This window comes from Vibrio celticus (assembly GCF_024347335.1).
Classification (GTDB): Bacteria; Pseudomonadota; Gammaproteobacteria; order Enterobacterales; family Vibrionaceae; genus Vibrio; species Vibrio celticus.
In genome coordinates this window covers 1,093,058-1,150,728 of record NZ_AP025463.1, presented here as the reverse complement: position 1 = coordinate 1,150,728, position 57,671 = coordinate 1,093,058, and the positions used below count along the sequence as shown (strand labels likewise).

Genomic DNA, 57,671 nt, shown 5'->3' with positions numbered 1-57,671 from the left:
CATAAACCCGGCCTACCTTGTTAAACTGTTGCAATCTCAACCGCAAAAGTTTTCAATGGAAGGACCAACTAAGTTCAAGTTTACGATACCATTGGTCGACAGACGGAAACGAATTCAATTTGTTAGTGATTTATTGGGCGAATTCAGACAAAACTTGCTGCCTTCAGCATAAGACCCAATCCACTTGCACATATAAATTATCCAGCCGGTAGTTCGGCTGGAAGACGGAGTAAAAATGAAAAGACTGATCCCACTGCTACTATTGTTCGTCTCACTGCCAAGTTTGGCGCAGAGACAATTTGATATAGAAGTGATCATTTTTAAGCGTGCTGTTGATGCAGAGAAGGTGAACGAATCTTGGCCAAATACACAGCCTAAGATTTCACTTGAACGCGTTGGTTCATTTCAAGATACCCAATACCGAGCAAAGAAAGGCGTTCAAATGCTACCTTACTCGGAATACAAGTTAACGCCTCAGAAAGACAAGCTACGTAAACACGCTGGCTTTGAAGTTCTGATGCATACCGCTTGGCGTCAAGGCGACCAAGGTAAGAGCTCTGCACCTGTTTTCCATATTCAAGCAGGTAAAGATTTCTCTAAACAGTTTAATGCTGATGGCTCTGAAAAAGGCGCAATCACTACAGGCAGCGCTGATGGGTTCCAAGAAGAGACCATTGATAAGCCACTCTACGAATTAGACGGCAAGCTGCAAATCTACGTTCAGCACTACCTATACGCTGAAACGACATTAGATTTAAAAGCGCCAAGCGTTCGTGAAGTAACTCTACAAGAGCAACAAATCGAGCTAGATTCACCAGTAAGTGGCGCAGAAAGCAACGTCCAAGTGGGCAACCTAACTGAGATTTCTCCGATGGTTGAAGTCCAAGAGTTCCTTAAGAGCTACCGCATGGACCAGAAACGTCGTATGCGCAGCACAGAAACTCACTACCTTGACCACCCACTTCTTGGAATGGTAATTCAAGTTAGACGTGTAGCGCAGTAAGTTACTTGCCGATTCGGCTATAATTATATAAATAATTCAATCCGCCCTCCTAGTGAGGGCGTTTTATTAAGTGCTATCTATCTTTATTCTGTACTGACTCTCTTTGTTCAGTACTTACACGTTACTTGGTACGTCTTATGAGCCCTGAATTTCAGATCAACACACAAAATCTTAGCCTTAAAATCATTGAGGCCTCAGATGCTCAAGAATTTTCTCAACTGGTTAAGTCCTCCCCTAGCTTGTTGCCATGGGTCGACTGGTGTCATAGCGAGTTTTCTATCGTCGAAGCCGAGAAGTTTATTCTGGCGACTCGCTTAAACTGGGTGAAAGCCGATGCGTTTGGCTTTGGCATCTTTGAACGAAAAAGCGATAAGTTAGTCGGTATGGTTGCGATTAATGAGCTTTACCACACCTTTAATATGGCGAGTTTAGGTTATTGGGTGGGTGATGACTTTCAAAGGAGAGGGATCGCCAAAGAAGCGATGCTCGCCCTATTTGAATTTTGTTTCGCGCAACTCAAGTTAACGCGTTTGGAGATTGTCTGCGATACCGAGAACCTACCCAGCCAAAAGTTGATAGAGAAGTGTGGCGCTGAGCGAGAAACCATTGCCAAGAATCGATTTCTGTTTAACGGTAAGCCCAAAGATGGCGTGGTTTATTCTGTGCTGCCTCCAACGGCTTAACAGCAGAAATGAGTTCAACACCTGCGATAGCACGTAAGCGACACGATCAAAAAAGAGCTCCAAAGAGCTCTTTTTTATTATCAGCGTAATGCCCTTAGAAGGCTTACCTGATTAGTGAAGCTTTAGGTTTGGACGAAGTACACGGTTAATACGACCAACCAGCATCATCAGTGATGTTTTGATTAAGCCGTGAAGCGCCATCTGGTGCATGCGGTACAAAGAGATGTACACCACACGAGCAATACGACCTTCAACCATCATCGAGCCTTTCGTCAGGTTACCCATCAAGCTACCTACCGTAGAGAAACGGCTTAGTGAAACTAGCGAGCCTTTATCTTTGTAGATGTAATCTTTCAGGTCACGACCGTTCAACTTAGCAATGATGTTGCTAAATGCACAGCTTGCCATTTGGTGAGCCGCTTGTGCACGTGGCGGAACGAATGAACCATCTGCTTGTGTACATTGCGCCAAGTCACCGATAGCAAAGATGTTGTCATCCAAAGTTGTTTGCAGCGTGTTCTTCACAACCAACTGGTTGATACGGTTGGTCTCAAGACCACCGATATCTTTCATGAAATCTGGTGCTTTGATACCTGCAGCCCATACCATGATTTGAGCTGGGATCTTGTCGCCATCTTTGGTTGTTAGGCCGTCAGAATCCGCCTGAGTCACCATCGTATTCGTACGAACGTTCACACCAAGCTTGGTTAGCTCAGAGTGTGCTGCGCTTGAAATACGAGGAGGTAGAGCTGGAAGAATACGCTCACCCGCTTCAACTAGGTTTACGTTCAGCTTGCTTGAATCTAGGTCGCCGAAGCCGTAAGTACGAAGCTCTTTAACTGCGTTGTGTAGCTCTGCAGAAAGCTCTACACCTGTTGCACCCGCACCAACAATCGCGATGTCTACCGTGCCTTGACCGTTCTTAGCGTGAAGCTTTAAGAACTGGTTGTTCATTTCTGTACGGAAACGGTGTGCTTGCTCTGGACTATCAAGGAAAATACAGTTGTCACGAACGCCTGGAGTGTTGAAGTCGTTTGACGTTGAGCCTAGCGCCATCACAAGAATATCGTATTCAAGTTCACGGCTTGGCATCAGCAGTTCACCGTGTTCGTCTGTAAGCTCGCTTAGTGCAATCACTTTACGCTCACGATCGATGTCGTTCAGGCTGCCCATTTGGAAATCGAAGTAATGGTTTTTTGCGTGTGCACGGTAGCTTAATGCATCAACACCTTCATCCAGAGAGCCAGTTGCTACTTCATGAAGTAATGGTTTCCATAGGTGGCTTGCTTTACGGTCTACCAGAGTGATCTGGGCACGTTTCTTACGACCAAAAGTGCGGCCTAGCTTAGTTGCTAGCTCTAAACCACCAGCACCGCCGCCTACTACGATAATTTTTGTCACAATGACAATCCTCTACAAAATGAATAAATGGGGTTCGGCTCGATTACTCCAACCGATAAATTCTATGTATCTACTCGGCCTTGAATGCGAAGGCTGTTACAAATTGGATTACCGCGAAAAAGAATAACGACAGCTCACCGAGTAGTTAGAGGGATTACAAACAACAAATGTTGGTTTGTTGCTTTGCTCACATGGATAAAAAAGGTGACTACCTGAGAGGCAGAACACAAATTATGGGCAAGTTTTTTCACTCGCTCTCAATTTTTTTTGATATTTGTCAAAATATTTTGCTTTGGAACATTATATATAGCAAAAAGATGACCGCAACAAAAAAATCCTTACCCTCAATGAGGATTCGCGACTAATTAGTTAACGTTTGCGCAAACTGATCTATAAATGCGCAAACTCACAGATAAAACAGCGATAACCGCTTTATGAAACACGAACGCAAAAGTTCAGATGTAAAAAAGCAGCACTCATTGAGCACTGCTTTTATAAAGCATCCAGATTGATTAAGCGTTTTTGAACGCTTTCATTGCTTGAAGATGTTGAGAGATCTTTTTGAATTTATGACTCTCTTTCTCATCCCAGATTACGTCGTAGTAATCTTCTAGCGCGGCAGCGGTTTTGGTATTGTCGTGGATTTCATCTTCACGAGACAACACTACCAAACAGCGTCCTTTGTTTTTCATGCGGTACTGAGCAACACATTTAGTTGCGATGTCTTCGTACTCTTCTGGACGGTCAATTCGACCTACCATGTTGTTCTCAGGGTGCAGATTAGGGTTGAACACCACTTGCTTAATCCCACATAAGAAACCAATACGCTCAGACCAAAAACCACCTAAACCTACACCACAAATAATGGGATGCGGATCATCGGATTGCTCTATCACTTTATGCACTTCTTTTAGCAGATGCTGCATATCGTGTTTTGGATGCAAAGTACTGTAGTTGATGAAACGAACGTCATCATCAATGAATTGCAACTGCAGTATTTTTTCGTGATTGCCCGGACTTGTTGAGTCGAAGCCATGTAGATAGATAATCATTGTACCTCCCCCGTTGAATATTGGTACGTTTTGATCAATCTAACACGAAAAACAAGGTTTTAAAGGTAACAGCTGAGAAATTATATTTTTCACTTCCTAAACGTGATCCTAGCTACATAAAGTGTGACTCAGAGCCTCTGCTTCACGCAGATAACTTTCATCGCCCCAAAGCTGATGAGCAAGTAAATACCATAGCATCGCCATCATCTGGCTTCTTGGTAACCATGCTTCTACACCATCGAGCCAAGGCTGAACATCATCGATACCTCGCAGCTGGCAGTACTTCTCAACCGCTTCAGTGACTGGCACGCCAGCAACCGCAATGGTTAATGTTAAATCGAGCCTAGGGTCTGCGAGCGCAGCGTATTCCCAATCAATAATCTTAATGCCGTCACTGTTTCTCACTAGGTTATAACCACCTAAGTCAAAATGGCACAAAGACAGGTCAACATTGGTAATACTCGGAGCCACGCGCCACTCTTGATAAATCTTAGTGCAGGCTTCGGTCTTATGAATCGCATCAAGCTGCAGCCAGTAATGGTCGACTCGCGCCGTGAAACTGAATGGTTGCAGTGGTAATCGCGCAGTATTAACCAGATGCACTGAGATCAGCGTCTTCAACAAATCATCAAGCTCTAAGCCTTCGTAAAGCGTCTCACCCGCAATCCATTCAACCAATAAGCCTTGCTCATTGACCACTATTGGACTTGGTCCAATACCTAGACGTTCAATCGTAGACAGCACTTGGTACTCTTCATGACGAGAGATGAAGAACGCTTTGGTGATAGGAGTGGTTGGCCGCCAAACATACGCTGTGCCATCGGCTAACACCAACTTCCAACATCGATTGGTCAACCCGCCGGTCAGCGTTTGAGCTCTAACAGGTGGCTCAGAAAAGTAACCATCAAGCGAACTCAAACTGGTATCAAGAAGCTTAGCTTCAGACCAAGAAAAAATTGCCATATTTACTCCCTATAAACGTCTTCATTCCCTACAAAAAAGACACTGACCAAAAGCCAGTGTCTCTTCATAAACAGCACATCATGCACTGCATTGGCGTGTGACCAAGCTATACGCTGTCAAAATTAAGCGCTGCCAATACTAGACGCTGTCAAAACTGGCTGCGTTTAGTTGGCAAGTAAGCAAAATTAAAGGCCTAGTAGGCTCTTAGATTGTTGCTTACGGATTTCAGTCTCGTCAGCCCATTCAATCAAGCCAGACTCAAGGTCCATTAGACGCATCGTCATTTTGTAGTAAACGTCTTCGTCGCTACCGTCTTTCTTAACGATGCTTGATAGGTTGCCGTACAGCATGTACTGAGCACCAACCATTTTACCGAATTGAATTGCTGAACTTTGGTTTACAAGCTCATCGTTGTTTTGGAAGTTCAATTGGTCACGAACAGACTCTACACGGTCCATATCAACGAAACGGAACTTACCAGAGTTCAACATCTTCGTACTGATGGTGTCAGTGATTGACTCAGTATCGATGTGCTCACTTGTTTTGTTCTTGATTCGCTCTACAAACACGATTGGACGCTGTTCACGAGTAATGTAAGACACAGAACCAGACGCCATCATGCTATCGACCATTTCACCCGCAATCGTTTGAAGGTCAGTTGAACCGAAATCGATTGTCGTGGTTTCTACTGCTTGTGCATCACCGTAGCTTACCTTGTTTGAACAACCGCCTAAAATAACCGCTAAACCTAGTAGCGCAATGACACTCTTTTTCATTTTGTTTCCTCAACTTATCACTGAGCGGGGTTACCCACACTCTTAAATTCTTGTATTTACGAATCATTAGACCCGTTTAATCTAACTTACTGTTCTCGGAACTGGACTCTGAACTGAGTCGCTTTCGGGTTTACCGACACTTCCGACAACGAAATACTTTCAAAACCACGAACAATCGCTTGCTTCCAAGGACCTTGTTTAAGGTTGACCTCAAGCCCGGCATCGTCGTACCAGTAAAAACGATAAAGGATATGTTGATCGCCTTTATAGTTACTGTTTAAACGAACGATTCCTCGCGTATGACCATCAACCAGATCGGTGCGAATATCTTCAACCTGTAAACGGCTGCCCAATACCTTGTCACCAAAGAAAACGTTCTGAGTCAGACTATCGACCCTTACACCAGCTGTATTATCAGCACAACCAGCCAGAGCCATAACCGCTGCTAAGCTCATTAACCACTTTTTCATTACAGCCTCCCTAGCTGTTTATGCCACATTGTTGCGTTGTTTCCTTGTCGAGAAATCCACACCAAGGTGGTCTGCCCTTCTCGAATATCAAAGTCGTACGTTTTAGCGCCCGCTTCTAACGTATATTGACCGCTGTTTGCTACAAACGTGCTGCTGTTAATCTCTGCAGGTAATGATTGCCAACTGCGAGTGTCTGGTTGCTCTGTCAGTGTGTTCCACACGTTGAACAGAATATTACCGACATCATCGCCTTTGGTTGCTTCTTTACGAATGCGATCTTTCGCGACGACACGCAGCGCTTGGCGAATAACAATGCTCGTCATACGTTCCGATAAATCGTTCTGCGCCATCGCGTTTACGTCAGTGATCAAGTGTTCTTGTAACGGCTGACCGTTGATTCGCAAGGCAGAAAAACGCTCTACGTTTTGACTTGGGTAATATGGCAGCGCAAGAGAGTATATTGCCCCCTGATCGCGACTGTCATAAACAGGTAAATCTAGTCGCCAACTGTCCATAGCTTGTACAGCGCTCTGCTCTTGAAGAACAATCACTCGCCCTTCACCTGCACTAAGTTTAGAAGATTGCTTATAGCGTTTTTCTAATGTCGCTAAATCTTGTCGCATCCCTAAACGAGCGGCTGTTGCCATGGTTCTATCGATGATTTCTTGGTTATCTGGCATCACAGCCAAAGCACGACGATAGTCAACGTAGGCGCTGTTCAAATCATTTGAAGCTTCATAAAGCAGACCAGACAAGAACATCAGATACGCATTCTGTATCGACTGCAGCTTTTTACCCGCATCAGGGTAATTGGCAAGTATGCTACCCACATTGGCAGACAAGCCTTGCTTCTTCGCATCGCTGGCAGCTTTGTCTAACTCAGCTTCGCGTTGCTTCTTCGCTTGTTCTTGAACTTGGTTGGCGCGACGCATTTCGATCACCGCACCTTCTAAATCGTTTTTCTTGAGGTAATTTAAACCGAGATACAGATGAAGAAAGCCCAACTCATAATCGGCTGGCACATACTCAGTAATATTGTCATTCACAGCCAACGCACCCACACTGGTTGCACTGTCTGAGATTGAGATCACGGCTTTGCGTTGCTGCTCAGTCACCGCCTGATCAGCCACTTCAAACGAAGCCTTACTCTCAGGGTATTTTTGATCCAGCAGATTAATTCTGCCTCTTTCAAAGTTATCAAGGATGTCGCCTGCCGCGTAATCTGGTAGCTCTTGTTGAGCCTCTGAATAATCTCCAGATTTAACGGCTTGGTAGATCGCTTTGTTTTGTGCGCTGTAATGACTGAACAGGCTTCCTGCAGACATACTCGCACAACCTACGGTCAACGCCGATAACAGGGCAATGGAAGCGAATCTAAACTGTTGCTTCACTTATCGTCTCCGTGCATGTTTAAAATGCCAACTTTATTAGTCTCATTATCAAAACGAAACGTGTTGTAAAAAGGATCTCAAGCCAGTGAAACCCTACTGAGATAGCCTCTGCCTAAGCGATGCCGACATTCAGACAACAGATAGAACTTAAAGTTGGCATACAAACTACAAATTTTCCAACTAACTACTTGTGTTAACCCACTAATGAGAGCGTTTAAACTAGCGCATTAGCTTTCATTAACTCGTTAGCTTTTCATTAGCTCATTAACTTTTTATTAGCTCATTAATAGGGGGCCAAGTGGACGGCCACCAACCAAGTGCATGTGAATATGATAAACCTCTTGGCCACCGTGAGAGTTACAGTTCACGATAAGACGATAGCCATCTTCTGCGATGCCTTCTTCTTTTGCTAACTTGCGAGCAACAGTAAACATGCGCCCCATCATCGCTTCATCTTCGACTTCAACATCGTTGGTTGTCGGAATCAGCTTGTTTGGGATGATTAGGATATGGCTTGGCGCGCGAGGGTTAATATCGCGAAATGCGGTTACTAAATCGTCTTGGTATAGTAGATCTGCTGGGATTTCTTTGTTGATGATCTTAGTAAAAATGGTTTCTTCAGCCATGTTTCTCTCCGATAAAACATTTATTTTTTAATGCTTTGAGTATGCGCTATGCCGCATCAAACCACAATAAATCTGCTTTAAAGCATAATAAAAAACACCGTTCAAATCAAAGAAAACGAGCCTTAGCTCTCAAGAATCGCATATTGGTTATAACTGAGCGCTATTTTTGACGTGTGCGTCATAAAATGCGTAAGCCGAGCTCAATAGAATGCTGATAATTTTGTTAGTTTTACTTTGACCTGACATTAGGTCTGCATTTTTATTTAGGGAGAAAGCCATGAAGGGATCTGTGATCAAGCGTATGTACGCTGGTTTCGCACTGATCATCATCATGTTCGCAGTCACGATAACCATCATGATGAACAGCATGAATCAGATACACAGCAATTTTGAGAGTGTCTCAGAAACCTCATTACCACTTGTCGCGCTTTCAAATCAAACGAGTGTTCAATTGCTTTCTGCTGATAAGTCATTCAAAGATTTCTTAACCACACAAAACGCTGAACGCATGTCTGCAATGCGTACAGAATTTGCTGCATCACAAAACTCGTTTTCAGAAGTTCTCGGTAGTTTAGAAGCGGCAAGCCAAAACAATGCTTCACTTGTTGAACGTATCGCGCGATTAAGAGCAATGGAAGAACGCTACTTCGCCGAAGCTGACGAAGCGATGAGTAACTACGTTGCGATGTTCGAAGCACAAGAACAAGTGCAAAAAGCCTCTCGTGACTTCCAACGCTTACATTCAGAATTAACCGTTGGCATGAAAGAGTACGTTGCCGATCAAAAAAGCATCTCTGTAAAAGTGATGGCAAAGAGCTACTTCATCAAACTGCAAGACGCAGAAGTTATTACCTCTGATGCACTTGCTAGCTCTGATGTAGCCTTCGTTCAAAAAGCCGTTAACCAAAATAAAAAGGCCGTTACTCACCTTAACTACGCTTATCGTGGCCTATCAACACAACTACCAGCACTTAAAAATGTCTTTGATGAATCAGTTCAAAAGTTCACCAAAGATGTTGGTCAGAAAGGCGGTGTCTTGGACAAACACAACAACTACTTGAAAGCGAAAGAAGCTCTGTATATCAACATTGCAAACCTCGCCGTAGAAGTAGACCAAGCAATGGCAGTGCTAGATTCATTCAACGTGACCGCTGAAGAGCAACTGAACTCGTCGTTAGCTGACGCAAGCAGCATCTACGACAAAGGCCTATTCAATGCGATCGCAATTGGCATCATTGTGACCGTATTCGCTGCAGCGATTGGTTACCACGTAGCACATAGCGTAAGAGAGCCATTAACTCGCATTCTCGGGACATTAGAAGGCCTGACTCAAGGCGATATGACTCAACGTATCGATATTCGCTACGACAACGAATTCAGCCGTGTGAGTCGCCACATCAACACCTTGGCGGACAACTTGCACAATATCCTTGTGAAGCTGAATGATGCTTCAGATGACTTAACCAAGACAGCAAGCGTAAACCAAAAGACTTCTTCTGAAACGCAAGCTCAGCTGAACAGTCAACGTGAACAAACGGCAACTGTCGCGACCGCAATGACAGAGATGTCTCATTCTGTACAAGAAGTGGCAAACAGCGCGCAAAGCTCACTCACCATGGTTCAACAAGTAGAATCGGCTTCTGAGTCTGGTCGTCAGATCATGAACACCAACATTAGCACTATCAATCAGCTTGAGGTTCGCCTTACTGAGTCTGTGGGTGCTGTGGGCGAGCTACAACAAATGAGTAGTCAGATTGGTTCAATCCTTGACGTTATTCGTGGCATTGCTGAACAGACCAACCTACTTGCACTTAATGCGGCAATCGAAGCAGCGCGTGCTGGCGAACAAGGTCGTGGTTTTGCAGTTGTTGCCGATGAAGTACGAGTGCTAGCGCAAAAGACCACTCAATCAACGTCAGAAATCGAAACCATGATCAGCAACCTGCAATCAAGCTCGAAAACAGCAAGTAACGTGATTGAAAGTTGTATGAGCGACATGGATATGTCGGTTCAACAAGCTTCAAGTGCAAACAGTGCGATGGAAGAGATCCAAGCATTGATTCTAGAGATCAGCCACATGAGCACACATATCTCTCAAGCAGCCGCAGAGCAGAGTGAAACGTCTGGCGATATCGCGCGTAATATCGAAGACATCAACCACATCGCAGATAAGAGTTACCAAGCGATGTCATCAATTGCAGAAGCCAGCCAAAACCTAACGATTCTGGCAAATCAGCAAGGTGATTTAGTACATCAATTCAAACTATAGATAAATGAAGAATCGATAGATATTTAGTGAGATTGTTGAGACTTCTTACCCAATAGTGGTAACTAATTGAGCTAGGGCAACTTTTATCAAGGGTTGCCCTTGTTTTTTATGAGCTTTGTCATTATATGATTATTAAGGCTTGCTGCTTCCCGTTTTTTTCTTTCACCTTTATGAGCGAGCCGCTATTAAGGAATTTATATGGCTGTTCATGTTGGCATTATCGATCAAGACCCCATTCGCTTGCTCACCCCATTACTTGATAACCGAACGGTCAGCACTCACATCGTGTTTATCGGCGACAAAAATCAAGTCAGTATGTACAAACGTTTAGACAGCGTTTTGCACAAGCGCGACATTACGAGTGAGTTTTTCGAAATTCCAACCATCGTAAATACATCCGTCATTAAAGAATCGATCCAAACCCTTGCTGAAGACCTCAAAGCACGCGGTCAAGAAGTGAAGCTCAACGCAAGTTGTGGCCTTCGTCACCGCCTACTTTCTGTGTACGAAGTATTCCGTACTTACCACTGGCCAATCTTCGTGGTTGAACCAAACAGTGACAAGCTGTGCTGGTTGTACCCAAATGGTAAAGAAGATGCACAAGTTCAAGACCGCATCACTATCGACGACTACCTGACTGTGTTCGGTGCTCGCGGTGAATTCAGCGATGTTCAGCTGTCTCCGCAACTGGATCAGAAACTTTATGAACTGGGTGAACGTTGGGCAAGTAACGCACTCGAATTAGGCCCTGGCCTGGCGACATTGAACTACCTAGCAACGACCTGCCGTAAAGAACAAAAACTTGATGTAGGGCTATCTGAGAAGCAACAAGGCTATCGCGAGCTCAACATGCTGCTGAGCGATTTGGTTGAAGCTAAGATTGCGACTTACGACAACGGTATTTTAACCTTTGCTAATGAAGACGCGCGCCGCTTCTCAAACGGTGAATGGCTTGAAACATTGGTTCACAGCACAGTTAAACAAATCCAAGACGACATGCCGACCATTCAAGATCGTTCTTTGAATGTTCAGGTATACCGTCAACTGGGTGAACGTGAGGTTCGTAACGAGCTTGATGTTGCCTCAGTGGTGAACAATAAGCTGCACATCATCGAATGTAAGACCAAAGGCATGCGTGATGATGGTGATGACACCTTGTATAAACTGGAATCGCTTAGAGACCTGCTAGGTGGCCTACAAGCACGTGCTATGTTGGTGAGCTTCCGCCCTCTTCGTCATAACGACATCACACGAGCAGAAGATCTTGGCCTTGCATTGATTGGCCCTGACGAATTGAAAGATCTTAAAACACACCTAACGGCATGGTTTACGGCTGCGGGTGGCAGTGAAGATCTAGAGTACTAAAAACCAATAAACTCACGAGAGCTCAATGCTCTTAAGCAGATTGTTAAAAAGGCGAATGACGATTAAGTCACTCGCCTTTTTTGTTGTCTGTTTTCTCTATTGATTACTTTGAGATGGCACAAAAAAATGGCCGTATCATTCGATGCGGCCATTTTCAAAATTTAATGTCACTTGAAGACTAAAAGCACTTTAGGACTTAAAGCATTTTACGAGCAGCTTCTACAACCACTTTGATTGAACGTGCTTCCGTTACTTTTAGTGTGTCGTGATCAGGCGTCTCTTTTTGAGTACGGTTGATGATTACACCAGCAACACAACCTGCTTTCAGACCAGAACTTGCACACATTGTTAGTAGTGTTGCAGATTCCATCTCGAAGTTCAGAACGCCCATGTCTTGCCATTCTTGCATAGAACCTTGGAAACGCTTAACAACGCGACCAGAGAACGTGTCGTAACGCTCTTGACCTGGGTAGAACGTATCACTTGAAGCCGTTACGCCCATGTGAACTGCTGCGCCAGACTCTTCAACTGCTGCTTTCATTGCTGTCGCTACTTCGAAGTCAGCAACCGCTGGGAACTCCATTGGAGCAAAGTGCAGGCTAGCACCGTCTAGACGAACAGAACCTGTAGAAACAATCATGTCACCCACGTTTACGTGAGGTTGGATTGCACCAGTCGTACCAACACGTAGGAAAGTGCGAACACCAAGTTGAGCAAGCTCTTCAACTGCGATAGAAGTCGATGGACCACCAATACCTGTTGAACATACAACAACTGGTTTGCCGTCTAGCTCTGCGCGGTAAAGCGTGTATTCACGGTGACTAGCAAGGAATACTGGGTTCTCCATCTCTTCTGCAATTTTTTGCACACGAGCAGGATCACCAGGGATGATCGCAAGAGTAGCACCGTTAAGATCTGCTTCAGTAACACCTAAGTGGAAAACAGCTTGAGACATAGTTCGCTCCTTTTGGCTTATTGGGCTTTTTACCCTTATTTAAGCTCATAGTAAATTCGTGGGGTACGAACACACTCTAACCAAGCTCACTACAAAATGAAGTGACACTCGTCACATGAATGATCGCAACAAGAATTCAAGTTTCACAAAAAACCGATTGGCATCACAAAAATAAGCAATCCGCACGCCTGTGTTGCATACTAATGAGACAAAAAGCGCCTTTAACGTATTACCGCTAAAGGCGCTTTTTATATTAAGAATGCTCTATGTCGGTGAACTCGATTTAATCCGCTTTAGATTTAAATCGAAGCAGACGCAATGCGTTCAATGTCACCAATGCAGTTGCACCACTATCCGCTAAAACTGCAACCCACAGACCGGTAATACCTAGCAAGCTTGTCACCAAGAATACGCCCTTCAAACCAAGCGCAAGGGCTACGTTTTGACGGATGTTGTTCATGGTCGCTTGCGACAGTTCAATCATCGCTGGCAGCTCAGTTAAACGGTTATGAGTCAGTGCTGAATCCGCCGTTTCCAAAGCGACATCCGTACCACCACCCATTGCGATGCCGACATTCGCCGTTTTCATTGCTGGTGCATCATTAATGCCATCACCGACCATCGCCACGTGCGACTGTTGAGATAACTCCTCAACGTAAGATACCTTGTCGCTTGGCAATAGGCTTGCCTTGTACTGCATACCAATCTTGCTACTGATCGCGGCTGCACTGCGCGGGTTATCGCCGGTCAGCATGATAGATTGAATACCTAATTCATTAAGTCGTTCAATCGCAAGCTTAGCGTCACTGCGTAACGTATCTTGCCAAGCAATCAGACCAATCACAGCCGTAGCTTGCTCTGTTAACTCTTCTTGATCTTTAACCTCAAGAACAACCACAACCGTCTTGCCCTCGCCTTCTAATGCTTCTACCTGAGAAACCACATCGGCACCAAGTTCGAACGTGACTTTAGACGGTGACAGAACCTGATACTTAACACCATCAACATCACCTTCAACACCACTACCAATCAACGCTTTCTTGTTGTGTGACTCTGGAATTTCGACATTCAGTTCTTTCACTTTAGCAACTAGCGACTGCGCCAATGGGTGAGTAGAACCCACTTCAATTGCTCCAACCACACGAAGCATCGCATCTTGTTGCCAACCCGATAGAGGCTGAATGTCCGTAACCTGAGGTTTACCTTCAGTCAGTGTGCCCGTCTTATCGAAGGCAATGGTTTGAATTTTTCCAAGCTGCTCTAGCGCTGCGCCGCCTTTAATTAGCGCACCACGTTTCGCGGCGGCTGCTAAACCAGACGTAATCGCGGCTGGAGTTGAGATAACCAACGCACACGGACAAGCAATCAACAATAGCGCTAAACCACGATAGACCCATGTTTCCCATGGCTGTGCGAACAACAATGGTGGTGTGATGATGACTAACAGAGCCACCAACATCATTAACGGTGTATACCAGCGACTGAACTTATCGAGGAATCGCTCGAGCGGTGCTTTACGAGATTCTGCTTCTTCAATCAGGTGAAGAATACGATCGATCGCGTTCTCACCCTGTTTTGAAGTGATGGTAATACGCACCACTTTATCTACCACCACAGCGCCAGCCATGATGCTATTGCCTTCGATATGTTCAACAGGAACAGATTCCCCCGTTAATGCACTTTCATCGAAGCTTGCAGCGTCGGTAATCAGTTGGCCATCAGCAGGTAAACGAGAGCCCGCCGCCACTTCAATCACATCACCGGGAACCAGTTCACTGACTGCAACTTCGACACGCTCGCCGTTGATGATCTTGGTTGCGTTTTCTGGTACCAATGCCATTAGCGCTTGAACGCCACTTCTTGCTCTTGATGAAGCAAACGCTTCTAAGCGCTCACCAATCAAGAACAACATTAAAACCATCGCCGCTTCCGCGGTTTCGCCCAGGTACAAGGCACCCAGCGCGGCAACACTCATTAGAGTTTCTATTGCGAAAGGTGTACCTGAACGTGCCAACTGAACCGCTTTCTTAGCCACCGGATATAATCCGAGTAGACAGGTTGCGGTGAATAAGCCTTCACTTAATTGAGGATATGTACTTTTCAGAAGCGCAGCGAACAGCATTGCCGCTGCAATCGCGATAATCTGAAAATTAGGTTGGATGTACGCTTGCCAAAAAGTCTCAGGTTGTTGTTTTTCTTTCTTAGAACCGACTTCCGAAAGAGGGAAACCCGTTTTGATAGAGACCTGTTCAATGGTGTCGGCAAGACTTTCATTATCGAATTTAACAACCAGTTTTTCGGTAGCAAAGAGAACCTTCGCTTGAATAACACCGTCAATATTACTGATCGCGTTTTCTATTTTTCTTGCACAAGCTGGGCAGTCCATTCCGGCAACCAGCCAACTTTTGGAAAATTGGGCGTTAAGAGACTCAGTTAAGGGCAGCCGGTCTTCTTCTCCACTGTCTGAACCACAACAATCATCTGCTGATGCAGAAGCCGTCGTAGAACTACAGCATGATGAAGTACCCGCTGCCGTGATGCTGGAAATTTTAGGGCTAGAGCAACTTGCTCCTGCCGCTTGAGGTTGAACGTCCACTTTTGTTGAGCGGCACGCTGCATGTTTTGCGCACATAATGTATCTCCTTAATACTCAAAAGCCTTGAGGTTGTTGCTGGCTAATCACAGCAACCAAACCTTAAGTTCATCAAAAGTATAAACCTTGGAGGCTACTCCAAGGTCAAGAAGAAGTTTTCAAGAAAACAAAAATATTATGCCAGCGCCGATGGCTTACTGAGATTTAAGCTCCGCACACTCTTCACGGTTTGCCGATACATCATCGATAAGCACCGCATCGTGTGAACAAAACGGCTGAGTGTTCAAACTGACAATCGACACATCATCTTCCACTGGATCAACTTGAGAACCTTGCATCAGCTCAGCGATATGATGTCGAAGTACCAAGATACCTAAAATCCCGAACAAAACATTACCCAAGGCTTGACCATAGAGAACACCCAAAGCGCCATACCACTGCGAACCTAGATAGACGAACGGCAGAGTACCTAACGTCGCTTTGCCCAAATTCAATGCTGTCGAGTAAAGCGGTTTGCCTAAGTTATTAAAAGAGGTGTTGGCAACAAATAGCGCACCGTTAAAGGTGAAGGTTAAAGCCACATAGGTACAGAAAGCTGCCACAATAATTGCTGCATCACCTTGTAGACTAAAGCCTTGAATGACATAACCTTGAACGAAGTACAACAAGATACAAACGGCAATGGTGTATGCCGTAGTAACCAATAATGAGTTGTTGAGTGTTTCTTTTACTCTGTCCATGCGTTCAGCACCAAAGTTCTGACCAATGATTGGCCCCACAGCGCCAGACAAGGCAAAGATAACCGCAAAACAAACTGGCGTCAGACGACCTATCACGGCAAAGCCCGCGACAAAGTCCTCACCATATTGTGCGATACCCGTTGTCACAATCGCATTACCGATAGGCGTTGCGGTATTAGTGATAATCGCAGGCAACGCAATCGCCAATATTGGTCGAATATTAAGACGCCATTGCACAAAAGAAGGCGGAGCCACCAGCTGATGGCTGCGAATAAGAGGATAAAGCGAAAAGAATAGCACCGAGAAACGAGCGACAACCGAAGCGATAGCCGCCCCTTCGATGTTCCAACCAAAACCAAAAATAAACAGAGGATCGAGAATCGCGTTAACAATGCCGCCCGACAAAGTTGCCCACATCGAACGTTTGGCATCACCTGCTGCTCTTAAGCCCGCACCCGCTGCCATCGCTAACGCCAAAAATGGACCACTTGGTAGCAAAATCTGTAGGTAAGCTTGAGCGCGCTCGGCCGCAATCCCTTTAGCGCCTATCGCGGCTAGCAGCTCTGGAATATAAGCGAACATGATTGCAGTTATGGTTGAACTGATAACAAACGCAGTCATCATGATACTGGTGCTTAGGTTTCGAGCGTGCTCTTGATTCTTTGAGCCGATGGCTTTGGACACTAATGCGCCCATGGCAATGGAAGTACCAATCGAAACGGAGGTAGAGAAAAAAGTCAGCGTACCTGCAAAGCCTACCGCAGCAGCCAATTCGACCTGTCCGAGCATACTGATAAACAGCATGTCGAGTAAGTCGACCACAAATAACGCCATCAAACCGACAGAGCCAGCCCCCGACATCACCAATATGTGGCGCATCGTTGAACCTTCAATAAACTTTGCCGTTTGATTTGACATGAAACCTCCAAAAGTTGGAATACCCAAGAGCTAAAGCCCAATCAACAGATCAACAGGCTAGGGACCCACAAAGAAAGGATCGACCAAAAAAAGCGCTATACAGAAAAAAGGCGCTAGTGCGCCTTTTTTCAATTGAGGGTATTGAGAAAAATAATCGTTCTTAACACGCTACTATACCTGATGTTTGAAGCATTCTTCCAAGTTCTTGCCAATTGCTCTCAAAACATCAGTTCTGGTGATAATACCCACCAGTTTTCGATTATCGATCACAGGGTATGCTTTAGGTTTTCCAACCTGCATCATGTCCGCCAATTCAATAATGGATAAGTCAGGGGACACCGACAGTACTTCTTGGTACATACAGTCACCCACAAGGTGTGTGTCTTGGCAGAAGTAACTGACCTTCACAAGTTTCTCGAGTAAATCCTGCTCTGAAAGGAAGCCAATCACTTGTTCGTTATCATCGATTACGGGCCCACCCATGTGGTGGCTGCGCATCACTTTATCTAACGCTAGACTTAACGGCATATCAGGAGTAAATGTCACAACCTGCTGCGTCATGTAATCTTTCACTTTAATAGAATGCATTGCGTTCTCCCTAAATACTTTGCGTCATATATTTTTCTATCTTGTTAAGTTAATTGTTGTCTAAAATCTTGATTTTACTAAATGGATTTCAACAATTTTATTGATAGGCAAAACCTAACAAGACAAAAAAGTGAGACAAACAAAGGGTTGAGCACGTTTTCGAACGCCAGAAAAAAGAAAAAAGAGCTCTTACAAAGCCTTACTTTCCCTTGCTTAACCTTACTTAGCCAAACTAGCCTGCGTAAATAAACCCTGTAATCTTCACCGCACTAATAATTAGAAATCCCGATTTAGGAAGTTTATGCAACACGACAACAACATGTACGCGTATGTTTATGCAGGTAACGACGGCACAGAAAACACACTCATCGCCACTATCGACAATCAAGAAAAACCGCTTATATCAAGCTGCGTTGATGAGATAAAACGCATGTCATGCTTAGCCATTGATTTAGCAGCAAAACACGACCTAAAAGTGAAGCTAGTGAAGTATCAAAGAGAACAAGAGATCGACTTCGGCCTATTCGTAAAATAGTGAATCCGACACTGATTTGGTTAATCACGAACTGGCAGCCACAGTAGCAATAGCAAAGCATTAGCAAGGGTAATCGCCGTGAATGGCTGCCGAATTCGACCTGACAAGCCTAACGGGCAAAGGCTATAATGATCAGACGGCGCCCTTGCCGATTTTCATTGTCCCAATACGGTTTACTATGTCTTCTCAAACCTCACCTAAAACGTATCTAACTAATTCCTTATCTAAGTTAAAAAGCTACTTTAGTGAATTATTGGATTTCCAATCACGCATTTGGGTGGTTCATATCTTTGAAGACTCTATTACCGATCAGTCGTTTGTGATTAATGAAGATGGCTTTAAAGAACCGCTAGAGTGGATGAAAAAACGTGATTACCAAACGAGAATGCTTGATCGTGTTGATAAGATGAAAATCTCACAGGTGATTGAGATTCAGTTCGAAGACAAAATGCATCGCTTGATGCGAGTGAAGTAACTCCATTGTTTGGACATTCACGAAAAGCCATTACTAGAAATTAAGCATAAAAAAGGCCAGCGCTCGCTGACCTTCTATCATTGGTTACAAACCACCATTTAACGCGCACAATACTCATGCCACAGACGCACCGCTTTCTGGTATGCCTCAGTTTTATCGTGCGTTTCCGCAAAGAGAATGGCTGTCATGCTGTCGACAACGGTATTCGCCATTAACGCCATCTCTTCAGCCGATGTGCCAAGTACACATTGACTAGGAAGTGGCAACTCTAGGTTCATCATCTCTTCCCAGTAGAACGATTCGACTTTGTCAGGGGAGCTCATCCACACCGTTTGGCTAACTTTAGGATTATATTCCGACTCACCGTTCATCCCTTTGAATGAAATCACCGAGCGGGATTTATTACCAATAACATGCTCAACTTCCGCATGAAGTTGTGGGAAGCCAGGATGGAAACTGCCACGCAAACCTAAACGACCACCACCAGGATTCAACGCACGAACTACCGTGTTAATTGGTGTTCTCAAACCGTAACGGTGTTTCCAACCAATCATGGTTTGTGCTTCGGGCGCAAAGTTAGCTAGCGGTAAATAAGCAATGCCGTCTTGTTCAAGAATCGACTTAGCATGTTCAGGGCTCTCAGCACTTTGCACACCGACATCTTGCAAATGGCTTTCAACGTGCGTCCTACCGCTCGGCTTATCCATATAGCCATGCATTAAGACTTTATAGCCATTGTCAGCGAGTATTTTTGCTGCCAACAAGTTCCAAGGCTTGCCACTGGCGTTATCGTTACGCTTACCTGCATAACACGGCCAATCAATATCAGCGCCTAAATCTGGCACTCGAGATTGAAACGCTTTTACAAAGCCAGCGATCTCTTCATTAGTTTCATTCTGCACACGAATCAGCATCAGTAGCATAGCCATTTGGTCGTCACCGACCTCTCCGCTTAAATACTCATCCATGATGCGGTAGGCTTGTTCGAACGATAAAGGCTTACGCCCTCTTTCTCCTCGTCCAACTGTACGAATACACTCTAAAATACTACTCATTGATTGTTTATTCTCTTCCGTTGATATCAATAAAATTCGAATACACTTTCGATTCTATGATACCCACAGTGCATTGCAAAGCGATTCAGTTGCTATCGACCGAATTACCAATACACGGATTGGTGTTCTAAAAGTAAACTTACTGGTGTAAAATTATCGTATGCAATGCTAACCGCGACATATTGAGTAGTATCCCGATGACTGTAAAAAAAACACTGAGCCAAAGAAAACGTGAATCGATCGTTGCCGCTGCTATCGCAGAGTTTACTGAGCGCGGCTACAAGGCGACCAGCATGGATAAAATATCGAGTCGCGCAGAAGTATCAAAGCGCACCGTATACAATCACTTTGCCAGTAAAGAACTCCTTTTAGATGAGATTCTAGACAGTATTTGGAGCAAAACTCTGGCCGCTACGCATTTCCCTTATCAAGCAGAACTGCCACTTGAAGAACAGCTTTCATCGATAGCCAATCAAGAACTTGAGTTACTTGAGTCTGAAGGCTTCATCGACCTGTCACGCGTGTTGTTCTCAGAGTATTTCCATAACGCAGAACTGGCGCATCAAGCGATGGAAAAATATTCCCAAGCAGAAAGTGGACTTACAACCTGGATTAAAGCCGCATTGGCAGACGGTCGTCTAATCGATCTTGACCCACAATTCGCCTCCACGCAGTTCATTGGCCTGCTTAAGTCTTTTGCGTTTTGGCCGCAAATCATTGGTCATGTGCCGTCACCGGATGCTGGGCACAAACAAGTGATCATTACTTCAAGTGTCGAGATGTTCCTTAAACAATATCAGGCGTGATTTTGGTGGTTGACGAGAATTCAACCACAATAAAACCATCACTAGTATCTGCTGTTATTTTCCCTATACTGCAACCCACTTTCGTCATTACGACTCAGTAAAACTTCAACTTTAGGTAGCCCTATGATTACTTTCACCACCAACTTTGGCGATATCGAGATTGAACTGAACCTTGAAAAAGCGCCAGTAACGTCGAAAAACTTCCTTAAATACTGCCAAGACGGTTTCTACGAAGGCACGACATTTCACCGTGTTATTGAAGGTTTCATGATTCAAGGTGGTGGTCACACTATCGACATGACAGAAAAACCCACTCGTGCACCGATCGTCAACGAAGCAAACCGTGGCTTGAAGAATGTGATTGGTTCTGTGGCAATGGCTCGTACTGATGCACCACATTCTGCAACGGCGCAGTTCTTCATCAACCTTGATGACAACGATTTCCTAGATCACACCTCAACAACCAATGCTGGCTGGGGTTACGCGGTATTTGGCAAGGTTTCAGCGGGTATGGATGTGGTAAACAAAATCGCTGTCGCACCAACAACCATTCGTTGGGGACACGAAGATGTGCCTTGCGAAGATATTGTGATTACTAAAGTCACCATCAACGAGTAATTCATTCACGTCCTTTCCCGCCCCTAGTGCATTCGAATTGATAGCACAAAGAAAAGAAGGCTGTGCGATAGGACTATGGTGGTAAGGGTTCGACTTTACCACCTGTATTCAAAGCTCGTTGTTAAAATCGTTACCAACGAGAACGATAAGTACGGTGACACCCTTTGCACGTCTTATTCGCAGAATTTAACCCTTGCTCTGCACTCGACAAGTCTTGTTCAACACTCGCCTGATACAGCTCTGCAAAACCTTGATTCATCTGTAACATCAGTTGATTGAATTTCTCAGGCTTACTCCAAATCTCCTTCTTGGCCTTACCCCCTTTGTCAGCTTCAGCAAAACTCGCGTTCAAGACATCACCATGTTCCACCAACATTTCACTTAACTCGCCCACCTTCAGCCAATCCACGTCACTGTTATTCAATTCTGAATCGACTTGTTTACTGACCTCTTCAATAGAGCTAAAAGCCTGTTGACGATTATTTACAACATCCGCTGCGGCGGCAGAGATCATAGGCAGAGCAATCGTTGGTAGTGCGATGATTAAAGCGATAGTGAATTTTTTCATAGTGTCATTCCTAGTGATTAATTGACTGAGTGATTTCTTCGTTAATTACTGATTGGTTTCTTAGTGAATTACGACTTGATAATTCAACCGTAATCGAAGAGATGCATTTAATTTACACAACAATAGTTGCGTGTGCAACTATTGTTGTGTAAATTATTACCATCAAGCAAATTTACGAACAGGAAAAGCATTATGAAAATCTGGGATCTACCAACTCGACTTTATCACTGGCTTCAAGCCGCACTCTTTATTGGTCTTGCTGCATCAGGATTTAACGGACAAGGCCCCCATGTTTACTTGGGCCTCGCACTGTTCAGTCTGATTTTATGGCGCTTGGTTTGGGGAATCGTCGGCAGTGATACCAGTCGTTTTTCTCAATTCATTAGCTCACCGAAATCGGCTTGGAATTACTTACGTGGAAAGGCTCGCCCAAAACCGGGACATAATCCGTTGGGTGCCTGGATGGTGATAGGAATGATCACGACTCTGTTTATCCAATGTATGACAGGGCTTGTGATTGCTGGTTTCTTTGATGCGATCCCAGGCTCGGAACTCGTGATTACTGATGCAATATTCGATGTGTTATGTGCGGTGCATGGCATTGCCGCTCGCATGTTAGTGGTCTTTGTCGTGCTGCACTTGGTGGCCATTATCATCTACAAACTGCGTTCAAAACCGCTGGTTCTTGCCATGATCACAGGCAAACAAAACCATTCAGCGTCAACGGATTATTTCAGAAATAGCAGTCAATTGGCTTTTTCATCAAATAGGAAAGCGTTGTTGGTGCTAATTGCATCGGTATTAGTTACGATGACAATAGTTGTAATATCACAGTAAAATTAGGTAGCGAAAGATGCCAGAAGAGTTTGATAGACAAAAAAGCTTTGGTTGGATGATCAATGTGATCGCCAATAAGTCGACCAAAGATTTCGACACGGAATTGAAAGAACATGGCTTAAGCATTGCTCTATGGCCAACCATGATGTGTCTTTGGGAAGAAGAAGGTGTGACTCAGCGTGATATTGCTGCGAAATCCAAAGTCGAGAATTCAACAACGACACGCACATTAGACAAGTTAGAAAAGCTTGAACTGGTCGAACGCAGAGCCGATCCAAACAGTCGCCGTTCTTTCCGAATTTACTTAACGGAAAAAGGCAAAGCACTTGAAGAACAACTCGTTCCTATCCCAGTTCGTTTAAACAAAGAGTTGATGAACGAGTTAGATGCTGAAGAACAGCAACAAATGCTCAAGCTACTTCAGAAAGTAGTCGCGGCAATCTGATCTTACCGCGTTCACTGCTTACCTAGCTTACCTAGCTTAGTGCTTAGTGCTTAGTGCTTAGTGCTTAGTGCTTAGAAATTATTACACTCTGAACGTGTATTGAAAAACAACCCACACTCGGCCTTGCGCCGAGTGTTTTATTTTCGTCTCGACCATTTGATATAGCAAAACAGTGAAGCAATGATCACCGCCCCACCGAGCAGCTTCTGCATCTCAACACTTTCACCAAGCACACTCACACTTAACAGCAGCGTCCACACAGGCTCAAGAATCATGATCAATGCCGCCACTTCCATGTTCACGGAGTGCTGACCGACCGTTTGCAGCAAGTAACGAATAGACGTTGCGATCACCGCAGAGACAATAAACCAGAAGACTAAGGTTTTGGTGATTTCGAACTCCGGCTGAGCAGTCATAGAAGTAAAGGCTAAACCACTCACACCCACCACAAACAGTTGCACACAGATTGATGCGATAGGCTTGATATTGGTAATCACACGCTTGTTCATCACAAAGTGCACGGACAACAACATCGATGCTAACAAGAAGTAAATCTGACTTTGCTCAACATGCCAGCCGTTGCCCAGAGTCAGCAGAAGCATGCCAATAATTGCGATCGGGAAAGACATCCAAAACGCACGATTAGGCTTAACTCGAAACAAAATCCAAGGCACAAACGGTGCAATGATCATGGCTAAGCTCATGATGAATGCCCCTTCCGACAAGCTTTCCGTCACTGAAACCGCAAACACCCATACCTGCAATGAGGCAGACAACAACAAACCCACGCCGCAAAGAGACAGAATCTGCTTAAGCGAAAGCTTACGAATATGGTGAATACAAAATGGCAGAAGAATAAGACTCGCGACGAGGAATCGCACACCAATAAACACTGGCCCAGGCATTTCTAATACCACCAGCTTAGATGCAATCCATCCCACCCCAGCTAGCAGGGTGGCAAATAGAAGGTAAAGCTCTCCGCGCATCGCTTTCACGTTCATCATTTTACTTGGTCCAATAACAAAAAAAGCAACCCGACTCTGCAAGGTTGCTTTTTATAAACATTCAACAGGATCGAGATACTATCTCAATACTCTGCTTCAGGCAGCTGTTTTTAGCCTGCGTATTCAGGGTAATCCGTTAAACCTTTTTCAGCACCACCGAACAATGTGTTTGGATCGTGCGCCGCAAGTGGGTAACCATTTTGAATACGAGCTGGTAAATCTGGGTTAGCAACAAATGGACGACCAAAACCAACCATGTCACTTACGCCTTCAGCAACGGCTTTTTCGCCACGCTCGCTATCGTATTTACCCGCATAAATAAGGACACCCTCGTAGGCTTCACGAACTGCCGCTTTAAATGCTTTTGGCGTTTCAGGTGCATCGTCCCAATCAACTTCTGCAATGTGCAGGTAAACAATTTTGTATAGGTTAAGCAGTGCTGCACCAGCTGTGTAAGTCTCTACTGGTGTAGCGTCAACCGTACCATTCAACGATGTGAATGGAGCAAGGCGTACACCAACACGGTCAGCACCAATCGCTTCAACCATAGCTTCAACCACTTCACCTAGAAAACGTAAACGGTTTTCAATTGAGCCACCGTATTCGTCAGTACGGTTGTTTGCTTCAGAATCGATGAATTGGTTGATTAAGTAACCATTCGCGGCGTGAAGTTCGATACCGTCAAAGCCTGCTTCAACCGCATTCAAAGCCGCTTGGCGATACTGTTCAACCACTTCTTTGATGTCTTCTTTCGTCATTTCACGAGGTTCAACCACATCAACAAAGCCCGGTTCATCAGTGCCGTTATCGATGAATACTTTTACGTTTTCTGCTTTAAGTGCAGAAGACGAAATTGGCTGTTCACCACCAATGTTATCTGGGTGTGTTACACGGCCTACATGCCAAAGTTGAGCGAAGATAACGCCATCTTTTTCATGTACGGCATCAGTCACTTTTTTCCAACCCGCAATCTGCTCGTCAGAATAGATACCTGGAGTCCAAGCATAGCCTTGACCCATAGGTGAAATTTGTGTGCCTTCTGCAATAATCAAACCTGCAGAAGCGCGTTGAGCGTAGTAAGCCGCCATCATGTCGTTTGCTGAATTACCAGGTTGCGTTGCGCGAGAACGCGTCATCGGTGGCATAACAATACGGTTTTTAAGCTCGATATTACCAAGTTGAATTGGTTGAAATAGTGCGTTTGTCATTGTTATATCCTCGATTAACCTAGTTGAATCAGTTCGATTTGGTAGCCGTCTGGGTCAGTAATAAAAGCGATATGAGTTGAACCGCCTTTCACTGGACCCGCTTCGCGAGTGACGTTGCCACCTAGCGATTTGATCTTGTCACATGCTGCGTAAATATCTTCTACACCCAATGCCAGATGACCAAACGCGCTGCCCATCTCGTACTCATTCGTATCCCAGTTGTATGTTAGCTCGATAGTCGTGCCGCCTTGCTCGTAGCCAACAAAAACCAATGTGTAGCGGTAGTCTTTGTTTTCGTGGCGTTCAAGTTCCTTCATTCCCAATACCTTGGTGTAGAACTCGATAGACTTGTCTAAATCAGTAACTCGGATCATTGTGTGTAGGAATTTCATATTTCGCCCTTGATGCTTTAATCTCAGCCTCGTCGCATAAAGCTAACTCGTCGTATGAAGCTAAGTAGTGTTCGTTGAGGTTAACCTTGAGGCCACCTATTTCTCTGTTGCTGGGTATATTACTGAACACACACAAATCAATGAAATTATTAAATATTCTCATTTTAATAATTTTTGTTATTAACATATTATCTAGTACCAACTAAGCGACACAAAAAAGGGAAGCCAATGCTTCCCTAGAATTCAACTCTCAATTAAAACCGTAGTCGCCTATCTTTAAGCGCCTTCGACATTGAATCTGATGTACTGATGACTTGTTCTCTGAACCATTTATGAGCGGGATCGCTATTCTGCTTCTTCAACCAAATCAGGTAATGAGACATCGGCTGATATTCAAAGGGGGGCTTGAACAGCTGTAAACTTAACTTTTCTTGGAACTGCACGGCCATAGATAAAGGCACCACAGTGATGTAATCGGATTGGCTACACAGCAAGATATTACTGAACAGCGAGCGTCCATGAAACACGATTTTACGCTGGGACAGATCCAAAGAAGTGTAGTGATTCAAACTTCGAACTTTGCGTCGTGTTCTGTCTAATACAGCATGCTTTTCACTTAGGAACTGGGCTTCGCTGATTTCACCTTGAATTCGTGGATGATCAGCTCGACACACGATCACAAACTCGCCTTCATAAAGTGTTTCACTGACGATACTTGGGTGTTCAGGTACCACAATATCGATCATCGCATCGAACTCTTACGTCAAAAGATCTTCGTAAATGCGCTCATCATTGTCTGGTTGATCAAAGACTTCCAGCGACAAGTTTTGATTGGGAAGCGCCGCAAAACTATTGAGCAGCACCCACTGTAAGTGCTCAGGCGCAGAGATCACAAACTTCCGCTCAGAGGATTGCTCATCAAAATTAGCCATCGACTGAAACACACCATTGAGTTCATTGATCGGCGCTTTAATTTGTTCATACAAGCTTTGCGCATAAGACGTAGGCGCAACACCTCTGCCTTTGCGAACAAAAAGCTCTTGGCCAATCTCTTTTTTTAGGCGGGCTAATGCGGTACTGATGGTCGATTGATTGGTACTGAGTTGATCCGCAGCCTTACTTAAACTGCCCTGCTCCATCACCGCAGAAAACACGGCAAGTAGATTGAAGTTGGGGATGTCGTTGCTCATAGATCATGCCTTTATTCTGGATAGTACTTTCGTTTATCTACAAATCTTATCCTATCGTAAATACGATACTATGAAATGTTAATTCGCTATTTTTTGACCCAATTTGTGAGACTACTATCAGCGCCCTAAAAACTGCTCCCAAAATAGGTTCTATTCCATGAAAAAACACGCACTTGCCATTGTAGTGTCAACGCTTTCAACTCATGCAATGGCGGCTGGCCCATTGCTTCCTGAATTAGGTTCATTGAACGCAAGTACTGCAGGAGCTGGTACCGCAGCTCTAGCAGAGAGTGCGTTAACAGCTTGGACTAATCCGGCCGGCATGTCTCAACTAAAAGAAACCAACGTTACAGTAAATGCTTCTATTTTAGACACGACATTTGATTACTCTGATCAAGGTTCAACAGGCCCCGCATTTTCAAATGGGGAGAACGCAGATGGCGGCACAACAACCCCAACAGGCAGTTTCTACTTTGTCACACCAATCAACGATCAATTCCACGCAGGCCTTTCAGTTGCATCACAGGGTGGTTCCGGCGTTGATTATGGTGACAATTTCCACGGTGGTAATCTATTAGAAAACGTGGAGTTTATTACCGTACAAATTGCACCAGCTATATCGTACAAAGTAACTGACAAGTTTGCTGTTGGTGCTGCCATCAATCTGGAATACTTCTCAGCAAATGGCGAACTCGATGTCTTTCCGGGAGTTCTCCCAACGATTGGAGAGGGCAAGCTTGAGGCCAATGCCGACGATTTTAACGTAGGTTATACACTCAGTGCCTTTTACAAATTCAACGAAGCACATCGTATCGGTTTGATTTATCGCTCTGAAATCGCGCACTACGGTGAAGGCGATGTAAAAACAACGCAACCAGGATTCAAAGGCAATATCGTCAACATGGATGTTGGATTAGATTTCATCATGCCACAACACGTTCAAGCAAGTGGTGTTCATGCCGTTAATCCGCAGTGGGACATGCTTTGGAGTGTGACTTGGTATGACTTATCAACTTGGACAGACCTAACGCTAGACCTGAACAACGCACCAATTGAAATCGTTCAACGTGATTTTGATGATGTATGGAATTTCGCGATCGGTACACACTACCAACTTAATGAACAATGGCGATTAGAAACCGGAGTGAGTTACGAAACCTCACCGCAAGATGATCCGACAAAGGTATACATGGACCTCCCGGTAAGCGACATTTGGCGCTATGGAGTCGGTGCGACCTATCAAGTAAACGACAGCTGGCAAGTGCGTGGTTACTACGATTACATCGACTTAGGTACACCAAACATTGATTACACGCTCGACCTTGCACCTTCGCTAGGTAACCTTAACGGTCAATACAAGAGTTATGCACACTACTTTGGCTTACAAGTGAACTATCGCTTCAAGTAACATTCAGCCTTGAACAACACTAACTCAAATAAGAATTAATTTTAGTCATCTGGCTAAATCTATATTACTTACCTGAAATTTTTAACTAAATATTAAGCTTAGTGCCCTGCGCGCTAAGCTTTTTTATTTGGGCTAAGCATTTCAATTAATTTTCTTTCTGCTCTCAATCGACAAGTCATTTATCGCCGTTTTGATTTGCATTGATTATCAACCTAATAAACCCAACAAACAAGGGCTTATTGTCTCATTTTTCGTGACACTGTTTCACAGTCGCTTTCAGCTACTTAGTAAAGCTCTTTGTCTTTTTCACAGCGCAGGCTGAAAATTGTGCATTTAGCAAAACACTGTTCTTTCAACTAAACCTATTAATTTTCGAGCGTTTTAGGCTTCAGCCCTTATTCAGCCTAATGAAGAGGTTTGGAGGAACGCTTTCTCCGCTCGCTATTTTCCTAAAGAACGACCAGCACATTAGTTCAAAAAGCAGCCCTTTATTTTTATAAAACTCACTACTAATGAATAAAGATCATTAGCTATCGTATTTGCGATGATTACAAAACGAAATATTACGTAGATTCATATTATTCACATCTTCTATATTTCCCGCCAACGAATAAACACTTCATGACTGTGAAGATGAAGTGAATGCCAAACAAGTTATGACTAAGAGTATAGATATGCTTAAAATTAAAAAGAGTTTCCTTTCTGTTGCCATTACTGCAGCAGCATTACTTTCAACAACAGCAAGTGCACAAGAAAAATTATCAGTACAAGAAGCGGCAAAAAAATCAGCAAACCCAGTATCAGATGTATGGATGCTAATTACTCAAAATGATTATACTTTTCTAGAAAAAGAAGATGGTCACCATGAGATGCAAAACCGCTTCAGCTTTCAACCAGTAATGCCTGTACCTATCATGGATGGTGAATGGAACTTGGTGAACCGTTTGGTTGCCAACCACTACAGTTCACCAGGCGATCGTGAAAACGGTGATTTCTTTGAAGGACGTACAAACGGTATGGGAGACACTGTCTTTCTATCAATGGCTGCCCCTAACCGTGATGATGGGTGGATTTGGGGTGTTGGTCCAACGATGATCATGCCAACAGGTACTGATGGTTTAACGCAAGATAAGTGGCAAGTCGGCCCTGCAGCAATGGTCGCTCGCCTTGGTAAAGAAACAGGTAATCCAACCAGTATTGAAAGCTGGAACGTTGGTTTTTTAGCTCAGCAATGGTGGGACGTGGGCGGCAGTGACAGCGTTACTGAGTCAACCAATCAAGCGGACATCCAGTATTTCTTAAACTATCGTGTCAGCAACACCGCGTTAATTGGTATGACACCTAATATTCAAATTGATTGGACAAAAGACGGTTCCGACCAATTTACTGTACCTATCGGATTAGGCTATATCGATATGTTTAAGGTTGGGCCAATGCCAGTTCGTTGGGGTGTAGAACTTCAATATTACGTAATGAAACCAGACGCAAATGTTAATACAACCAATCCAGCTGAGTATGTGCCATATGCACCAGATTGGAACCTGAAATTCTTTATTGCTCCTGTTACATTAAACCCGTTCAAATAATCGATTAAAATCCCCTACAGGTTGGTCTAATTTATTTAATATTTTAGGCCAGTCTTTTTAGCACTTTTCATCGACTTCTATGATCCAAACCAAGTTAATGAACAATGTTTTCTATCTGTATATGAGCCTTTTCAAATAAATCGACCTACCGATTTAGAGTTATAACTACTAATCGTAATTACGATATTATCAAATCGTAATTCTAGGTAGATACTGGTCAAAACTCTTCCTATTATCCTGCTAACAAATCAATTATTAGCCAAAACAGAATGCTGACAAATGTTTTACTTTGGTATGTCAATTGTCATGGAAGAGCCCCTCGATTGCCGAGGTAATACACGTAATAAAGACAGTCGCTGAAAGAAGCACGAATATTAATTCGAACGCCTCATAGCCATCTAATTTACGTCTGCTGACAAATAATAAAGATTGATTTGTAGAGGAGCATATTCGCTTCTTGATACCGAGAATCGGTTGTCTAGACTGAGCAATATCACTTTAAATATCATCTGTTACTTTTGTTTATTATGAGCACCAATCTACCCACATAATAGACATCTACTTTTTAAGATGTCATTTAAGGTGACTTCTAGGCTGCAAATTCTCTCTTCTTATTGATGTAGGTTGAGATATGAACTTTATAAAAATCGTTTTCCAGAAGATCTGGGCCGTTGTGATGGTCTTGATTAAATTCTGCCTGTTTATGGCGGTAATGTTTGCTGGCGCATGGGCTCTTGCACCGTTAGGCACTATCCATTCTAAAGACATCGACATGTCTCAATTCAACAACCATCCCAATGAAATGATGATGAACTTCTTCCAGATGGAGTACTTCTCTGGTTACTTGTTCTCAGTGACAATTGCTGTGGTATTAGCCGGTGTTTACGGCATGTGGCAGTTGCATGAACTGGGTGTGCATAAAGCAAAAGAGCACAAAAGCGCTCACGTACAAATCGTGTTTGCACTGTCACTTTGTGGACTGTTCATCAGCAAAACATTCTGGGTTATCGCCTTGGTTATCGCATTGGCGAACTGGAAACATATTGGTCAATCACTGAGTGATGTTATTCGCCGTGGTGTTCAGCCTAAACAAGATGCGACCAATACAGAGACAGCCGCAGTCCACGTATCATCTGAACAACCGGTAACAGAGCCGTCTGCAGTAGAGCAATCTTTAAAAGAACAGGCTTCAGAAGAAAAGACTCCAACAACACCATCCGCTACAGAAAAAGAGGTCGCATAATGAAAGAGATGATGATTCCATACATCCTAATTGTATGGTCACTGTTTGCGACAGGCGCACTTAAGAAGAACTTCAAAAACTATACCTGGGCTGCCATTGGCGGTGTAACGATTCTTGCGGTATTAGCGGTAATCTCTCGCTTGTGGGCACCCGTTGATTTAACCAACTCAACCACAGTGAAAGCACCACACGCAGTGATGTCACCAATCTTTGGCCAGCAGATCGACCAAGTACTTGTTGAGCACAACCAAATGGTTAAAGAAGGCGACATAATCTACACGCTCGTCGACATCGATTCTGCCGCAGACAAAGCAAAGATCGAATCTTCAATTGTTCAGAAAGAAGAAGAGATCAAGCAAATGAATCGCGACTTAGAGCGTGCTGAAACGTCACCTGAAATCTTCAATATGCGTGACGTAGAAAAGTACGACTCTGATCTTCGAGTGCTGCACGCTGAACTTGTGTCGTTAAAAGCCGATTTACAAAAAGTAAATTGGGCGCAAGAGAAAAAGACCATTAGAGCGGAGTTTGACGGTCAGGTTTCGATAGTGAATATTGCTGAAGGTTCTGTTATGGGTAACATGCACCTCTACAACACCAGCAAAAAATTCCTTGAGATGCGCATTTCAGACCAAACTTATGGTTATGTTCAAGTAGGAGACTTCGCTGAGTTCTTCGTTGACGCATACCCAGGTCACGTGTTCCGAGCAAAAGTACACAGCTTTAATGCCGGTACTGGTGAGTCGAGCATTTCTCCACTTCAGGGGCCACAAAGCGTCGGTCAACACGTAGTAAGAAACGGCAATGGTTTAGGTCGTACTATCGTACTTGAGATCATCGAACCAGAAGGTTACAACATCCCTATTGGTTCAACTGGCGCGGCTTGGATCTCGGCTGAGAAGCCGCATCCGTTCTGGGGCTTCATCGATGTAATCGGCGCAGCAACGGTTCGCCTACAATCTTACAAGTCTTACTTAGGTGCTTGGTAAGTACTGAGGTTCTCGGTAAGTATTAAGATTCTCGGTAAACACTTATATAACAGCCATTAGTTCCAAATTAAATGCCCTGAATTTCAGGGCATTTTTGTATCTGTCACAAGCCCCCACTTACTAATTGATTTAGATCAAGATAAATCGCCAATACAATCATTAGATAAATAAATCATCGAAAAAACGATATATCGATATCCTATTAGCGCGTAGATAGCGACCTCTCCCACCTCTATTATTTGACTCAAGAAATCCAATTCCTGTATCCAAACATAAGGTCACGACCATGACTAATACATTCAAAAAAATGGCGCTTCCTGTTGCTATCGCGAGCGCTCTATTTGCTTCTGGTTTTGCATCTGCAACGCCAACTCTAGAAGCGACATCGAAAGTAGGCCAAGAACTTCAGACAGCAAATGCTGCGCAATACCAAAACATTGACCTTGATGCTCGCTACAAGAGCGAGGTTCTATTCGAACACAAGTCAAACATGTTCTGGGGCGTGCGACGTGAGGTCGTATGAAGCGCTGTTCACCGCTTAATGTGTGAACCATCTGTATCACCAGATGAACCTAGGACTCTGAATAAAGTAGCGAGTCTGACAATGTAACGAAGATTGGTCATGCACCAGTCGGGATCTAAATCGTGAGAGGACGATCCTCCTGATAACCACAATCGGGTGAGTGCTAGGTAGTCAGTATGATGAACATAAGTGAATCCGCGTAAGGTGCGTTATACGATGAAACAGCGGAAGTGGTTAATACGCTGTAGCCAAAAGGCATGAGAGTCGGAAAGAGATTGCCCCATGCTCTTTCGTGATCAATGAACTCTTCGCACCATAGCGGGCATCTACCCTGATATTGCGCGACATACGGAACACGGTAAGCCTGTATCACTCCCTCTGGGAAAGCCTATGTGGCCGATAGTGGTGCAGGTATAGGAGGTTGGAAAAAGCGAAGGCTGCATTGTAACGATGCAGATACAGACTTATATCTGGTCACGAAAGTGAGCCTACTTCTGACTGGTCTCCCGTTGCGAGAGAATTTGAAGAACTTTATTCAAGGAGAAATGCAAATGATGATTTCAAAAGAGATTAGTGCCTCTCCTGACAGCGTTCAATGGCAGTCAATAGACTGGAAATCCGTTGAATCGCATGTATTAAAGCTTCAGATGCGTATCGCAAAGGCAACTAGAGACGGTAAACACGGAAAGGCGAAAGCCTTGCAGTGGTTACTGACTCATTCTCGTTCAGCAAAACTTCTTGCTGTTAAACGAGTTTCTCAAAACAAAGGCAGTAAAACGCCTGGAATAGACGGTGTAATCTGGAATACAGATACACGCCGCATGAAAGCAGTCAATCAATTGAGCAGAACGGCATATCAAGCCAAACCACTCAAGCGTATCTATATCCCCAAAAAGAATGGCAAACTTAGGCCATTAGGCATTCCATGCATGATAGACAGAGCGCAACAAGCACTTCACCTATTTGCATTAGAGCCTGTGTCAGAAAGTCTTGCCGACCCTAACAGCTACGGTTTTCGACCAAGGCGCAGCACTGCTGACGCAATCGGACAGTGTTTTATCTGCTTGAGTCAGAAACGGTCAGCACAATGGGTTCTCGAAGGGGACATCAAAGCCTGTTTTGACAAAATCGGGCATCAATGGCTTATGGACAATGTTGCTGTTGATAAACGTATGTTGGAGCAATGGCTAAAGTCTGGTTTTGTAGACAAAGGGCTATTTTATGACACCGATGAAGGCACACCTCAAGGTGGGATTATATCTCCAACCTTGATGTTGATTACGCTCTCGGGTCTCGAACAGCGCATTAAGTCTACCGCACTCAAAAAGGGTGCAAGAGCTAACTTTATTGGATACGCCGACGATTTCGTCGTCACTTGCGCTTCAAAGGAAGTGCTGGAGAACGATATCAAACCGTTGATTGCTGACTTCTTAGCGGAAAGAGGCTTAACATTATCCGAAGAGAAAACGCACATTACTCATATCAACGATGGCTTTGATTTTCTTGGGTTCAACCATAGGAAGTACAAAGGGAAACTGCTCATTAAGCCGAGTAAATCCAATACGTTGATGTTCTTAAGTAATCTACGTGAACTCGTCAAAAAGCACGTAACCCTGCCAGTAAATGATCTTATCAAATTGATAAATCCGAAACTCAGGGGATGGTCGAACTATTATCGACACTGCGTGGCTAAACAGGCCTTCGGATATGTAGGTCACAAGCTATTTCATACGTTATGGCACTGGGCTAAAAGGCGTCATCCAACAAAGTCTAAAACTTGGATCGCTCTAAAATACTTCATCAACCGAAAAGGCCAATGGCATTTTCACGGTTGGCAGAAGATCATGGATATGGATTGCCAGTTCAATCTCTTCCAAATAGCTAAAGTGCCGATAGAAAGACATGTGAAAATCCGAAGTGCAGCGACACCCTTTGACCCTCTTTACCAAGAATACTTGGTTAAAAGAAAAGCCAAAAGGCTAGCTCGTAACTCTTGGAACGAACCTGCTTCGACTGCTTTATAAGTTGCTGGGTATCATTTGATGCCTTTGTGGAGGCTTGAGCCTAGTGCAGTGAAAGTTGCACGCTGGGTTCTAAGGGAGACGGCACTTGGTAACAAGTGTCGTCCACCCGACAAAGGCGAGCGCATCCAAGTTGTTTCGAAAACGGGCGACTCACTGGCTTACACTGAAGAATCTGATCACGTTCATCCAATCCTAACCAAGCATGGTCGTAAAATGGACCAAGCAATCATTAAAGTGGATGACAACGTTTACCTTGGTTACGGTTTCGGTCTAGATACACCAGTAATGATCGAAGGTACGGACGGCATCATCATTGTTGATCCAGGCGAGTCGGTAGAAATGGCTCAATCGGTTAAAGAACAGTTCCGTCAAATCACCGACAAGCCGGTTAAAGCCATCATCTATTCTCACAACCACATCGACCACATCTCTGGTGTGCGTGCATGGGTGACTGATGAAGAAGTAGCATCAGGCGAAGTAAAAATCATCGCATAAGAAGGCCTAACCGCAGCAGTGGCTAACTGGTCTTCAAACCTAGGTACTCTATTTGGTCACCGTACTTCTTACACAGGTGCTAAGCACGTAGAAGAAGGTGAGCACGGCACAGTAAACGACGGCCTTGGTCCGCGCTTCATGCAAGGTGCTATCTCGTTCATTGAACCAAACCTGCTGGTACCAAGCCAAAGCCACATTGAAATTGAAATTGCTGGCGTTAAGATGCACATCGAGAACGTGCCATCTGAAACTAAAGATGAGTTAGTGGTTTACTTCCCAGAGCAGAAAATCCTGCACGCGGCTGAAGTACTTCAAGGTGAGAACTTCCCTAACCTTCACACCATCCGTGGTACTAAATTCCGTGACCCATCAATGTGGTTCAAGGGCATCGACGTAATGCGTAAGTTCGACACTGAGATCATGATTAACTCTCACGGTCGTCCTGTTGAAGGTAAAGAAGCGGTATCTGACGTATTAACGGCCTACCGTGATGCGATTCAATACACGCATGACCAAACAATCCGTTACATGAACAAAGGTATGACACCAGACGAGCTAGTTGAAGTGGTTAAACTTCCTAAGCACCTTGCTGAGCACCCTTGGTTAGGTGAGCACTACGGTACCGTTGCACACGCCGTTCGCCAAATTTACGTAGGTTACAACGGTTTCTTCGAAGCGGATCCATGGCAGCTAGAGCCAATGGCTTACGAGCAACGCGCTAAAGCATTCGTAGAGATCATGGGCGGTCGTGACAACATCATCGACACAGCAAAAGCGGCGATGAAAGCAGAGAACTACACCTTTGCAGCAGAGATTCTTTCTTACCCAATCACGGTAAACAAGCAAGATATGGAAGCTCGTGAGATGAAAGCACAAGCTTACAAAGCATGGGCTGCAGACCAAGTGAACATCAACTGGCGTAACTGGGCGCTTAACGCGGCGGCTGAACTAGAGAACAAACGTGACTTCTCTAACATGATCAGCTTCGCTTCTGTTGACGTTCTTACTGCGCTACCAAGCAAGCAGATCTTCGACATGATGACTTCAACGCTTATCGCAGAAAACTCGTTAGACGTGAACATGATGCTAACGTACAACTTCTCTGATACGAACGAAGCATTCACTATCGAAATTCGCAACGGTATTGCTCAGTTACACGAAGAAGCAGTGAAAGGCGCAGACGTTCAAATCAACACCACTCGTGCAGTATTGAACCAAATCTTGATTGCGGGTCCAAACGCTCAACAAGTGATTGGTACCAACCTACAGTCTGGTGCATTCAAGTTCTCGAATGGCGACATCAAGGGCTTCGGTCAATTCATGAGCTACTTCGATAAGCCAATGACTCCAGAAGAGATCATGCTCATCGTTCGCTAATAGCGAGTTCGAACGGTCGCTCTTCGGCGATAGCTCTTCGATGATAACTCTTCGACGATAGCGTGTTAGTAAACAATCACTAACACACTATCAACCAATACGCTGACCGCTTCACATGGACGACAAACAAATACAGGGACCCTTTGTGGTCCCTTTTTTTATCGTCAGGTTCGGCTTCTGCCGTCAGATTCTTAACCCTGTTATAGGTCTCGATAACCATTATGTTAAAACGATTTGCTCTGATTCTTTCGCTTACCTCTTCACTCACGTTTGCCTGTGGTCTTCACCAAGATACCGGATTTAGTTTGGTGACAGAGCCCGGTTCACTCGAGGTATTTGGCAACGTCATTACAGCCAGACAAGACGATGAATTCAACAACCTCAATAAGCCGGATCACTTTCGAGTCTTTGCCATCAAGGCCGCGCTTGCGAAACCCCACCCAAGCAAAATTGAGTTCAACTTGTTCGAAGCAATCAAAGGTCATTACAGCCAAGTGAAATTTGAGAAGGGGGTCGATGTCTCAGGCAGAGATACTTTGCCTACCGAGGAAGATCTATTACTAATTACGGAACTCGATGTGTTCGATGCGTTAGCAACTGGCACCATCTCTTGGGATCACGCAACACTAAACGGCTTAGTGATCATCAACGGCCCACAAGATAAACGAGAGCAGCTTGAAGATTGGCTGAGTGATATTTTTGAAGGGTAATAGCTTAAAGCGGGACAGATAAAAAGTCGTCAAACCCTCGGACTTCAGAACATTGAGGGTTCAACGACAAACTTAAATCAAAAAAGCGTAGGCAACGGAATCAACTCCAGCCCCAGTACACCACTGATGCTCATGACCACCAGCAGAGAGACCTTGAAGACGGTCTTTGACCACTGGATGTAGTTGAGGCAATCAACTTTGCGAAATGTCACTTTGGTCCACATAAAGCAAACCGCCGCCGACACCGCGAGGTATTCATAACCTGCTTCCCCGAGTAGGAACAGCGCCAATGATACTGCACCAAACGCCACTACATAGGCTTTCATGTGTTGATGCGCTTTGTCGACGCCCTCTTTCACCGGTAACACAGGAATGCCTGCATCTCGATAATCTTGAAGGCGGAACATCGCGATCGCGTACGAGTGTGGCATTTGCCATAAGCAGAACATCACAAACAACAATACCGCTTCAAGGCTGATGTAATTCGTCACCGCCAAATAACCCACCAATGGCGGAACGGCTCCCGAAATACTGCCGACTAAAGTGCCATAAACCGATGTACGCTTGTACCACATGGTGTAGAAAAAGACGTAAAACACATAGCCAAGCAACACCATGACCGCAGAGATCGGATTAGCGAACTGGAACAGAAGCGCTGTGCCTGAGAGTAGTAAAACCAAGGCATAAACGAACGCGACGTCTGTATTGATGTTGCCTTGGACCAATTCTCGATTCTGTGTGCGTTTCATCTTTTGGTCGATATCTCGATCAAAGATGTTGTTCACAACACAACCTGATGCAATCACAAGTCCCACTCCCGCTAATGTTGTGACTAACAACATCGCACTGGCGGGTTCTGTTTTTGCGGCGAGGAAGAACCCCGCCGCAACAGAAATCAGGTTGCCGAAAATGATGCCCGGTTTGGTAATAGACAGATATCTTTTCAGCATACCCTAGCCTACAACTTCATGTTGACGTTCATGTTGTAGATGATCCATACCGAGCCAGCGATAAGAATCAATACAACAATGGCAGTAAACATCAATGACACCAAGTTCCAACGCCCATCGGAAGATTTCGCTTCCATGTGCAAGAAGTACTTAAAGTGGACAAAGATTTGCACCAGCGCACAACCGAACAAGATCACGTAAGTTTCCGTGCTTGGTAGCGCATGTGCCCACACAATGTAGAACGGAATAATGGTGAGAATCAGTGACGCAATAAAGCCTTTCACATAATCCGTTGCACCGCTGTCTAGATGCTGTTCCATTACATCACCCCCATTAAGTACACGATGGTAAATACACAAATCCAAACAATATCAAGGAAGTGCCAAAACAGGCTTAAGCACTGGAAACGCATCGACATGTTGTCGTTCAAGCCTTTGGTTGAAAGCTGGTGATAAGCCACCGCCATCCAAATCAGACCAAACGTTACGTGCAAGCCGTGTGTGCCAACCAAGGTAAAGAATGCTGAAAGGAACGCACTCTCTTGAGGACCATAGCCTTCTGCAATCAAGTGATGAAATTCATACACTTCCATACAGATGAAGGCTAAGCCCAATACGAAAGTCACTTTGATCCAGCGCTTCAGTCCGGTCACGTCTTTGCGCTTCATCGCAATCATGCCAAAGCCGAAGGTGATACTACTGAACAGCAGCATCATGGTTTCGACAAACACGAACGGCAGTTCAAAGATGTCTTGACCTGTCGGCCCTGCAATAGATCCACTCTCAAGCACGGCATAAGTCGCGAAAAGCGTGGCAAACAGGACACAGTCACTCATCAAGTAAACCCAGAAGCCAAACAATTTATTGCCCGCAGCTTCATGGTGATGATCATGCGAGTGTGCAAGATCATAAGTGTGTGACGGAGTATTAGCTTGCATACGTCGTCTCCAAATCATCTTTATTTTCGTTGTTATCACTATCAGTATCACTGTCAGCGCTGTTACCACGACCAGAGTTGTCGCCCTTCACTGACTGTTTCCTCGCTTCTTCAAGCTGTGCACGTCGAGCCGCTTCAATCGCTTTGATCTCTTCAACTTCCACGTAGTAATCCACATCGTCGTTGTAGCTGTGTTGAATACACGTCACCACAATGCCCACTAAGCTTGCAGCCGCTAGCCACCAGATGTACCAAATCATTGCGAAGCCAAATGCCAACGCCCATGCAGACACATAAATGCCTGTCGGTGTATTATTCGGCATGTGAATACGTTCGTATTCTTCTTCCTGAGTTGGATCAAACTCACCACTTTGCTTTTGATACCAGAACGAATCGATCTCATCGCCATTAGGCAGTTTTGCGAAGTTGTAGAACGGCGGTGGTGAAGACGTTGCCCATTCGAATGTGCGTCCGCCCCACGGGTCACCCGTTAGATCTCGGTTTTGGTCGCGGTCACGAACACTCACGTAAATCTGCACGAACTGACAAACAACACCCATCGCAATCACACCCGTACCTGCAGCCGCAACCGCCAGTAGAGGGAAGAATTCAGGGTTGATGTCTTGGCTCAAACGACGCGTCATGCCCATAAAGCCCAGAGCGTAAAGCGGCAAGAACGCCATCAAGAAACCGATGATCCAGCAGTAGAATGCGCGTTTGCCCCAAAGCTCGTTCAGAGTGAAGCCGGTCGCTTTCGGGAACCAGTAGCCAATCGCAGCAAAACAGCCGAAGACCACGCCACCGATGATTACGTTGTGGAAGTGCGCGATCAGGAATACCGAGTTATGCAGGATGAAATCTGCGCCCGGAACCGCCATCAATACGCCTGTCATACCACCAACAGTGAAGGTGATAAGGAAACCGACCGTCCACATCATTGGAGTGGTGAAGCGGATACGACCTTTGTACATGGTGAACAGCCAGTTGAAGATCTTAACCCCGGTTGGGATTGAGATAATCATGGTCGCGATGCCGAAGAAGGCATTCACATTGGCGCCAGAACCCATAGTGAAGAAGTGATGCAGCCAAACCACAAACGCTAAAATAGTGATAGCCACCGTCGCCCATACCAGCGAGGTATAACCAAACAGTTTTTTGCGAGAGAAGGTTGCAGTCACTTCAGAGAACACACCGAAGATAGGCAAGATCAGGATGTACACCTCAGGGTGTCCCCATGCCCAAATCAGGTTCACATACATCATCACGTTGCCACCAAGGTCGTTGGTGAAGAAGTGCGTGCCGATGTATCTATCCAACGTCAGTAACGCGATGGTGACCGTTAGGATTGGGAAAGAGATGATGATCAGGATGTTGGCACACAGAGATGCCCAAGTGAATACAGGCATCTTCATCATTGGCATAGACGGCGTACGCATGCGCAAAATAGTCGCGAAGAAGTTCACACCCGTTAACGTGGTACCCACACCGGATATTTGCAGCGCCCATATCCAATAATCGACCCCGACTCCTGGGCTCGCCTCAATGCCAGACAGCGGCGGATACGCCAACCAACCCGTTCGGCCAAACTCACCCAAGCCCAGTGACATGTTGGTTAGGATAATACCCACCACAAACAGCCAGAAGCTCAAGTTATTCAGATAAGGGAATGCAACATCACGAGCACCAATTTGCAGCGGTACGATGATGTTCATCAAACCGATAACCAATGGCATCGCGACGAAGAAAATCATGATCACGCCGTGAGCCGTGAAGATCTGATCGTAGTGGTGCGGAGGTAAATAGCCTGTCTCACCAGCTGCAGAAAGCAATTGCTGACTGCGCATCATGACCGCATCGGCAAAGCCACGAACTAACATCACCATCGCAACCGCAATGTACATGAAGCCCAGTTTTTTGTGGTCTACAGATGTAAACCATTCATTCCAGAGGTATTGCCATTTACCAGCTTTAGTGACCGCGTACACCACTAAAGCACCCACCAAAGCAATCATGGTTAAGGTGACCAAAATAATGGGTTCGTGGTAGGGAATTGAGTCTAGAGTTAATCTTCCAAACATGACGATTATCCTTGGGTTTCCGGCAGACAGTTCATTGAACCAGGGTGCTGGGTCACGACATCAGTGAATAAAAATGGTGGGATACTAGAAAACAGCGTCACAGGCTCAGCCACACTTGGCGCGGCCAATGAACGGAACTGCTCCCAATCTTCGATGCGATCAGGACTTGCTTTCACTTTCTCTACCCAATTTAAAAACGCCACTTGATCAGGCATGGCCGATGCGGTGAATTTCATCTGAGAGAACCCTTTGCCACTGTAGTTCGAAGCAAAACCTTTGAAGTCGCCTTCGTGGTTTGCAATCAAATTCAACTTAGTCACCATTCCCGGCATCACGTAGATCTGCGAACCAAGACGCGGGATAAAGAACGCGTTCATGATGTTGTCTGAAGTCAGCTTAAACGTCACCGGAACATCTTTTGGGAACGCAACATAGTTAACCGTCGCAATGTTTTGCTCCGGATAGATGAACAGCCATTTCCAGTCCAGAGAGACCACTTCGATCACCATGGGTTTAACGTCACTTTCCAGAGGCTTTGATGGCTCCAGTTCATGGGTTGTTCGCCAAGTGATGGTGGCTAGAATCGCAATAATGATGATTGGAATTGTCCATACCACTATTTCAATTTTGGTTGAGTGCGCCCAGTCTGGTGCATACTCTTCCGTGGTATTGCTTTCTCGGTATCGGTAAGCAAAGTAGATGGTCATCAGAATTACTGGGATGACGACAATCAACATCAGCAACAGAGCCGTAATAATCAGCTCTTTTTCCTGAACGCCAACGCTACCTTTTGGGTCGAGCAATGCGGAGTTACATCCTTCGAGCATCAGAATGGTTCCCAGCAAACCAATCTTCGACAAACTTGTCCTCGATAAAATGCGTTTATATCTTGAAGCTTCCATTAACTTTCTCGATGGTTATCCAGCCTCAGAACGAATGCCTAAGTACTGGTTGTCATGATCATTAGAATATTTATGTGTTGAGCATGTGAAACGCCGCATCTCAAAAAGCAATGCAATAGAGCCCGTTACTGCTGGGTTAAAACCACACAGAAAATATGACTTAATTGTTACACTTTGAAATGCATTGTTACATTTGGCGCATTATGAAGAGTTGAATTTGAAAGCTCACCAAACAAACTTGGAAACTAACCTTCCATTTATAGATGCGAAAACTAAGAAGTAGAAGATGATTAAGACACACACCTGTAGCGTGCTACATGGGTAGAGCCAGTGCTGACAAGGGATTTATAAAAAGCAGATAAACACTCGCGCGTCACCACAGCTCAGAGCCAGTTCAAGGTACATTAGAAAGAGCGAATAAATAGAAGTGTGACGCCCGTCAAGATTGTGAATTCACACACCATTTACAAGGTATTCACTGGTTAGATTATTCAAAATACCCACTCATTCACCAGCAAGATAACCAAGCATTCACCGATGCACTACTGTGACGGATTGAAAGAATATTATGACTAACAGAAAGGATAATTTGACTCATTGAGAGCGTAATAGCGGTGAAAAGACCAACAAAATGGTAGATATTGGGATGAATTTATTGAGAATAACAACACCATAATCGAGCCAGATACGGCTCGATTATGGGCAATTGAAGAGCAGTTAAATAGAAGAGACGTTAAATTGAAAAACAGTTATGCCGCTTGAATCGCGATGGTTTTTCGCTGATTTCGAGTCATCAAGTGATAAACCACCGGCACAAAGTAGAACGAGATAAGCGTGGTTAACACGGTACCGCCCACAATCGCGACCGCAAACGGAGGCCAGAAGCCACCACCAGCGATGATCAATGGCATAAAGCCGCCCACGGTTGTGATCGTGGTTGAACTGATATGGCGAGTACACGACATCACAGCTTCTACCACCGCATCCACATTGCCTGATGAAGCCTCTTTATCGAGTTTCAATTCGGTCAGAATCACAATGGCCGCGTTAATCGCTAAGCCTGCAATCCCGAGCATCGCGATAATCACCGTAAAGCCAAACGGATAACCGAAAATCCACACCGACAACAACCCTAGCCCACCCGCCAATCCTGCTACCATGAAGATGATGCTACTCATTCGGAACGAGTTGAATGACATCACCACCACCAGCACCATTAATACCACCACGACTGCGACATTCGAGATGAGGCTGTTGACTGAATTGTCTCGTTCAGCAGATTCACCACCAAAACCAATCGTGTAGCCTGATGGCATCTGATAGCTTTCTAGGCGTTTTTGGAACTCATTAAGCACAGTTTGAGGTAAAACACCCGCTTCAATATAACCCTCAATGGTATTCACACGTTGCCCATTACGGCGGGTGATTGCACCTCGACTTGTGGTCAATTCAAGCTCAGCCAAAGTAGACACATTGATACCCGTAGAATAGACATCAGAGCTTATCGGCAAGCGAATATTACTCAGGTGAGCCAAGTTTTCACGCGCATCATCCGCGACACGAACACGGATTGGTACCGATTCACTGCCCTCAATCACCGAGCCACTTTCACGACCTGTCAATGTGGTTTGCAACATACCAGCAAACTGGTTCAATGAAATACCATTCAGTTTTGCGGTGTCTTCATCGACCTTCAACCACACCTTCGGCGTACCCGGTTGCAGGGTTTCCCTTGTGTGCGTGACATGAGGGACACCTGCCAGAATCAAGCGTACATCTTCACCAATCGCTTTTAACGTATCGAGGTTTTCACCATAAACACGCAGTTCAACAGGCGCAGTAAATGGAGGCCCTTGGTTGAGCTTACGTACCAAGATTTGTGCTTCCGGCACTTCTTCATCCAACACCTTTTGCAACTGTGGAATTAGCGCATTGGCTTGGTCAAAGTTCTCTGTTTTCACCATCGCTTGCGAGAAGTATGGCGCATTATTTTGCCTCGCTTGCAGGTTGTAATAGAAAGATGGGAAGTTAGCACCCACTAGCCAATCAATGCGTTCCACTTCGGGGTAACGATGAATGATGTCATCGATTTTCTCAGAGGTGTTTTTGGTGGCGTAAATGCTCGCTTGCGGTGGCATATAAACCTGAATCTCAAACATGTCTCGGTCTGATGGCGGGAAGAATTGTTCAGTCAACTGAGACATACTCCAGTAACCGGTAAACGGTACTAACAGCACCAAAGCAATCGTGATGATTGGATGCGTGACACCAAAGCGGACAGAAGATGAGAACCAGCGCGTCAAAGCCGGGATTCTCAAACCCGTCATGTACCAATGGTGCTGACCTTTCTTATCAACATCACTGAGCTGTTTCGGCAGTAGCTTGGTCGCCAAGCCTGCAATCAAGGTGTGCGAGATGATGTAAGAACCGATCAACGAGAAAGACACGGTAATCGCAATGCCACCGACGAACTCTCCCGATGCACCCGGCATCAAAATAATCGGGGCAAACGCCAACACGGTGGTTAAGGTTGAGCCTAATAACGGCACCCATAAATGCTTCAATGCGTTCATGGTCGCTTCCGCTCGTTGTTGCCCTTTCAGGCGATAAGCTTGAATGGTATCAACCATTACCACCGCATTATCCACCATGATCCCGAGCGCTACAATCAAGCCCGTCACCGACATCTGGTTAATCGGCACACCGGTCATTTTCATGATCGACAGCGTCAGCAATGAAGTTAACGGCAGGGAAATCGCCACTAAGATCGCGGCGCGCACACCCAAGGTGACAAACAGTACGATCAAAATCAGACCAAAGCCAATCATCAGGCTTTTACCCAAATCGTCCAAGCGTGTTTCGGTATAGCCTTGTTGATTGAAAAGCATGTTGACCTGAATATTGCTCGGCAGCTCTTGCTCAAATTGACTGATTAGCGCGTTAGCTCGCGACGTCCAGTTATCAACTCGCAGATCTGGGTGCATTCTTGCCGCGACAATCACACCCGGCTCACCATCAATAATGGCAATCTGGTCTTGCGGGGTTTTCTCACCACGTTTCACAGAAGCAATGTCTTCCATGCGGATGATGTGACCATTGCTGTCGGTGGCGATTGGTACTTGTTTAATACGTTCAATGGAATCAAGCTCAGACTTAATCTCTAAGCCAAAGCGAGAATAAGCACTGACCAATTCACCGGCAGAGTTTTTCGCATCTGCTCCTTCCAAAGATTCTGCAATATTGGCACTTGAACGACCAAGCGCGGCAGCATCAGCAGTGCGTAAACTGATTTGAATCTCTTCTTGCGGCATCCCGTATTCATCAACGAATTCAGTGCCCGACAAGGTTCGTAATCGCTTAGCGAGTTCTTTGGCATAGCGCCCCAGCGTTAATCGGTCAGGCTCGCCAGCACCAGACCAAGTTAGCGCCGTAATCGTGGTAAAAGCATAGGTATGGTCACTGTCGAGATCGGGAGAGTGAGAGCCCGCAGGCAAAATGGATTCGATGTCAGATAGTTTGTCACGAGCTTGAGACCAAACTGGCTCTGGCTCGGTAATCACATCATTGAGTTCCAATGTAACAATCGACACACCCGGTCTTGACGTCGAGCTGACGAGTTTAACCTCACTCAGCTCACGCAGTTTGTTCTCGATAACCTCGGTCACCAAGGTTTCAACACGCTCAGCACTGGCGCCGGGGAAGCTCGTTGTGATGTTCGCGTAGCGGTTGATAATGACAGGATCTTCTGCACGCGGCAGAGTCATGAATGCAGAAATGCCACTCACCATGAGCAGTGCGGTCATTAAGATAAGCAATCGAGTGTTAGAAATAGTCTCTATGATTTTCATACTATTTCCTATTCAGCAGTAACGCTGGCTGGCTTCACGGTTTGGCCGGGAACCAAACGATGTAAACCACTGGATATCACCTGCTCACCTTCGCTGATTGCACCGCTCACGTAGGCTTGTTGGTTGTTGGCAAACAACACCTGTACGCTTCGACGTTCAACTTTGTTGTCTTCACCAATAACGAAGATATTCCACACACCACGTAGGCCATCGATCAAACCAGTGAGCGGAACCCAGTAACCTTGGTCATCGATTTGCTCATCAAACTTAAGGTACGCAAGTTGCCCTTCTAAAACAGAAGCTTGCTCCGGAAACAAGTAACGTAGGCCAACACTGCGAGATTGAGTATCCACCATCGCCCCCGGATTAAGCAGGCTCACAGCGAAATCGTCTCGCCCGACACGAATACTTGGTGAAGAAAGCGAGGTTACTTTTTGCATTTGATGGGCAGGAATACCAATGAACGCTTCTTTACCTTCAGAGGCAAGCAATGTCAGGGTTGGATTACCTACATTTACAACATCACCTAAGGAGACAAAGCGTGTTGCGATGGTGCCTGAATATGGCGCAAGAATTGTCGATTTCACCAGCTTCAATTGATTGCCTTTTACTGAAGCATCAATGCGCAGCAAGTTCGCCTGCAATACACGTTGTTCACTAGTAAGAGAATCAATCTCAGCCTCGGCACTGAAGCCTTTTGCTTTCAGTGAACGTTGACGCTTCAAGTTTGCCGCCACAAGGCTCAGTTGTGCTTTGACTTCTTCAGCTTGCGCTTTCAGTTGGCTCGATTCAGTCTGCAACAGCTGGGTGTCTAACCGGATTAAGGGTTGACCTTCGGTTACTGTGTCACCGACATCCACTAGAATCTCGTTTACTTTACCCGCCAATTCAAAACCAAGATTCGCCTGTTGCCCTGCTTTTACCACACCAACATATTCACGCTGTACCGCATAAGAGGAAGACAGCGCCAAGGCCATCGTTTCCACGGTTAAAATGGTTTGGGCGCTCGAAGCCGTTTCAGTGGTTGAATCAACCGACTCTTGGGCTTGTTCCTTTTCGCCACATCCAACAAGAAAAGCCGATAGAGATAACGCCACCGCACTTCCCTTCATCAATTTATACATACTCACTGTTCCTATGCGGTACTCAATCCAATTCTTTTTTTAGACTAACCAAACCAAACTAGACTGTCTAGTTTGATTATGTTAAAAATAAGTTTCATCGTTAATGATTGATAAAACCATCACAAAAAGCATAATGCTTAGCGCAGAACGAAATGCATTGAACTGAGCAACACCAAGTACCAAGCAACGAGAAACAGCACGTGACTAAAATCATCAAGAGTGAACAGAAGAGATCGCAGATCTTAACCGCAGCAAGCCAACTTTTCTCTGATCATGGCTTCAAGATCAATATGGATCAGATAGCGAAAGCAGCGAACGTTTCTAAGCAAACGGTCTACTCCCACTTTAAAAACAAAGACGAACTTTTCGAAACCTGCATGCAAACCAAGTGTGCGGAACGCGAACTCAACCCTTCAGCGTTTGATATGAAGGCCACTTTGGAAGAAGAATTGGTGAAGTTTGGTGTGAAGTTTCAAAATTTGTTACTTGATGAGCAGTCTAGGCAGACCTTTCAAAATGCGGTGAGCCAATCCAACACACATCCAGAAATTGCTTCTATTTATTTAGAAACAGGGCCACAGAAGACCACTAAGTTACTCGCTGATTATTTGCAGTCGAAAATAGATTCGGGTGACTTAACGCTTTCAACATCAAGTTCACCGATCATTGCTGCACGACAATTGTTGCTGATGTTTCATGGTAAGTCGGCTTATTGGGCATTCTTCGGACACGACAGCGGCGAGTCTGATAATGAAAGACTGAATTACACGCGTGAGTGTGTCGCGCTATTCTTGAACGGCAACCAACCTCGCTAGTTGTAGCTCTATCTTTGAATAAAAAAGGCACAGAGAAATTCATCCTCTGTGCCTTATCAATCATCAACCACTCTCACCAATAACAGCGATCGGTTTATTGGGTATGTTCCACAACGATCAGCTCATCGGTATTGAACCCACGCTCTTTCGACATCGCTTTAAACTTCTCCATCACTTCAGGTGCGACTTCAGGCGTTCTTGCTAGCAGCCACAAGTAATCGGTGTCAGGGCCAGAAACAAACGCGTACTGGTATCCCTCTTTGTCCAATTCAAACACCACATAAGCGCCGTAGAAAGGGCCAAAGAAAGACACTTTCAAATAGCCTTGTTCAGAACCTTCGACAAAATACGCTTTGCCTTCCGCTTCGTTCCACTCACCCTCTTCGGCAGAGTATCCACGGTTAATCACCTTCACGCCGCCATCATCACGCAGGCTGTACTCAGCGCTGATGTTGTCTAAGCCACGCTCAAACGAGTGATCCAAACGAGCCACTTCGTACCATTTTCCTAAGTATCGATCCAACTCGAACTGTTGAACGGGCTTAACCGTTTCGGGCATGCCCACACAACCACCCAATAAGATCACGCTAAGCAGCAATAATATTTTTTTCACCCTAACCTCGACTTGTTTTTATTAGTAATGCGAGTAAGTCTCGTGAAAACATAAACTTACATCCTTGGTAATACGTTAAATCCATTTTTATAGTTCACTTAACTGTAATTTATTCAGAACCTTATGTGAATCGTTTAGTCTGTGAATGAATTCGCAATCCTTTATTGGTGAGTTATATTCCCACAACCTCCTCAAAAGATCCTGGAATTACATGCAAACAAGAGAGCAACCAAGGACACTTTATTATTAAAAATTCACGATATGATTCTTGCCACTCGCTTTCTATACTTACTAAACAGTGGAACATGGAAGACATAATAATGAACAACAAGCTCACTCTGTCACGCACTGCATGGATAGCATTACTCGCAAGCTTATCGGCCATAGCGCCGGTGCTTGCACAAGCCAACACTATTGTTCAAACACAAACAGCAGTTCAAGCGCAAACAGCCGTTAAAAGCCAAAGTGCAGACCAGATTTTTACCAATGCAGATATATACGGGCATCGCGAGTCGGACTCGATCGTTACCCATAACGGCAAGATCATCTTCATTGGTAACCAATCACAGGCGCATACTTTTCAAGGGCAAAGTACTGATGTCATTGATCTAGACAATGCCTTTGTGTTGCCGGGATTCATTGACAACCATAACCATGTGTTTGAAGCCGCCTCAGAGCTGGGTGGAAATTGTGAACTCGACTCTGAAGCAACGTTAGAAGAGCAAATCCCCTACTTAGAAGCGTGTAAGATCAATGCTGATACCGATGGCAGAGGTTGGCTAATGGGTTATGGTTTTTCTTTAGAAGCGACGCTCGATAGCGACTCTGAATACACACCACTTGAGATCATCGACAGCATCTTCCCGGATCGCCCAGTGGTGATCATGGAGCAGACTTCACACTCGATGTGGGTCAACTCTAAAGCACTGAAAATTGCTCGAATCAGCCAACAATCTCCGACCCCACAAGGCGGCGCTTATTTAAAAGACCAAGACAGCGGTAAGCTCAATGGCATCTTATTAGACAATGCTGGCGATCAAGTGATGGAGATGGCTTGGAACAGCCAAAGCGAGCTGTTTGAGCAAAGCTACCAAGGGTTAATGTTCGGACTTGAGGAAGCGGCAGCCCACGGCATCACTACCATTGGCGACGGTCGCATGTATTGGAAACGAGGTTGGTATGACGTTCGGTTAGAGGCCGAACAAAATCAAGACTTAACGGCGCGTGTATCGCTGCGCCCTTGGGTATACCCATCGATGGCAATACCTTCTCAATTAGAAGTCTTTGAGAAGATGTATTCCGACGATAAAAGCCGTCTGTTACTTGTCGATCAGGTGAAAATGTACAGCGACGGCATCTTTATCAACGGCACCGCCAAAACGCTCGCACCCTACTTAGATACTTATCTTCCCCAGTCTCCTAATGGCTTGAACTATATTCCACCAGAACAAATGAAAGAGTGGCTAACTGCGCTCGAAAAAATAGGTTTTAGCGCCCATATTCATGCGATTGGTGATGGTGCCGTTCGTGAATCGCTTGATGCGATAGAAAGCATTCGCAAACAAGGTTCAACCAAGCCCTACACCCTAACCCATGTCGAATTAATCAATGATGAAGATGTGCCACGTTTTCGCCAATTAGACGTGACCGCAGATTTCCAAGTCGGCTCTGATTACGTTGCAAGGCATCAACACCAATGGGCCGAAGCTTTCCTTGGTGCTCGCCGTGCCAAAGCCATGATGAACTTAGACGCGATACTTAAGACTGATGCCAATATCACCTTAAGCAGTGACTGGAACGTACACGACATCAATCCTTTAGTCGGCATCGCGAACAGTTTGATTATGGGTAAAACAGGCCTAACCGATATCTACACCGCGATTGATGCTTACACGCTTAATGCAGCCAAAAGTCTTGGAATTGAAGACGTAACAGGTTCTATTGAGGTAGGGAAATCCGCTGACTTTGCCATTCTCGACCGAGACATCACCACAGTGTCAGCAAGACAAATCGCTAAGACTCAAGTGTTGATGACGGTGTTGCGCGGGGATGTGGTTTACGAAAAATAAAGCCAATTAGCGTATCGAATTGGTTATCGCAACTCACACGAAAACGAAAACGAGCCAGCTTATTCAGCTGGCTCGTCTGTTATTCACATAGGTATTTTATGTTGTGTTACGCGTTGGTCTCTTTAAGCGCTTTCACATTTGAATCTTGTTTGTCATCCAGAGCAAAGTAGATCTTCGATACAATCACTTCCGCAACCAGAATCGTAAATACCACAGCGAAGAACGCTACCACACCGCCCCAAGGGCCTGTAAAGCTCACCTTCTCGCCGAACAGAAGGTTAATCGCTTCTAACATCACGAATTTTGAGCCCACCAAGATAATGTAAGTGGTGATTGCTCGGTACACCTTAGGCGCGTTGCCCGGCTTGCTTTTGAAGTGCTCGGCAACCTTGTGCTCTAAACCAATAGAGAGCTTCAATAATAGCTGCAACAACAATGCCGCAATCAAAGAGATAGTGAAAGACTCAATGTTAACGAAGTCCCAGTACTCATCGAAGAAGTTAAGCACTACTAAGTCCACCAGCACGGCTAACGTGTAACCTACGAATAGACGTTGTGGTGTGTTGAACCCGTAAACTTTGTCTGATTTAGTCATTCTGTCTCTCTCTAATTTGATAAGTCGCCTTGATTTGAAATACATCTTAGCGTTCGAATCGGATCAAAACTTACCATTTCATGACATCGCCAACATTCATTCCTCAAATTAATAATTCGACAAAAATCCCCTTTGCCTCTCTTATAGCAATAACAAAAACACACCTAATTCACCACTGTCACCAAATGGCCATTATTCAAATGCTGCGCCCCATATGATGACCCCATCAGCGACACACACTCATTTCCAAAAGGTGCAGACTATGAAAAAGCTAATCACTAACGCGAACGTATTTAACGGTGTTGATAACAACTTAATCGAGAACGTATCAATCCTCATCGAAGATAACTTGATCACTCAGATTGGAGAGATTGACCCAACGATTGCCGATGAAACGATTGATGCTCAAGGTGGCACAGTCATGCCAGGCCTGATTGATGCACACGTTCATATCACTTTATCTGCACCTTTCAATGTGATTGATACCATGACACGCGAAGAAGTGGCGATTCGCTCAGCGAAGATTTCGGAAGAGATGCTGATGCGCGGCTTTACTACCATTCGTGATGTAGCGGGTAACACACTTGGCCTTAAAAACAGTATCGACAACGGCTATGCCACTGGCCCACGTATTCTGCCTTCAATGGCAGCTATCTCACAAACCTGTGGTCACTCCGATTACCGTCAAAACCAAGCACAAGAGCGTTTAGCAAACGGCCATGAAGACTCACCAATGATGAAGCAAGGCTCAATGAAAGTGGCCGATGGGCGTTCAGAAGTATTGAAAGCGGTGCGTGAACAGCTATTCATGGGCGCGTCACAAATCAAGATCATGGCTGGTGGTGGCGCATCTTCAACCTTCGACCCGCTAGACACATTGCAATTTACATCAGACGAGATGAAAGCCGCAGTTGAGGCCGCTTCCGATTACGGCACTTATGTCGCTGCGCACATCCACACCTCTGATGCGATGCGCCGAGCGGCAGAAGCGGGCGTGATGTCTTTCGAACACGCGACGATCATGGACGACGACATTGCCGAGATCATTAAAGAGAAAGGCATTTGGGTGATTCCTTCTTACTTTACTTCTTCATTGATTGCAGAGCGCAAGATCCCGCTGCCGAATGAGGAGACATACCGCAAGACAGAACGCGTAGGCAAAGCCATGTTCAAGTCAGCAGAACTGATTAAGAAATACGACATCCAGAACATCGCTTTTGGCACTGACTGTGTAGGTGAAACCAACGTTCACGCGACACAATTGAATGAACTTGGTGCGATTGAGCAAGTATTCGATACCATCACCGCACTTCGCATGGCGACATCAAACTGTGGACGCTTGTTCGAGATGTCGACTTACCAGCACCCGTACCAAGAAGGCAAACTTGGTCAAGTGGTTGAAGGCGCGTATGCCGACCTATTGATCATCGATGGCAACCCACTGGACAGTGTTGCTTGTGTGGCAAACACAGAGACACAAAAACTGATCATGAAAGACGGCAAAGTGTATAAAAACACGCTTTAACCTCGAAAAGCGCTCTTCCCCTACCCCATAAAACAACAAATCTAAAGCAAATAACCGAGATGACTAACTTGGTTGTTTGCTTTTCTTTGAATCGCCTAAAGCTGATCTCGCTTTCGACCAACAAACTCTGGCAACAACTCAATTCTATTTTTGAACAACATAAACTCTGGCTAAAAAACCAAGGCGGCGAACGAATACAATTAGGTAATACCGATCTAAGTAATCTAGCGCTTCAAGATGTTGACCTTCGTTGCGCCAACCTGATACGTACCGATTTTAGTGGCGCCGATTTATCGGGTGCGAACATGAATGAGGCTAACATCACCTATGCCAATTTCAGCCACGCAAACCTCAACAATACCAGCTTCCGCGATGCTGACCTACGTAACGCCAACATGAGTCACGCCCAAATGCTCAACGTCGATTTACTGCGCGCCGATTTATTTCGCACCGATTTCAGCAATGCCCAAGTCAGTGACTCTGCTTTCAAACGAATCGACACAGGCAATACCATTATTGAGTTGCGAGATCCTACCCGACAGTGTCTCTCTGCCAATTAGGCTCAAACAGTTACTATCTGCAATGCGCTGATATAAGGGCAGCGCATACCCAAGCAACATATCCCCAAACAAATCGAATAAGCATGGCCTATACATAACCCGACAAACGAGTTGGCGTGAATGGTATGAATGTTGGCGGTATTTGCACTGCAAGCAAACACTCCGATCTTTATTCTAGTTCCATAAATCAGCACACGGAGTGAAGATAGATCTAGCAAGCTAGATTTCGAAACAAGGATAGTGACTTTCTAACTTGGGATAGAAACTATGACTATCAATGAATTAAAGCGCAGAGATTTTTTCAAAGTTATGGGAAAAGGCGCCGTTTCAGCTGCGGCTATCTCTCTGCCTACCTTAGCGAATGCAACTTCGCCAACCAATTTGCCTTCAGATCACCAAACCGTTTACTCGCCACTGGATGCAACTGAGATGGCGAACCTGATAAGAGACAAAAAAGCCTCGCCAAAAGAGTTTGTACAAGAAGCCATCTACAAAATTCGCCAGACCAATGATCAGGTTAATGCGGTTGTTGCTGAGTGCTTTGACTTAGCGCTTGAGCGAGCAAACTCATTTAACCCGAACTCACCCTTTGCCGGCGTGCCTTTCTTGGTGAAAGACTGCGTTGATTTTGCTGGGCTTGAATGCACCCTGGGTTCGAAGCTAAACCAAGGCAGAAAACCCAACGCGACCTCTTGGTTTATTCGAGCGACTCAAAATGCAGGGCTGAACACCATTGGCATGACGAACATCCCTGAGATGATGACACTAGGCTGCACCCAGAACTCCCTTTATGGCGCGACGCGCAACCCATGGGATCTAGGCCGAGGTGTTCACTCATCGACTGGCGGTGGCGCAGCAGCGATTGCAGCTGGCTATGTACCCTTAGTGCATTCTACTGATGGCGGCGGCTCTTCTCGTATGCCCGCTTCGGCGACTGGAATTTTTGGCTTTAAACCAAGTCGAGAATCTTTGATCTTAGGGCTAACTGACGGTTCAACAGACGAAGGTTTTACTCATCAATCGTTTATTTCGAGAACCGTTCGTGACGCTGCTTTGGCAGTTTCAGTCACAGAGCATCATACAAAAAATGACTTTGAGACGCCTTTTCCTCGAACCCCAATAGGAATGGTTAATGCTTCTCTTAACCGTCAGATAAAGATTGGCGTCACCCTCAAAGATATACACGGCAGGCTTCCCGATAAAGATACGCTCGCAGCCATTCGTTCTACGATCTCTTTGCTCGAAAGCCTTGGGCATATCGTTATCGAAGTTGAACAACCCATCCAAGATGGCGATGTGTTCATGCGTAACTACATGGGCGTATTTGGCAACAAAATGGCAAGCTTTGCTGAGCAATTCGATCGCCTAGGGATGCCGCTAGAATCGATGCCAGACAAAGTCAGCGACAACGTCGTCTATTTAGCTCGCACGATGCAAGCGCGCTTAAAAGCTACTCCTAGCTTGTATATCGACTCTCAAGAACGATGCCGAAACTTCGCGATCAATCACAACCGAGAGTTCTTTAAAAACATCGATATATGGCTCACCCCTTGTGCAAACCATGTTCCTTTGGACATCGAATATTTCGACCAGAAAACGCACTCCGGCAAAGAGATATGGGCACGTTCAGAGAAATTGATGTCCTACACGCCAATCGAAAACGTGGCTGGCCATCCGGCGATGTCGGTTCCCTTGTATTGGAACAAGCAGAACCTTCCTGTTGGTAGCCACTTTTCCGCAGCGAGAGGCAACGACCGCCTGTTATTTGAATTGGCCTATCAACTAGAACACGCCAAGCCTTGGGCAAACAGAAAAGCCCCGATTGCGCTTTAAAAAGGTTCATCGCGGCTTTCCGGGGAAAGCCGATTTTATCTTCAAGAAGAAGTAGTCTGTATCTCGATACCCATATCCCGTTCGCTTGATTAGCTTTATCTTGTTGTTTATCCCTTCTAGGGTGCAGGTGTTTAGCGGATAACTTGCCGATGCGATAATACCGTGAAGATAAGGACTCAGTTTTCGAGCGAACTCTTTCAATGGCTTAATTCCACTCTCTTGTACTTGTGCCCACCAAGCCTCCCAGAGCCCTTTAGCATGTGCTTCTGATTCACAATACCAAAGCTCTTTGAGTTGTGCTCCGAGGATGTAAGTGGTCATTAAGTCCTTATTGATATTCAATATTTCTGTAAGATAGCTGTCTTGCCGTGGATTTAAGTTGCCTCTATTTTTCAACAACACCCAGCGTGAGCGCTTGACCCATTGCCTCGCTTTTTTATCTTGCTTGAGTTTGTTGGCTTGGTCGACTCTGACTCTATCCATGACCTCACGACCGAACTTAGCAACAACATGGAATAAGTCGTAAACGATTTTTGCGTTCGGGCAGTGCGCTTGAACTTCAAGGTCAAAAGCCGTATTCATGTCCATCGCGACCGCTTCGATATTATTGCCATGCTTGCCTAACAGCTCGAAGAACGGTCGTATGTCCTTGCGGCTACGGCCTAACCCTATCCAAATGACTTGATGAGTCTTAGCGTCAGCAATGACCGTGGCATACCTGTGCCCTTTAAAGATAGCGAACTCGTCCATGACGAGTTGCCTTAGCTCTTCCCATTTCACTGACGATACAACTTGTCGAAGTCGGCGTTTATCTATCTCTTTAATGGTGTGCCAATGTACGCTCGTTAACTGGGAGATATGCTTAATGGGAAGAAGAGGCAGCAGTTGTTCTATATGATTTTTTAAGCGCTTCGTGATACGAGCATAAGGCTCTAACCAAGATAGAGACTCTGTTTTTATGCCGCAGTCACGACACTTAATTCTTCGTGTTTGAACGGAAAGTTCAACAGGAACACCGAGCAACATGGCCTTTTTTACATGACGCCATTGATACTCATGAATAGCTTCGGCTTCAAGACCACAAAGGCACTTTTCCTCAAAGTTAGGTTTAAGAGTCAGGGTAATCAGTGATGCTGTCTGATGAGACTTTACTATTTGAAAGCCTTCCCAGAATGAAGTTAGGAAAGTATAATTCGGCATGAAAACGGTAGTTTGTGTATGATTTTTGTTTGGCGACTAAACCATATCACTTACTACCGTTTTTGATTCCCGTTAATCCGCGATGAACCTTTAAAAAGCGATTCAATTTAGAAAACCATTTAAGTACGAGTCTTTTGATGAAACATATTATTTTCCTATTCTTGGCAAGTCTGACGCTTGCGCCATACTCATTCGCAGCTCTAGCACCAAGCGAAGGCTTCAGTGGCAACATGACCTTCCTAACCGGCTTCACCGCAAACTCAAGCAACCTCGATGTTGGTCAAAGCAACCATCAATCTCAAGCTGATTTAACGTCGTCGGGTAATACGGAAGCCGAGGGAATGGTCGCTGTTTTGGGTTCAGTGCAATACACCTTTGGCGCTTTGAATCACAAACAGTTTTTCTTAGGTACCTCAAGAGACGACATCATCACAGGTACGCTGGCATTTGAAATTGGATATAGGCAGCAAGTGGAAAGTGGCATGGTGGTTGATTTTTCTATCTTGCCAACTCTGATATCTGGCGAAGTGTGGGATGACCCTTATGCTGTTGACTCAAATAGGAAAGAAACCGACCTCACTGGCACTGTGGTTCGAATGCAGCTTTCAAGAATAATGGGCTCGAACTTTAATCTCGATGTCGCTTCTGGTGAGTCAGACGTTAAAAAAGAAAACACCGGTCTAAAGGGGCTTGGTTTAACTGACGAAGAACGCGCACTGATGATTCGAGAACGAAAGTACTTTTATCTCAAGTCTGGTTATCAGTACTTCTTGAAAGATGGGTCAGGCATTCTCACACCTTCAATGAATGTTTTCTCTTCAGATTCTGAGGGTGATGCACTGTCGTTCTTGAGCCTTGGCGCGGAAATCAACCTAGCGAAAAGATACGGAAATCATGGTCTTGCTTTAACACTCAATGCAGCAAAACGCAGCTATGATAAAGAGAACCCAATTTTTAATAAGACACGTGAAGACAAAGACTTTGGCGCCTTCGTTGCTTATGAATACGCCAATATCTTTGATGCAAAAAACTGGTCTCTGGTGTCACTACTCGGCGCCAAGACAACGAATTCAAACATTGAGTATTACCAATCATCACAATATGTGGTTTCAGTCGGTGTTGATTACAAATTCTAAGGTTGAACTGAGATTTTCATTGCTTGTAACCCGTAAACAAATCCTTTAATTTGGACATATTACCGAGAAGAACACTCTTCAATCGCCAGAAATAACAGGGAGTTATGGTGGAAAGTTTTAGTACTCAGTTGCCCATATTTTGGTTTAAAACTTTAGATTCTGCTATTCAGGCTAGAATTGGAGACAGCAGCGATATCTGGTCGGGA

At 45.0% G+C, this 57,671-nt stretch carries 50 protein-coding genes and 3 pseudogenes (2 of these 53 running past the window's edge); 26 read left to right on the top strand and 27 right to left on the bottom strand.

What is annotated here, in order from left to right; translation table 11 throughout:
* From mfd to OCV19_RS05430, 3 genes are all read left to right on the top strand, one after another.
* Positions 1-172: the final stretch of a transcription-repair coupling factor gene (gene mfd, locus OCV19_RS05440; protein ID WP_065675680.1), read on the top strand. 3,290 nt of this gene lie to the left of the window's left edge; only the last 172 of its 3,462 coding nucleotides appear in the window; the start codon falls outside the window, past its left edge; it ends in the stop codon at positions 170-172.
* A 63-nt stretch (positions 173-235) separates the two neighbouring features.
* Positions 236-1,003: a peptidoglycan binding protein CsiV gene (locus OCV19_RS05435; protein WP_065675679.1), complete on the top strand. Its 768-nt coding sequence runs from the start codon at positions 236-238 to the stop codon at positions 1,001-1,003.
* A gap of 137 nt (positions 1,004-1,140) precedes the next feature.
* Entirely contained in the window at positions 1,141-1,686 is a 546-nt protein-coding gene (locus OCV19_RS05430) for a GNAT family N-acetyltransferase (protein WP_065675678.1), read from the top strand.
* Positions 1,687-1,797: 111 nt separating this feature from the next.
* Here OCV19_RS05430 and OCV19_RS05425 read toward each other — a convergent pair whose 3' ends face one another.
* From OCV19_RS05425 to hinT, 7 genes are all read right to left on the bottom strand, one after another.
* Positions 1,798-3,087, bottom strand: coding sequence for an NAD(P)/FAD-dependent oxidoreductase (locus OCV19_RS05425; RefSeq protein ID WP_065675677.1), 1,290 nt, complete (start codon positions 3,085-3,087; stop codon positions 1,798-1,800).
* Positions 3,088-3,599: 512 nt separating this feature from the next.
* The gene (ycfP, locus tag OCV19_RS05420) at positions 3,600-4,139 is read right to left on the bottom strand and encodes an alpha/beta hydrolase YcfP (protein WP_009847155.1); all 540 of its coding nucleotides are present in this window, start codon (positions 4,137-4,139) and stop codon (positions 3,600-3,602) included.
* 108 nt (positions 4,140-4,247) lie between these two features.
* A complete protein-coding gene (locus OCV19_RS05415; protein WP_065675676.1) occupies positions 4,248-5,102 on the bottom strand; it encodes a phosphotransferase in 855 nt (284 codons plus the stop codon).
* A 185-nt stretch (positions 5,103-5,287) separates the two neighbouring features.
* Positions 5,288-5,878, bottom strand: coding sequence for a penicillin-binding protein activator LpoB (lpoB, locus tag OCV19_RS05410; protein WP_017107631.1), 591 nt, complete (start codon positions 5,876-5,878; stop codon positions 5,288-5,290).
* 86 nt (positions 5,879-5,964) lie between these two features.
* Positions 5,965-6,348 carry a YcfL family protein gene (locus tag OCV19_RS05405; protein WP_065675675.1) on the bottom strand — a complete coding sequence of 128 codons (384 nt, stop codon included), beginning with the start codon at positions 6,346-6,348 and terminating at the stop codon, positions 5,965-5,967.
* On the bottom strand, positions 6,348-7,739 hold the full coding sequence (locus OCV19_RS05400; RefSeq protein WP_065675674.1) for a COG3014 family protein: 1,392 nt from the start codon (positions 7,737-7,739) through the stop codon (positions 6,348-6,350). The genes OCV19_RS05405 and OCV19_RS05400 overlap by 1 nt, the downstream gene beginning before the upstream one ends.
* Before the next feature lie 275 nt (positions 7,740-8,014).
* On the bottom strand, positions 8,015-8,365 hold the full coding sequence (hinT, locus tag OCV19_RS05395) for a purine nucleoside phosphoramidase (protein ID WP_017065295.1): 351 nt from the start codon (positions 8,363-8,365) through the stop codon (positions 8,015-8,017).
* A 277-nt stretch (positions 8,366-8,642) separates the two neighbouring features.
* Between hinT and OCV19_RS05390 the strand changes: the two genes are divergently transcribed.
* Together OCV19_RS05390 and OCV19_RS05385 are read left to right on the top strand one after the other, a co-directional pair.
* On the top strand, positions 8,643-10,634 hold the full coding sequence (locus OCV19_RS05390) for a methyl-accepting chemotaxis protein (protein ID WP_065675673.1): 1,992 nt from the start codon (positions 8,643-8,645) through the stop codon (positions 10,632-10,634).
* A gap of 198 nt (positions 10,635-10,832) precedes the next feature.
* On the top strand, positions 10,833-11,999 hold the full coding sequence (locus tag OCV19_RS05385; protein ID WP_017065293.1) for a DUF1887 family protein: 1,167 nt from the start codon (positions 10,833-10,835) through the stop codon (positions 11,997-11,999).
* A gap of 196 nt (positions 12,000-12,195) precedes the next feature.
* Here OCV19_RS05385 and udp read toward each other — a convergent pair whose 3' ends face one another.
* From udp to OCV19_RS05365, 4 genes are all read right to left on the bottom strand, one after another.
* The gene (gene udp, locus OCV19_RS05380) at positions 12,196-12,954 is read right to left on the bottom strand and encodes a uridine phosphorylase (protein WP_017632176.1); all 759 of its coding nucleotides are present in this window, start codon (positions 12,952-12,954) and stop codon (positions 12,196-12,198) included.
* A 283-nt stretch (positions 12,955-13,237) separates the two neighbouring features.
* Positions 13,238-15,586: a zinc/cadmium/mercury/lead-transporting ATPase gene (locus OCV19_RS05375; protein WP_065675672.1), complete on the bottom strand. Its 2,349-nt coding sequence runs from the start codon at positions 15,584-15,586 to the stop codon at positions 13,238-13,240.
* A 155-nt stretch (positions 15,587-15,741) separates the two neighbouring features.
* Entirely contained in the window at positions 15,742-17,205 is a 1,464-nt protein-coding gene (locus tag OCV19_RS05370) for an MATE family efflux transporter (RefSeq protein WP_065675671.1), read from the bottom strand.
* Between the two features lie 171 nt (positions 17,206-17,376).
* Entirely contained in the window at positions 17,377-17,793 is a 417-nt protein-coding gene (locus tag OCV19_RS05365; RefSeq protein ID WP_017060213.1) for a CBS domain-containing protein, read from the bottom strand.
* Between the two features lie 301 nt (positions 17,794-18,094).
* Between OCV19_RS05365 and OCV19_RS05360 the strand changes: the two genes are divergently transcribed.
* Both OCV19_RS05360 and OCV19_RS05355 read left to right on the top strand, forming a co-directional pair.
* Positions 18,095-18,328: a hypothetical protein gene (locus tag OCV19_RS05360; RefSeq protein ID WP_048609358.1), complete on the top strand. Its 234-nt coding sequence runs from the start codon at positions 18,095-18,097 to the stop codon at positions 18,326-18,328.
* Between the two features lie 178 nt (positions 18,329-18,506).
* On the top strand, positions 18,507-18,803 hold the full coding sequence (locus tag OCV19_RS05355; RefSeq protein WP_065675704.1) for a hypothetical protein: 297 nt from the start codon (positions 18,507-18,509) through the stop codon (positions 18,801-18,803).
* Positions 18,804-18,901: 98 nt separating this feature from the next.
* Here the strand turns inward: OCV19_RS05355 and OCV19_RS05350 are convergent, their stop codons facing one another.
* The gene (locus OCV19_RS05350; protein WP_083994273.1) at positions 18,902-19,888 is read right to left on the bottom strand and encodes a glycosyl transferase family protein; all 987 of its coding nucleotides are present in this window, start codon (positions 19,886-19,888) and stop codon (positions 18,902-18,904) included.
* Positions 19,889-20,055: 167 nt separating this feature from the next.
* Between OCV19_RS05350 and OCV19_RS05345 the strand changes: the two genes are divergently transcribed.
* Together OCV19_RS05345 and OCV19_RS05340 are read left to right on the top strand one after the other, a co-directional pair.
* A complete protein-coding gene (locus OCV19_RS05345) occupies positions 20,056-20,664 on the top strand; it encodes a TetR/AcrR family transcriptional regulator (RefSeq protein ID WP_065675669.1) in 609 nt (202 codons plus the stop codon).
* 123 nt (positions 20,665-20,787) lie between these two features.
* Positions 20,788-21,282, top strand: a complete 495-nt coding sequence (locus OCV19_RS05340) for a peptidylprolyl isomerase (protein ID WP_048609354.1) — start codon at positions 20,788-20,790, stop codon at positions 21,280-21,282.
* A 130-nt stretch (positions 21,283-21,412) separates the two neighbouring features.
* On the opposite strand, the gene OCV19_RS05335 is transcribed toward OCV19_RS05340, so the two are convergent.
* Positions 21,413-21,850, bottom strand: coding sequence for a c-type cytochrome (locus OCV19_RS05335; protein WP_065675668.1), 438 nt, complete (start codon positions 21,848-21,850; stop codon positions 21,413-21,415).
* A 192-nt stretch (positions 21,851-22,042) separates the two neighbouring features.
* Here OCV19_RS05335 and OCV19_RS05330 point away from each other — a divergent pair, with 192 nt between their 5' ends.
* Together OCV19_RS05330 and OCV19_RS05325 are read left to right on the top strand one after the other, a co-directional pair.
* Positions 22,043-22,687: a cytochrome b/b6 domain-containing protein gene (locus OCV19_RS05330; protein WP_065675667.1), complete on the top strand. Its 645-nt coding sequence runs from the start codon at positions 22,043-22,045 to the stop codon at positions 22,685-22,687.
* A 16-nt stretch (positions 22,688-22,703) separates the two neighbouring features.
* Positions 22,704-23,132 (top strand): MarR family winged helix-turn-helix transcriptional regulator, encoded by a 429-nt coding sequence (locus tag OCV19_RS05325; RefSeq protein WP_050622032.1) that lies wholly within the window; start codon positions 22,704-22,706, stop codon positions 23,130-23,132.
* Positions 23,133-23,269: 137 nt separating this feature from the next.
* Here the strand turns inward: OCV19_RS05325 and OCV19_RS05320 are convergent, their stop codons facing one another.
* The 4 genes and pseudogenes from OCV19_RS05320 to OCV19_RS05305 all read right to left on the bottom strand — a co-directional run bounded on the left by OCV19_RS05320 (position 23,270) and on the right by OCV19_RS05305 (position 26,926).
* The gene (locus tag OCV19_RS05320) at positions 23,270-24,136 is read right to left on the bottom strand and encodes a DMT family transporter (protein WP_065675666.1); all 867 of its coding nucleotides are present in this window, start codon (positions 24,134-24,136) and stop codon (positions 23,270-23,272) included.
* 110 nt (positions 24,137-24,246) lie between these two features.
* A complete protein-coding gene (locus tag OCV19_RS05315) occupies positions 24,247-25,344 on the bottom strand; it encodes an alkene reductase (RefSeq protein ID WP_065675665.1) in 1,098 nt (365 codons plus the stop codon).
* A gap of 14 nt (positions 25,345-25,358) precedes the next feature.
* Positions 25,359-25,736: a lactoylglutathione lyase gene (gene gloA, locus OCV19_RS05310; protein WP_017084654.1), complete on the bottom strand. Its 378-nt coding sequence runs from the start codon at positions 25,734-25,736 to the stop codon at positions 25,359-25,361.
* Positions 25,737-25,990: 254 nt separating this feature from the next.
* Positions 25,991-26,926 (bottom strand): annotated as a pseudogene (locus OCV19_RS05305) (LysR family transcriptional regulator).
* 157 nt (positions 26,927-27,083) lie between these two features.
* On the opposite strand from OCV19_RS05305, the gene OCV19_RS05300 reads away from it, so the two are divergent.
* The 8 genes and pseudogenes from OCV19_RS05300 to OCV19_RS05265 all read left to right on the top strand — a co-directional run bounded on the left by OCV19_RS05300 (position 27,084) and on the right by OCV19_RS05265 (position 37,281).
* Entirely contained in the window at positions 27,084-28,334 is a 1,251-nt protein-coding gene (locus OCV19_RS05300; RefSeq protein WP_065675664.1) for an OmpP1/FadL family transporter, read from the top strand.
* A 674-nt stretch (positions 28,335-29,008) separates the two neighbouring features.
* Entirely contained in the window at positions 29,009-29,920 is a 912-nt protein-coding gene (locus OCV19_RS05295; RefSeq protein ID WP_139093563.1) for a hypothetical protein, read from the top strand.
* Positions 29,921-30,551: 631 nt separating this feature from the next.
* Complete coding sequence (locus OCV19_RS05290) at positions 30,552-31,163, top strand: magnesium transporter (RefSeq protein WP_065675663.1); 612 nt, start codon at positions 30,552-30,554, stop codon at positions 31,161-31,163.
* Complete coding sequence (locus tag OCV19_RS05285) at positions 31,163-32,152, top strand: efflux RND transporter periplasmic adaptor subunit (protein ID WP_050646894.1); 990 nt, start codon at positions 31,163-31,165, stop codon at positions 32,150-32,152. Before OCV19_RS05290 ends, OCV19_RS05285 begins: the two co-directional genes overlap by 1 nt.
* A gap of 286 nt (positions 32,153-32,438) precedes the next feature.
* Positions 32,439-32,654: pseudogene (locus tag OCV19_RS05280) on the top strand (alkyl sulfatase dimerization domain-containing protein); the annotation flags it as partial.
* A 572-nt stretch (positions 32,655-33,226) separates the two neighbouring features.
* A complete protein-coding gene (ltrA, locus tag OCV19_RS05275) occupies positions 33,227-34,699 on the top strand; it encodes a group II intron reverse transcriptase/maturase (RefSeq protein ID WP_139093562.1) in 1,473 nt (490 codons plus the stop codon).
* Between the two features lie 111 nt (positions 34,700-34,810).
* Positions 34,811-36,571, top strand: a pseudogene (locus OCV19_RS05270) (alkyl sulfatase dimerization domain-containing protein); the annotation flags it as partial.
* Positions 36,572-36,792: 221 nt separating this feature from the next.
* Positions 36,793-37,281 (top strand): hypothetical protein, encoded by a 489-nt coding sequence (locus OCV19_RS05265; RefSeq protein WP_009847182.1) that lies wholly within the window; start codon positions 36,793-36,795, stop codon positions 37,279-37,281.
* Positions 37,282-37,358: 77 nt separating this feature from the next.
* On the opposite strand, the gene cyoE is transcribed toward OCV19_RS05265, so the two are convergent.
* The 7 genes from cyoE to OCV19_RS05230 all read right to left on the bottom strand — a co-directional run bounded on the left by cyoE (position 37,359) and on the right by OCV19_RS05230 (position 47,119).
* Positions 37,359-38,231 (bottom strand): heme o synthase, encoded by an 873-nt coding sequence (gene cyoE / locus OCV19_RS05260; protein ID WP_065675660.1) that lies wholly within the window; start codon positions 38,229-38,231, stop codon positions 37,359-37,361.
* Positions 38,232-38,239: 8 nt separating this feature from the next.
* Entirely contained in the window at positions 38,240-38,551 is a 312-nt protein-coding gene (gene cyoD / locus OCV19_RS05255) for a cytochrome o ubiquinol oxidase subunit IV (protein ID WP_016786088.1), read from the bottom strand.
* On the bottom strand, positions 38,551-39,168 hold the full coding sequence (cyoC, locus tag OCV19_RS05250; protein WP_065675659.1) for a cytochrome o ubiquinol oxidase subunit III: 618 nt from the start codon (positions 39,166-39,168) through the stop codon (positions 38,551-38,553). Before cyoC ends, cyoD begins: the two co-directional genes overlap by 1 nt.
* On the bottom strand, positions 39,158-41,245 hold the full coding sequence (gene cyoB, locus OCV19_RS05245; protein ID WP_065675658.1) for a cytochrome o ubiquinol oxidase subunit I: 2,088 nt from the start codon (positions 41,243-41,245) through the stop codon (positions 39,158-39,160). Before cyoB ends, cyoC begins: the two co-directional genes overlap by 11 nt.
* 5 nt (positions 41,246-41,250) lie before the next feature.
* Positions 41,251-42,147, bottom strand: a complete 897-nt coding sequence (gene cyoA / locus OCV19_RS05240) for a ubiquinol oxidase subunit II (protein ID WP_083994271.1) — start codon at positions 42,145-42,147, stop codon at positions 41,251-41,253.
* Positions 42,148-42,896: 749 nt separating this feature from the next.
* The gene (locus tag OCV19_RS05235) at positions 42,897-45,995 is read right to left on the bottom strand and encodes an efflux RND transporter permease subunit (protein ID WP_065675656.1); all 3,099 of its coding nucleotides are present in this window, start codon (positions 45,993-45,995) and stop codon (positions 42,897-42,899) included.
* Positions 45,996-46,003: 8 nt separating this feature from the next.
* Positions 46,004-47,119, bottom strand: coding sequence for an efflux RND transporter periplasmic adaptor subunit (locus OCV19_RS05230; RefSeq protein ID WP_065675655.1), 1,116 nt, complete (start codon positions 47,117-47,119; stop codon positions 46,004-46,006).
* Between the two features lie 200 nt (positions 47,120-47,319).
* Here OCV19_RS05230 and OCV19_RS05225 point away from each other — a divergent pair, with 200 nt between their 5' ends.
* Positions 47,320-47,934: a TetR/AcrR family transcriptional regulator gene (locus tag OCV19_RS05225; protein ID WP_065675654.1), complete on the top strand. Its 615-nt coding sequence runs from the start codon at positions 47,320-47,322 to the stop codon at positions 47,932-47,934.
* Positions 47,935-48,028: 94 nt separating this feature from the next.
* Here the strand turns inward: OCV19_RS05225 and OCV19_RS05220 are convergent, their stop codons facing one another.
* Positions 48,029-48,547 (bottom strand): lipocalin family protein, encoded by a 519-nt coding sequence (locus OCV19_RS05220; RefSeq protein WP_083994270.1) that lies wholly within the window; start codon positions 48,545-48,547, stop codon positions 48,029-48,031.
* A gap of 320 nt (positions 48,548-48,867) precedes the next feature.
* Between OCV19_RS05220 and OCV19_RS05215 the strand changes: the two genes are divergently transcribed.
* On the top strand, positions 48,868-50,616 hold the full coding sequence (locus tag OCV19_RS05215; RefSeq protein WP_065675653.1) for an amidohydrolase: 1,749 nt from the start codon (positions 48,868-48,870) through the stop codon (positions 50,614-50,616).
* A 106-nt stretch (positions 50,617-50,722) separates the two neighbouring features.
* Here the strand turns inward: OCV19_RS05215 and OCV19_RS05210 are convergent, their stop codons facing one another.
* Positions 50,723-51,211, bottom strand: a complete 489-nt coding sequence (locus tag OCV19_RS05210) for a hypothetical protein (protein ID WP_065675652.1) — start codon at positions 51,209-51,211, stop codon at positions 50,723-50,725.
* Between the two features lie 262 nt (positions 51,212-51,473).
* On the opposite strand from OCV19_RS05210, the gene OCV19_RS05205 reads away from it, so the two are divergent.
* The 3 genes from OCV19_RS05205 to OCV19_RS05195 all read left to right on the top strand — a co-directional run bounded on the left by OCV19_RS05205 (position 51,474) and on the right by OCV19_RS05195 (position 55,129).
* Complete coding sequence (locus OCV19_RS05205; protein ID WP_065675651.1) at positions 51,474-52,736, top strand: metal-dependent hydrolase family protein; 1,263 nt, start codon at positions 51,474-51,476, stop codon at positions 52,734-52,736.
* Between the two features lie 146 nt (positions 52,737-52,882).
* The gene (locus OCV19_RS05200; RefSeq protein ID WP_065675701.1) at positions 52,883-53,296 is read left to right on the top strand and encodes a pentapeptide repeat-containing protein; all 414 of its coding nucleotides are present in this window, start codon (positions 52,883-52,885) and stop codon (positions 53,294-53,296) included.
* Positions 53,297-53,563: 267 nt separating this feature from the next.
* Positions 53,564-55,129, top strand: a complete 1,566-nt coding sequence (locus tag OCV19_RS05195; RefSeq protein WP_065675650.1) for an amidase — start codon at positions 53,564-53,566, stop codon at positions 55,127-55,129.
* Between the two features lie 6 nt (positions 55,130-55,135).
* Here the strand turns inward: OCV19_RS05195 and OCV19_RS05190 are convergent, their stop codons facing one another.
* Complete coding sequence (locus OCV19_RS05190; protein WP_083994269.1) at positions 55,136-56,329, bottom strand: ISL3 family transposase; 1,194 nt, start codon at positions 56,327-56,329, stop codon at positions 55,136-55,138.
* Between the two features lie 137 nt (positions 56,330-56,466).
* Here OCV19_RS05190 and OCV19_RS05185 point away from each other — a divergent pair, with 137 nt between their 5' ends.
* Together OCV19_RS05185 and OCV19_RS05180 are read left to right on the top strand one after the other, a co-directional pair.
* Complete coding sequence (locus OCV19_RS05185) at positions 56,467-57,465, top strand: DUF2860 family protein (protein WP_065675649.1); 999 nt, start codon at positions 56,467-56,469, stop codon at positions 57,463-57,465.
* 104 nt (positions 57,466-57,569) lie between these two features.
* On the top strand, positions 57,570-57,671 hold the 5' portion of the coding sequence (locus OCV19_RS05180; RefSeq protein WP_065675648.1) for a helix-turn-helix domain-containing protein. 918 nt of this gene lie beyond the right edge of the window; only the first 102 of its 1,020 coding nucleotides appear in the window; its start codon is at positions 57,570-57,572; the stop codon falls past the right edge of the window.

What these genes read in the sequence shown, in the direction of transcription:
- ltrA (WP_139093562.1), top strand. Translation starts at nt 33,227, where the DNA reads ATGATGATTTCAAAAGAGATTAGTGCCTCTCCTGACAGCGTTCAATGG.
- OCV19_RS05190 (WP_083994269.1), bottom strand. Translation starts at nt 56,329, where the DNA reads ATGCCGAATTATACTTTCCTAACTTCATTCTGGGAAGGCTTTCAAATA.
- OCV19_RS05265 (WP_009847182.1), top strand. Translation starts at nt 36,793, where the DNA reads ATGTTAAAACGATTTGCTCTGATTCTTTCGCTTACCTCTTCACTCACG.
- OCV19_RS05390 (WP_065675673.1), top strand. Translation starts at nt 8,643, where the DNA reads ATGAAGGGATCTGTGATCAAGCGTATGTACGCTGGTTTCGCACTGATC.
- OCV19_RS05295 (WP_139093563.1), top strand. Translation starts at nt 29,009, where the DNA reads ATGCTTAAAATTAAAAAGAGTTTCCTTTCTGTTGCCATTACTGCAGCA.
- cyoC (WP_065675659.1), bottom strand. Translation starts at nt 39,168, where the DNA reads ATGCAAGCTAATACTCCGTCACACACTTATGATCTTGCACACTCGCAT.
- OCV19_RS05290 (WP_065675663.1), top strand. Translation starts at nt 30,552, where the DNA reads ATGAACTTTATAAAAATCGTTTTCCAGAAGATCTGGGCCGTTGTGATG.
- cyoD (WP_016786088.1), bottom strand. Translation starts at nt 38,551, where the DNA reads ATGGAACAGCATCTAGACAGCGGTGCAACGGATTATGTGAAAGGCTTT.
- OCV19_RS05185 (WP_065675649.1), top strand. Translation starts at nt 56,467, where the DNA reads ATGAAACATATTATTTTCCTATTCTTGGCAAGTCTGACGCTTGCGCCA.
- OCV19_RS05340 (WP_048609354.1), top strand. Translation starts at nt 20,788, where the DNA reads ATGATTACTTTCACCACCAACTTTGGCGATATCGAGATTGAACTGAAC.
- OCV19_RS05300 (WP_065675664.1), top strand. Translation starts at nt 27,084, where the DNA reads ATGAAAAAACACGCACTTGCCATTGTAGTGTCAACGCTTTCAACTCAT.
- OCV19_RS05230 (WP_065675655.1), bottom strand. Translation starts at nt 47,119, where the DNA reads ATGTATAAATTGATGAAGGGAAGTGCGGTGGCGTTATCTCTATCGGCT.
- OCV19_RS05215 (WP_065675653.1), top strand. Translation starts at nt 48,868, where the DNA reads ATGAACAACAAGCTCACTCTGTCACGCACTGCATGGATAGCATTACTC.
- OCV19_RS05375 (WP_065675672.1), bottom strand. Translation starts at nt 15,586, where the DNA reads ATGTGCGCAAAACATGCAGCGTGCCGCTCAACAAAAGTGGACGTTCAA.
- OCV19_RS05325 (WP_050622032.1), top strand. Translation starts at nt 22,704, where the DNA reads ATGCCAGAAGAGTTTGATAGACAAAAAAGCTTTGGTTGGATGATCAAT.
- cyoA (WP_083994271.1), bottom strand. Translation starts at nt 42,147, where the DNA reads ATGGAAGCTTCAAGATATAAACGCATTTTATCGAGGACAAGTTTGTCG.
- ycfP (WP_009847155.1), bottom strand. Translation starts at nt 4,139, where the DNA reads ATGATTATCTATCTACATGGCTTCGACTCAACAAGTCCGGGCAATCAC.
- OCV19_RS05430 (WP_065675678.1), top strand. Translation starts at nt 1,141, where the DNA reads ATGAGCCCTGAATTTCAGATCAACACACAAAATCTTAGCCTTAAAATC.
- OCV19_RS05195 (WP_065675650.1), top strand. Translation starts at nt 53,564, where the DNA reads ATGACTATCAATGAATTAAAGCGCAGAGATTTTTTCAAAGTTATGGGA.
- OCV19_RS05365 (WP_017060213.1), bottom strand. Translation starts at nt 17,793, where the DNA reads ATGCATTCTATTAAAGTGAAAGATTACATGACGCAGCAGGTTGTGACA.
- OCV19_RS05360 (WP_048609358.1), top strand. Translation starts at nt 18,095, where the DNA reads ATGCAACACGACAACAACATGTACGCGTATGTTTATGCAGGTAACGAC.
- cyoE (WP_065675660.1), bottom strand. Translation starts at nt 38,231, where the DNA reads ATGCTGAAAAGATATCTGTCTATTACCAAACCGGGCATCATTTTCGGC.
- OCV19_RS05415 (WP_065675676.1), bottom strand. Translation starts at nt 5,102, where the DNA reads ATGGCAATTTTTTCTTGGTCTGAAGCTAAGCTTCTTGATACCAGTTTG.
- gloA (WP_017084654.1), bottom strand. Translation starts at nt 25,736, where the DNA reads ATGAAATTCCTACACACAATGATCCGAGTTACTGATTTAGACAAGTCT.
- OCV19_RS05405 (WP_065675675.1), bottom strand. Translation starts at nt 6,348, where the DNA reads ATGAAAAAGTGGTTAATGAGCTTAGCAGCGGTTATGGCTCTGGCTGGT.
- OCV19_RS05285 (WP_050646894.1), top strand. Translation starts at nt 31,163, where the DNA reads ATGAAAGAGATGATGATTCCATACATCCTAATTGTATGGTCACTGTTT.
- OCV19_RS05355 (WP_065675704.1), top strand. Translation starts at nt 18,507, where the DNA reads ATGTCTTCTCAAACCTCACCTAAAACGTATCTAACTAATTCCTTATCT.
- OCV19_RS05385 (WP_017065293.1), top strand. Translation starts at nt 10,833, where the DNA reads ATGGCTGTTCATGTTGGCATTATCGATCAAGACCCCATTCGCTTGCTC.
- udp (WP_017632176.1), bottom strand. Translation starts at nt 12,954, where the DNA reads ATGTCTCAAGCTGTTTTCCACTTAGGTGTTACTGAAGCAGATCTTAAC.
- lpoB (WP_017107631.1), bottom strand. Translation starts at nt 5,878, where the DNA reads ATGAAAAAGAGTGTCATTGCGCTACTAGGTTTAGCGGTTATTTTAGGC.
- OCV19_RS05330 (WP_065675667.1), top strand. Translation starts at nt 22,043, where the DNA reads ATGAAAATCTGGGATCTACCAACTCGACTTTATCACTGGCTTCAAGCC.
- OCV19_RS05235 (WP_065675656.1), bottom strand. Translation starts at nt 45,995, where the DNA reads ATGAAAATCATAGAGACTATTTCTAACACTCGATTGCTTATCTTAATG.
- OCV19_RS05435 (WP_065675679.1), top strand. Translation starts at nt 236, where the DNA reads ATGAAAAGACTGATCCCACTGCTACTATTGTTCGTCTCACTGCCAAGT.
- OCV19_RS05335 (WP_065675668.1), bottom strand. Translation starts at nt 21,850, where the DNA reads ATGAAAAAATTCACTATCGCTTTAATCATCGCACTACCAACGATTGCT.
- cyoB (WP_065675658.1), bottom strand. Translation starts at nt 41,245, where the DNA reads ATGTTTGGAAGATTAACTCTAGACTCAATTCCCTACCACGAACCCATT.
- hinT (WP_017065295.1), bottom strand. Translation starts at nt 8,365, where the DNA reads ATGGCTGAAGAAACCATTTTTACTAAGATCATCAACAAAGAAATCCCA.
- OCV19_RS05320 (WP_065675666.1), bottom strand. Translation starts at nt 24,136, where the DNA reads ATGATGAACGTGAAAGCGATGCGCGGAGAGCTTTACCTTCTATTTGCC.
- OCV19_RS05370 (WP_065675671.1), bottom strand. Translation starts at nt 17,205, where the DNA reads ATGTCAAATCAAACGGCAAAGTTTATTGAAGGTTCAACGATGCGCCAC.
- OCV19_RS05210 (WP_065675652.1), bottom strand. Translation starts at nt 51,211, where the DNA reads ATGACTAAATCAGACAAAGTTTACGGGTTCAACACACCACAACGTCTA.
- OCV19_RS05345 (WP_065675669.1), top strand. Translation starts at nt 20,056, where the DNA reads ATGACTGTAAAAAAAACACTGAGCCAAAGAAAACGTGAATCGATCGTT.
- OCV19_RS05205 (WP_065675651.1), top strand. Translation starts at nt 51,474, where the DNA reads ATGAAAAAGCTAATCACTAACGCGAACGTATTTAACGGTGTTGATAAC.
- OCV19_RS05315 (WP_065675665.1), bottom strand. Translation starts at nt 25,344, where the DNA reads ATGACAAACGCACTATTTCAACCAATTCAACTTGGTAATATCGAGCTT.